The sequence below is a fragment of the Aquabacterium sp. genome, from assembly GCF_041909175.1.
In the GTDB taxonomy this organism is placed as follows: Bacteria; Pseudomonadota; Gammaproteobacteria; order Burkholderiales; family Burkholderiaceae_C; genus Aquabacterium.
Map to the genome: position 1 here is coordinate 133,690 of NZ_JAYRDZ010000004.1, position 57,671 is coordinate 191,360.

At 60.3% G+C, this 57,671-nt stretch carries 39 protein-coding genes, 6 tRNA genes and 1 pseudogene (1 of these 46 running past the window's edge); 20 read left to right on the forward strand and 26 right to left on the reverse strand.

Translation table 11 applies throughout. The features are described 5' to 3' along the window. Nucleotides 1-1,414 (reverse strand): annotated as a pseudogene (locus tag ACE3PH_RS07560) (heme utilization protein); the annotation flags it as partial. A 380-nt stretch (nt 1,415-1,794) separates the two neighbouring features. On the opposite strand from ACE3PH_RS07560, the gene ACE3PH_RS07565 reads away from it, so the two are divergent. Genes ACE3PH_RS07565 through ACE3PH_RS07575 form a run of 3 tightly spaced genes read left to right on the forward strand, consistent with a single transcriptional unit; the run spans nt 1,795 to nt 6,838 of the window. Then, nucleotides 1,795-3,735, forward strand: coding sequence for a tetratricopeptide repeat protein (locus ACE3PH_RS07565; protein WP_374317501.1), 1,941 nt, complete (start codon nt 1,795-1,797; stop codon nt 3,733-3,735). Nucleotides 3,736-3,738: 3 nt separating this feature from the next. Continuing rightward, a complete protein-coding gene (locus ACE3PH_RS07570; RefSeq protein WP_374317503.1) occupies nt 3,739-4,863 on the forward strand; it encodes an O-fucosyltransferase family protein in 1,125 nt (374 codons plus the stop codon). A gap of 25 nt (nt 4,864-4,888) precedes the next feature. Further along, entirely contained in the window at nt 4,889-6,838 is a 1,950-nt protein-coding gene (locus ACE3PH_RS07575; RefSeq protein ID WP_374317505.1) for an FkbM family methyltransferase, read from the forward strand. A gap of 13 nt (nt 6,839-6,851) precedes the next feature. Here ACE3PH_RS07575 and ACE3PH_RS07580 read toward each other — a convergent pair whose 3' ends face one another. The 6 genes from ACE3PH_RS07580 to ACE3PH_RS07605 all read right to left on the reverse strand — a co-directional run bounded on the left by ACE3PH_RS07580 (nt 6,852) and on the right by ACE3PH_RS07605 (nt 13,195). Beyond that, a complete protein-coding gene (locus ACE3PH_RS07580) occupies nt 6,852-7,943 on the reverse strand; it encodes a hypothetical protein (RefSeq protein WP_374317507.1) in 1,092 nt (363 codons plus the stop codon). Between the two features lie 3 nt (nt 7,944-7,946). Beyond that, entirely contained in the window at nt 7,947-9,287 is a 1,341-nt protein-coding gene (locus tag ACE3PH_RS07585) for a TolC family protein (protein WP_374317508.1), read from the reverse strand. An 8-nt stretch (nt 9,288-9,295) separates the two neighbouring features. Further along, nucleotides 9,296-10,531 carry an HlyD family type I secretion periplasmic adaptor subunit gene (locus tag ACE3PH_RS07590; protein ID WP_374317510.1) on the reverse strand — a complete coding sequence of 412 codons (1,236 nt, stop codon included), beginning with the start codon at nt 10,529-10,531 and terminating at the stop codon, nt 9,296-9,298. Then, on the reverse strand, nt 10,528-12,930 hold the full coding sequence (locus ACE3PH_RS07595) for a type I secretion system permease/ATPase (protein WP_374317512.1): 2,403 nt from the start codon (nt 12,928-12,930) through the stop codon (nt 10,528-10,530). Before ACE3PH_RS07595 ends, ACE3PH_RS07590 begins: the two co-directional genes overlap by 4 nt. A 41-nt stretch (nt 12,931-12,971) precedes the next feature. Next, nucleotides 12,972-13,045 (reverse strand) — tRNA-Cys (locus tag ACE3PH_RS07600). Nucleotides 13,046-13,119: 74 nt separating this feature from the next. Next, nucleotides 13,120-13,195 (reverse strand) — tRNA-Gly (locus ACE3PH_RS07605). Nucleotides 13,196-13,389: 194 nt separating this feature from the next. Here ACE3PH_RS07605 and ACE3PH_RS07610 point away from each other — a divergent pair. Then, a tRNA-Leu gene (locus ACE3PH_RS07610) sits at nt 13,390-13,479 on the forward strand. A gap of 126 nt (nt 13,480-13,605) precedes the next feature. Here the strand turns inward: ACE3PH_RS07610 and ACE3PH_RS07615 are convergent. The 9 genes from ACE3PH_RS07615 to ACE3PH_RS07655 all read right to left on the reverse strand — a co-directional run bounded on the left by ACE3PH_RS07615 (nt 13,606) and on the right by ACE3PH_RS07655 (nt 24,551). Beyond that, nucleotides 13,606-13,679 (reverse strand) — tRNA-Cys (locus tag ACE3PH_RS07615). Nucleotides 13,680-13,738: 59 nt separating this feature from the next. Continuing rightward, nucleotides 13,739-13,814, reverse strand: a tRNA-Gly gene (locus tag ACE3PH_RS07620). A gap of 150 nt (nt 13,815-13,964) precedes the next feature. Continuing rightward, complete coding sequence (gene lon / locus ACE3PH_RS07625; protein WP_374317514.1) at nt 13,965-16,382, reverse strand: endopeptidase La; 2,418 nt, start codon at nt 16,380-16,382, stop codon at nt 13,965-13,967. A gap of 115 nt (nt 16,383-16,497) precedes the next feature. Continuing rightward, a complete protein-coding gene (gene clpX, locus ACE3PH_RS07630) occupies nt 16,498-17,778 on the reverse strand; it encodes an ATP-dependent Clp protease ATP-binding subunit ClpX (RefSeq protein WP_374317516.1) in 1,281 nt (426 codons plus the stop codon). A 121-nt stretch (nt 17,779-17,899) separates the two neighbouring features. Then, nucleotides 17,900-18,511: an ATP-dependent Clp endopeptidase proteolytic subunit ClpP gene (clpP, locus tag ACE3PH_RS07635; protein ID WP_374317518.1), complete on the reverse strand. Its 612-nt coding sequence runs from the start codon at nt 18,509-18,511 to the stop codon at nt 17,900-17,902. Between the two features lie 205 nt (nt 18,512-18,716). Further along, nucleotides 18,717-20,030 (reverse strand): trigger factor, encoded by a 1,314-nt coding sequence (gene tig, locus ACE3PH_RS07640; RefSeq protein WP_374317520.1) that lies wholly within the window; start codon nt 20,028-20,030, stop codon nt 18,717-18,719. 40 nt (nt 20,031-20,070) lie between these two features. Further along, nucleotides 20,071-20,157, reverse strand: a tRNA-Leu gene (locus ACE3PH_RS07645). A gap of 103 nt (nt 20,158-20,260) precedes the next feature. Next, nucleotides 20,261-23,404 carry an efflux RND transporter permease subunit gene (locus tag ACE3PH_RS07650; RefSeq protein WP_374317522.1) on the reverse strand — a complete coding sequence of 1,048 codons (3,144 nt, stop codon included), beginning with the start codon at nt 23,402-23,404 and terminating at the stop codon, nt 20,261-20,263. Nucleotides 23,405-23,420: 16 nt separating this feature from the next. Beyond that, the gene (locus tag ACE3PH_RS07655) at nt 23,421-24,551 is read right to left on the reverse strand and encodes an efflux RND transporter periplasmic adaptor subunit (RefSeq protein WP_374317524.1); all 1,131 of its coding nucleotides are present in this window, start codon (nt 24,549-24,551) and stop codon (nt 23,421-23,423) included. Between the two features lie 207 nt (nt 24,552-24,758). On the opposite strand from ACE3PH_RS07655, the gene ACE3PH_RS07660 reads away from it, so the two are divergent. Next, nucleotides 24,759-25,595: a squalene/phytoene synthase family protein gene (locus ACE3PH_RS07660; protein ID WP_374317526.1), complete on the forward strand. Its 837-nt coding sequence runs from the start codon at nt 24,759-24,761 to the stop codon at nt 25,593-25,595. On the opposite strand, the gene ACE3PH_RS07665 is transcribed toward ACE3PH_RS07660, so the two are convergent. Further along, complete coding sequence (locus ACE3PH_RS07665; protein ID WP_374317528.1) at nt 25,596-26,729, reverse strand: TIGR03790 family protein; 1,134 nt, start codon at nt 26,727-26,729, stop codon at nt 25,596-25,598. It lies immediately after the preceding gene. Nucleotides 26,730-26,851: 122 nt separating this feature from the next. On the opposite strand from ACE3PH_RS07665, the gene ACE3PH_RS07670 reads away from it, so the two are divergent. Beyond that, nucleotides 26,852-27,595 carry an IclR family transcriptional regulator gene (locus ACE3PH_RS07670; RefSeq protein WP_374317530.1) on the forward strand — a complete coding sequence of 248 codons (744 nt, stop codon included), beginning with the start codon at nt 26,852-26,854 and terminating at the stop codon, nt 27,593-27,595. An 18-nt stretch (nt 27,596-27,613) separates the two neighbouring features. Here ACE3PH_RS07670 and pbpG read toward each other — a convergent pair whose 3' ends face one another. Next, nucleotides 27,614-28,876, reverse strand: a complete 1,263-nt coding sequence (gene pbpG / locus ACE3PH_RS07675) for a D-alanyl-D-alanine endopeptidase (RefSeq protein WP_374317532.1) — start codon at nt 28,874-28,876, stop codon at nt 27,614-27,616. A 112-nt stretch (nt 28,877-28,988) separates the two neighbouring features. Next, nucleotides 28,989-30,530, reverse strand: coding sequence for a 2-isopropylmalate synthase (locus tag ACE3PH_RS07680; protein ID WP_374317534.1), 1,542 nt, complete (start codon nt 30,528-30,530; stop codon nt 28,989-28,991). Between ACE3PH_RS07680 and ACE3PH_RS07685 the strand changes: the two genes are divergently transcribed. Further along, on the forward strand, nt 30,511-30,717 hold the full coding sequence (locus tag ACE3PH_RS07685; protein WP_374317536.1) for a hypothetical protein: 207 nt from the start codon (nt 30,511-30,513) through the stop codon (nt 30,715-30,717). The two genes, ACE3PH_RS07680 and ACE3PH_RS07685, sit on opposite strands and share 20 nt — an antisense overlap. Before the next feature lie 99 nt (nt 30,718-30,816). On the opposite strand, the gene pssA is transcribed toward ACE3PH_RS07685, so the two are convergent. The 3 genes from pssA to ACE3PH_RS07700 form a co-directional block, all read right to left on the reverse strand. Beyond that, entirely contained in the window at nt 30,817-31,650 is an 834-nt protein-coding gene (gene pssA, locus ACE3PH_RS07690) for a CDP-diacylglycerol--serine O-phosphatidyltransferase (RefSeq protein WP_374317831.1), read from the reverse strand. Between the two features lie 76 nt (nt 31,651-31,726). Beyond that, complete coding sequence (locus tag ACE3PH_RS07695; protein ID WP_374317538.1) at nt 31,727-33,013, reverse strand: mechanosensitive ion channel family protein; 1,287 nt, start codon at nt 33,011-33,013, stop codon at nt 31,727-31,729. A gap of 29 nt (nt 33,014-33,042) precedes the next feature. Further along, entirely contained in the window at nt 33,043-33,978 is a 936-nt protein-coding gene (locus tag ACE3PH_RS07700; protein WP_374317540.1) for a histone deacetylase family protein, read from the reverse strand. Nucleotides 33,979-34,027: 49 nt separating this feature from the next. On the opposite strand from ACE3PH_RS07700, the gene ACE3PH_RS07705 reads away from it, so the two are divergent. The 5 genes from ACE3PH_RS07705 to ACE3PH_RS07725 all read left to right on the forward strand — a co-directional run bounded on the left by ACE3PH_RS07705 (nt 34,028) and on the right by ACE3PH_RS07725 (nt 39,901). Further along, a complete protein-coding gene (locus ACE3PH_RS07705; RefSeq protein ID WP_374317542.1) occupies nt 34,028-34,996 on the forward strand; it encodes an AAA family ATPase in 969 nt (322 codons plus the stop codon). Further along, complete coding sequence (locus tag ACE3PH_RS07710; protein WP_374317544.1) at nt 34,993-36,039, forward strand: DUF58 domain-containing protein; 1,047 nt, start codon at nt 34,993-34,995, stop codon at nt 36,037-36,039. Before ACE3PH_RS07705 ends, ACE3PH_RS07710 begins: the two co-directional genes overlap by 4 nt. Further along, nucleotides 36,036-38,141: a transglutaminaseTgpA domain-containing protein gene (locus tag ACE3PH_RS07715; RefSeq protein WP_374317546.1), complete on the forward strand. Its 2,106-nt coding sequence runs from the start codon at nt 36,036-36,038 to the stop codon at nt 38,139-38,141. The genes ACE3PH_RS07710 and ACE3PH_RS07715 overlap by 4 nt, the downstream gene beginning before the upstream one ends. 88 nt (nt 38,142-38,229) lie before the next feature. Further along, nucleotides 38,230-39,363, forward strand: coding sequence for a lytic murein transglycosylase B (gene mltB, locus ACE3PH_RS07720; RefSeq protein ID WP_374317548.1), 1,134 nt, complete (start codon nt 38,230-38,232; stop codon nt 39,361-39,363). A 211-nt stretch (nt 39,364-39,574) separates the two neighbouring features. Continuing rightward, the gene (locus ACE3PH_RS07725) at nt 39,575-39,901 is read left to right on the forward strand and encodes an H-NS family nucleoid-associated regulatory protein (RefSeq protein ID WP_374317550.1); all 327 of its coding nucleotides are present in this window, start codon (nt 39,575-39,577) and stop codon (nt 39,899-39,901) included. 64 nt (nt 39,902-39,965) lie between these two features. On the opposite strand, the gene ACE3PH_RS07730 is transcribed toward ACE3PH_RS07725, so the two are convergent. Then, complete coding sequence (locus tag ACE3PH_RS07730) at nt 39,966-42,914, reverse strand: M16 family metallopeptidase (RefSeq protein ID WP_374317552.1); 2,949 nt, start codon at nt 42,912-42,914, stop codon at nt 39,966-39,968. A 183-nt stretch (nt 42,915-43,097) separates the two neighbouring features. Here ACE3PH_RS07730 and ACE3PH_RS07735 point away from each other — a divergent pair, with 183 nt between their 5' ends. The 4 genes from ACE3PH_RS07735 (at nt 43,098) to ftsH (ending at nt 50,023) form a co-directional block, all read left to right on the forward strand. Continuing rightward, the gene (locus ACE3PH_RS07735; RefSeq protein ID WP_374317554.1) at nt 43,098-44,192 is read left to right on the forward strand and encodes an HlyD family secretion protein; all 1,095 of its coding nucleotides are present in this window, start codon (nt 43,098-43,100) and stop codon (nt 44,190-44,192) included. Continuing rightward, entirely contained in the window at nt 44,138-46,960 is a 2,823-nt protein-coding gene (gene rbbA, locus ACE3PH_RS07740) for a ribosome-associated ATPase/putative transporter RbbA (RefSeq protein WP_374317556.1), read from the forward strand. The genes ACE3PH_RS07735 and rbbA overlap by 55 nt, the downstream gene beginning before the upstream one ends. Then, nucleotides 46,960-48,111, forward strand: coding sequence for an ABC transporter permease (locus ACE3PH_RS07745; RefSeq protein WP_374317558.1), 1,152 nt, complete (start codon nt 46,960-46,962; stop codon nt 48,109-48,111). Before rbbA ends, ACE3PH_RS07745 begins: the two co-directional genes overlap by 1 nt. Nucleotides 48,112-48,202: 91 nt before the next feature. Next, nucleotides 48,203-50,023: an ATP-dependent zinc metalloprotease FtsH gene (gene ftsH, locus ACE3PH_RS07750; protein WP_374317833.1), complete on the forward strand. Its 1,821-nt coding sequence runs from the start codon at nt 48,203-48,205 to the stop codon at nt 50,021-50,023. Here ftsH and ACE3PH_RS07755 read toward each other — a convergent pair. Next, nucleotides 50,012-50,644 (reverse strand): hypothetical protein, encoded by a 633-nt coding sequence (locus ACE3PH_RS07755; protein WP_374317560.1) that lies wholly within the window; start codon nt 50,642-50,644, stop codon nt 50,012-50,014. The two genes, ftsH and ACE3PH_RS07755, sit on opposite strands and share 12 nt — an antisense overlap. 121 nt (nt 50,645-50,765) lie before the next feature. Here ACE3PH_RS07755 and ACE3PH_RS07760 point away from each other — a divergent pair, with 121 nt between their 5' ends. The 3 genes from ACE3PH_RS07760 to ACE3PH_RS07770 are packed head-to-tail and all read left to right on the forward strand — an operon-like array spanning nt 50,766 to nt 53,795. After that, the gene (locus ACE3PH_RS07760) at nt 50,766-51,737 is read left to right on the forward strand and encodes an HlyD family secretion protein (protein ID WP_374317562.1); all 972 of its coding nucleotides are present in this window, start codon (nt 50,766-50,768) and stop codon (nt 51,735-51,737) included. Continuing rightward, on the forward strand, nt 51,734-52,669 hold the full coding sequence (locus ACE3PH_RS07765) for an ABC transporter ATP-binding protein (protein WP_374317564.1): 936 nt from the start codon (nt 51,734-51,736) through the stop codon (nt 52,667-52,669). The genes ACE3PH_RS07760 and ACE3PH_RS07765 overlap by 4 nt, the downstream gene beginning before the upstream one ends. Then, nucleotides 52,647-53,795 carry an ABC transporter permease gene (locus tag ACE3PH_RS07770; RefSeq protein ID WP_374317566.1) on the forward strand — a complete coding sequence of 383 codons (1,149 nt, stop codon included), beginning with the start codon at nt 52,647-52,649 and terminating at the stop codon, nt 53,793-53,795. The genes ACE3PH_RS07765 and ACE3PH_RS07770 overlap by 23 nt, the downstream gene beginning before the upstream one ends. Nucleotides 53,796-53,799: 4 nt before the next feature. Here ACE3PH_RS07770 and ACE3PH_RS07775 read toward each other — a convergent pair whose 3' ends face one another. Further along, the gene (locus tag ACE3PH_RS07775) at nt 53,800-55,401 is read right to left on the reverse strand and encodes a methyl-accepting chemotaxis protein (RefSeq protein WP_374317568.1); all 1,602 of its coding nucleotides are present in this window, start codon (nt 55,399-55,401) and stop codon (nt 53,800-53,802) included. Between the two features lie 96 nt (nt 55,402-55,497). Here ACE3PH_RS07775 and ACE3PH_RS07780 point away from each other — a divergent pair, with 96 nt between their 5' ends. Then, a complete protein-coding gene (locus ACE3PH_RS07780; protein WP_374317570.1) occupies nt 55,498-57,294 on the forward strand; it encodes a PHA/PHB synthase family protein in 1,797 nt (598 codons plus the stop codon). A 56-nt stretch (nt 57,295-57,350) separates the two neighbouring features. On the opposite strand, the gene ACE3PH_RS07785 is transcribed toward ACE3PH_RS07780, so the two are convergent. Further along, a protein-coding gene (locus ACE3PH_RS07785; RefSeq protein WP_374317572.1) for a glycine zipper 2TM domain-containing protein crosses the window boundary here: on the reverse strand, nt 57,351-57,671 show its 3' portion. Its footprint extends 177 nt past the window's final position; the window shows 321 of its 498 coding nt (coding positions 178-498); the start codon falls outside the window, past its right edge — the gene reads right to left on this strand; it ends in the stop codon at nt 57,351-57,353.

The window sequence follows — 57,671 nt, forward strand, 5'->3', positions numbered from 1 at the left end:
AGGCGGCAATGTCGCCGGTCTCGATGGCTGCAATCTGTGCCGTCGTCAGCGCAGCCACCTGCGCCGTCGTCAGCACACCAACCTGGTCGGTCGACAGCGCCACAATCTGTTCGGTCGTCAGCGCCTTGATCTGGGCACTGGTGAGCACCTTCACATCATTGGTCGTCAGTGCAGCCACCGAATCGGTGTCCAGCGCAGCCACCTGCGTGGTCTTCAGCGCGGCCACTTGTGCCGTCGTCAGCGCAGCCACCTGATCGGTCGTCAGGGCCTGGATGCCCGACGTCGACAGCCCTTGAACGGCTGCCGTCGTCAGCGCCCCAATGTCACCGGTTTCGATCGCCGCAACCTGGTTGGTCGTCAGCGCAGCCACCTGAGCGCTGCTCAGTGCCTTGATCTGCGTGGTGTCAAAGCCGGCAATGTCTCCGGTTTCCACGGCCGCAATCTGCGTCGTCGTCAGCGCTGCCACCTGCGCCGTCGTCAGCACGCCCACCTGGTCGGTCGTCAGCGCCACAATCGCGTCTGTGCTCAGGCCTCGGATGGCAGCCGTTGTCAGCGAACCAATGTCACCCGTCTCGATCGCCGCAATCTGGTTGGTCGTCAGTGCAGCGGCCTGGGCGCTGCTCAGCGCCTTGATCTGCAGCGTGCCCAAGGCGGCAATGTCGCCGGTCTCGATGGCTGCAATCTGTGCCGTCGTCAGCGCAGCCACCTGCGCCGTCGTCAGCACACCAACCTGGTCGGTCGACAGCGCCACAATCTGTTCGGTCGTCAGCGCCTTCACCTGCGTGGCGCTCAGAGCCTTGACTTCATTGGTGGTCAGAGCCGCTACAGCATCAGTTTCGAATGCGGCGACCTGAGCTGTCTTGAGTGACAAGACTTGCGCTGTCGTCAATGCTGCAACTTGATCGGTCGTCAAAGCCTGAATGCCCGACGTCGACAGCCCTTGAACGGCTGCCGTCGTCAGCGACCCAATATCGCCCGTCTCGATCGCCGCAATCTGGTTGGTCGTCAATGCAGCGACTTGCGCACTGCTCAAGGACTTGATCTGCAGCGTACCCAAGGCAGCGATGTCATCAGTCTCGATGGCTGCGACTTGCGCAGTCGTCAATGCCGCAACCTGGGAGCTGGTCAACACGCCAACCTGGTCAGTGCTCAGCGCCACCACAGCATCGGTTGTCAGGGAACGCACCTGTGCGCTGCCGAGTGAGCGAATGGCATCTGTTGTGAACGCCTGAATCTGATCAGATGACAGGACGGCCAGATCTGCTGTTTCAATGGCCTTGACCTGACGGGTAGTCAGGGCAGCAATCTGGTCGGTGTCAAACGCCTGCCAGTCGGCAGTGGTCAGCTTCACAATGGTTGCGGTTGACAAAGACGCGATCTGGTCAGTCGTCAACGAATCGATGATTGAAGCCATGGGCCCCCCTGAAACAGGACTTGAACTGAACGGCACGGCCCACCTCTCAAGAGATGCCGCCGCAGGAATGGTTAAACGGTCAACAGGTTACGGAATCCCATCTCAAGCCCATCCATTCAATAGATGGCCCATTCGATGACATATCCAGAGACTCCGCGACACCGATCGACATGGACGTCTTATCGGCCCACCCATTCGTTAACTTGAGAAAAGAAGTAAGGGGATTTACTGCTCCAAATCAGGGTATTTCGGTCATGCGAACCTGAAGTCCGGACAAAGTGTGTGGTTGTCCTGCCCCTTATCCAGGGACTGCCCAGGGCGATTTGCGTCAACATCAAAGAAGGCTGACCCAACTGCCAACAAACATGCTTGACACCACGATGGCGACTCCCTCCCACTCACAACACACGACAACCGAGCCCCCAGGCAACGAGGCACAGACCCCCGAAATCGAGCGCGAGGTGCTGGTGCGTGCAGTCACCCTGCAAGGGCAGGGTCAGGATCGAGAGGCAGAGCAGCTATTCCGCCTTTACCTGGGCGGCCATCCACATGATCCGATCGCCTTGTATTCGTTGGGCGTGATTCAACTCAAGCGCGCTGACACGGCTGAGGCCTTGCGCACACTCGAGTTCGGCACCCAGGTTGCAAGCCATTTCCCGCAACTGTGGGGGGCATACGCTTCAGCATTGCATGCAGTCGGTCAGCGTGATGCAGCACTGGCTGCCTACAACCGTGCACTGGAACTCAAGCCCGACTACGTCGAAGCCTTGATCAACAGCGGCACCATCTTGCGTGAATCACATCAACACATCGAAGCGCTGGAGCGCTTCAACAAGGTGTTGACCATCAACCCGAACTACGAGACCGCGCTTGGCAATTGCGCCATCTTGCTGACCGAGTTCAAGCGCAGCGAACAAGCCATTGGCATGTTCCAGCGCTTGCTGAGCATCAACCCCAACTACGACTACGGTCTGGGCCTGCTGTGCTACGAACGCATGCACATTTGTGACTGGACGGACTTTGATCCGCTGGTGCGACAGATCACAGAAGGCGTGCGCGACAGCCGACGCGCCTGCAAGTCTCTTGGATTCATGGCAATCAATGACTCCGCAGCAGATCATCAGACTTGCGCCCGGACATTTGCGCGGCACAAGTTCCCACCCGCAGCCAGAACTTTGTGGAACGGCGAGCGATATGGTCATGCGCGAATCCGTATCGCCTATGTATCCCCTGACCTGCGGGAACATCCCGTAGGCCACCTGATGGCAGGCATCTTCGAACATCACGACAAGAATCGCTTCGAGACGATCGGCATCTCTCTGGGCGTCGATGATCAAAGCAGATTGCGGTCGCGGATGCAAAAAGCGTTCGATCATTTCATTGATGCGCGCACGATGAGCACCCCGCAAATTGCGCAACTGATGCGCAATATGGAGATCGACGTCGCCATTGATCTGGCTGGTTACACGTCGGACTCCCGCACCGACGTCTTTGCCTTCCGACCGGCTCCCGTGCAGGTGAACTACCTGGGCTACCCTGGCACATTGGGGTTGGAGTACATCGACTACATCATTGCCGACCGCCATGTGATCCCGCCCGAGCATCAGTCCTTCTACGACGAAAAGGTCGTCTATCTGCCCGACTCGTATCTGCCGACTGACGCAAGCATCGATATCCCGGATCAAACCCCATCCCGTGAGGAGTGCGGCTTGCCAGAGACCGGCGTGGTGTTCTGCTCGTTCAACCACGACTACAAGATCTCTCCACATGTGTTTGCGGTCTGGATGCGCCTGCTCAATCAGGTTCCCGGCAGCGTACTGTGGCTGATGTCTCGCAACGAGGTGTCTCAACGCAATCTCTGTGCGCACGCGCAGGCACATGGTGTCGACCCCACACGCCTGGTCTTTGCCAAACGGGTTCCCCGTGTGGAAGACCATCTGGCTCGCTATTGCCAGGCAGACATGTTCCTCGACACGCACCCCTACAACGCGCACACCACCGCCGCTGACGCCCTGATGGCCGGACTGCCTGTCGTCACCTACTCCGGCCAGTCATTTCCGTCTCGCGTGGCAGGCAGTCTGTTGCGAACCGTCGGGCTCCCCGAACTGGTGACGGACAGCCTCCAGTCCTATGAAGCCCTGGCGCTGAAACTGGCCACGCAGCCAGAGTTGCTGCGCGACGTCAAAGCCCGGCTATCGCTCAACCGAGCCACCACAGCCTTGTTCGACACCCCAGCGTTCTGCCGCAACCTCGAAGCGATCTACACCGCCATGTGGCGTCGGGCCCAGTTGGGTGGCGCCCACGACGAGTTGGGTGCGTGAACCATGAACATGGAGATCGCACGCGAGGCGTTTGCCAAAGGAAACCTGCAAAAGGCAGATCTGTGCTGCCGACTGATTTTGACCAAGGAACCGGACTCCAAAGAAGCACAAGCGCTGATCGAAGACATTCGAGAGCGATTGGGCCTGGGATCTGGCCTCTCTGTCGCAAGCCACCCGCGGTATCTATTGATAAAGGCCTGGGGTTTTGGCTTCTGGTCCGATCTGGATCATGTCCTTGGCAGCTTGCTGGTGGCGGAACTGACCGGTCGCATCCCCTTGGTTTACTGGGGGCGCAACAGTCTGTTCCGGGATGAAGGCACGGACAACGCCTTCGTCAGCTTCTTCCGCCCTGTCTCGGATGCCAGCTGGCAGGACATCACGCGCCCGGGCCAGAGCTACTTCCCACCTAAGTGGCACGTCGACAATCTCCAGGTGGAAGATCTGGACAAGTGGGAAGGCATCGGTGCCCGGCAAACGGGCCTGTACCTGTTGGGGCGCAGCGAGGATGTCGTGGTGAGCGATTTCCATACCAAGATCAACGATCTGATGCCCTGGATCCCCGCCCACAGCGCATTCCATGGCCTGCCTCGCGAGGCCATCTATCGGGCACTGGTGCAGAAGTACATCCGGGTCCAGCCGGACATCGCCCAGGCCGTCGCCGACACATGGAACCGCCACATGGCCCGGGACAATTGGCTGGCGGTGCATGTGCGGGGGACGGACAAGATCCATGAGATGGGCGACCTCCACGCGGTCAACCACGCTTACCACGCACGCATCGCTCGCATTCTTGAGGTCAATCCGATGCTGCGCATCTTCCTGCTGACCGACAGCGTTCAGGTGGTTGCGGAGTTTCAACAACGTTGGGGTGACAAGGTCTTCACGCTGGATTGCCAGCGAGGCACCTCGACGACCGGGGTCCATCTCGAAGGCCACCCTGGCACAGAGTTGGGCAAGCAGGTCCTGGTCGATGCCCTGCTGGCGAGCCGTTGCGACTTCTTTCTGGGCAATGGTGGCTCCAACGTGTCGACCGGCATTCAGCATCTGAAGAACTGGCAGGCCGGCACCTTCTTCCTGATCGGGCCAGACTTTCTAGGGCAGATCGACCTGTCACTGCACGACTGGTAAGCACCAAGAACTCAGCGAGACATTGATGAGCACTCCGCGGATCGTCGTCGATGGCGTTTTCTTTCAGATTGGTCGCTCGGGCATCGCCCGTGTGTGGACCAAACTCTTCGAGCGCTGGATTGAGGCCGGCCTGGCCGATCACATTGTCGTGATCGATCGAGGGCACACCATGCCGCGCCTTCCTGGCCTTCAATATGTTGATCTCCCGCCCTTTCAGTATGGAGATCAGGCCGGGGACTCCAATCGAGTGCAGTTGGTTTGCGATGCGGCCCAAGCCGATGTGTTCATTTCCACCTACTACACCTACCCTGTGCACACCCCATCGCTGATGATGGTGCACGACATGATCCCCGAGGTCCTGGGATGGAATCTCACAGAACCAATGTGGGCACAAAAGCAGCAGGCGCTGGCTTACGCATCGGCATATGTGGCCGTTTCGGGGAACACGGCGCGGGATCTGCGCAAGCATCTGTCAGACAGCCCAAGGCCGATCGACATCACGCCCAATGGATGTGACTTTCACCCGGCCACGCCAGAGGCGACCAAAGCGCTGCGAGCGCAACTGCAACTGCACCAGCCTTACTTCCTTCTCTCGGGGACTCGCAGCGACTACAAAAATGCCCGGCTGTTTTTCGAGGCGTTTTCATTGTTGGGTCCCCAGCGTGCCAACTTCAGTGTCCTGTGTACCGGCGGGGGCGAGCTGGAGCCCGACTTCAAGGCCATGGCTGGCCCCGCGATGGTCAAGGTGGCCGTCCTCAGCGACGCAGACATGGCCGTCGCCTACTCCGGCGCCCTTGCGTTGGTTTACCCATCGATCTATGAAGGCTTCGGCCTGCCGGTGCTAGAGGCCCTGGCCTGCGCTTGCCCCGTCATCTCAAGTGACGCAGCCTCGCTGCCCGAGGTCGGCGGCGACGCCCCCCTCTATGTCCACATGGATGGACCGGAACCAGCGCAACAACTCGCCCAGCACCTCCAGGCGGTTCTGGACAGCTCACGTCGGGCTGACATGATCAACCGAGGTCTGCTGCAGGCAAGTCGGTTCAGCTGGCAAGCCATGGCAGATCAAGTCATGGCGGCATTGACCAGGCTGGCCAGGACATCGGAGCGGCTGCCTGACAGGCTGGCAGCCGATGATGTGTTGTTGCCAGTAGCTGGCTGCGATCTGGTGTTGCCCGCTGGCCACCTACTGCCTCAATACCTGGCGGAGCACCGTCTCTATGACCGCTTTCTACCCTTCCTGGCAGCAGAACTGCCCGCTGGTGCAACCGTTATCGACGTCGGAGCCAACTGTGGCGACACCCTGATGTCCATGTGCGCCGGCAACCCGGCATTGCACTATGTGTGCATCGAGCCCGACGACACCTACTACCGCTACCTGGATCACAACACGGCGAGGCTGCGCAAGGCCCACCCGACAGCCCGGGTTCAACTTGTCAAGGCCCTGGTCGGCAAAGCAGTCACCGAAGCCGTTCTGGCCGGAGACGGGGGCAGCCGCCATGCGAAACCAACCACCTCATCTGATGCAGACAGCCCATCGGTCCGCTCCATGCAATTGGACGAGATCGTTCGGCAACAACCCGACGAGGTGAGGCAAACCGTTCGACTGCTCAAAAGCGATGTTGATGGGTTCGATCACGATGTGCTGGCCTCAGCGCTGGAGCTGATCCAGGCACGGAAGCCCGTTCTGTTCTTTGAATGTTTCCTGGGCAACGCCACGCAAAAAGAAGCTTATGAAGCCTGCCTCACTCAATTGGCGGCCTCGGGATACACCCACTTCTGGGTTTTTGACAACTTCGGCAACCCGATGTTCCGTGCCTGCGAGGCGAGCCAGGTCGTTCAGATGCTGAGCTACGTCTGGCGCCAGACAACGCAACAGGCGACACGCTCCATTTTTTACCTCGACATCCTCGCTGCATCGGCCCTCGATGTGCGCATCGCCGATGCCGCCGTGGCGGCCTTCCTCGCCGCCACCTGAAGCACGACGCCCCTCAGGCGCGCACGAAACGCAGGGCCAGGGGCATGCCCTCACCTTCCGTCATGCGGATGGTCACCGTGCCTTGCCCAGCCGTGCGGATCGCATTCAGCATGGACAACAAGCGGTGGCCCATCATGCCGCCGTTCAGCACGTAATCTGAACGCACCTGCACGCCCGCTTCGCCCATGGCATCAAACGTCGCCACAGCCTTGTCGACAGCCTTGCTGATCGTGTGCAGCTCCAGGTCATCGACTCGGACCACGCCCAGAGCTGCCTGAACATCCGCCGGAAAGACCGCATCGAAATCTGCCACCATGGTCGGCACGATGATCACCTGCCCGGCCAACAATGCGTCGTAAATGCGTGTCGACAGGTCTTGCTGAACAGGCAGGATCAACGTGCATTTGTGCGACAGCCACTCGGCCAAGCGCTCCTTGCTCGACTTCTGGAAATAGCGACCCCGGTCAGTCGCCGGCATCAGCAGCGCTTGCGCCTGGGGCAATTCGGCACGCAGCTTGGCCAGCAATTCCGAGCGCCACGAAAACTTGTAGTCGACATAGTTGAGCAACAAGCGATCGGATCGCTCCAGCCCCTTCAGCTCGGACAACAAGCCGCGGGCCTCGCTTTCCGTCCATTGCGCACAGCACAAAGGCACATGCATGCCGGACGGTGAAGCAAAATTTTGCAGATAGGCTGAATCGTAATGGTGCGACGGGAAATAGATATCCGCCGCCATCACCGTTCTGAGGTTGTTGATGTGTGCCAGGTGGTTATCCCACAGCCACACGGCAACCAGCATGCGCGGGTTGCGCAGCTTGTACTCCATGATCCGGGTGGACATGTCTGACCCATGCCCCGTCAGGATCAGGATATCGATACTGGACCAATCGATCTGATCGTCACACGGCACATAGTGCCACTCGGGCCGGTTCTCAAGTACATCGTCCAGTCCGTGAGCAAAGTAATTGAGCGCGATCGTGGCAGGGGTCGGTGCCCAAGTCCATCGTACGACCTCCTTGCTTGCCAGCGCACGAAACTGCTCAGCCAGCAAGCTGGCCCGCGCGACAGGCCAGAGTCCCTCATCCCTGAACGAATTGACGATCATGTTTCATTCCTCGATATGGAGCCACGCCACCAACCCGCCCCCCAAGGAGCGCAGCTGTGCGTTGGCCTCAAAGGTGTCATGCAAGGCGTTGACATAGGCCACCAGCAAGTTGAAGTGGTCACCCTCGGCTGACATCACGTCAAACAACGAGCGCCGACCAATTTGTGACCACTGCTCATATGTGAACTCACGAACCCGCTGGCTATCACGCAACACGTCAACATAGCGCCTGGCGCGGTCCATCGCACTCGATGCCACCTCGGACAACTCCATCGCTTTGGCCCGACGGGTATTCAGTAATTCATCGTATTGCCTGCGCGCGGCTTCCGCCCGCTTGTAGGCGGCAGCGGCAGCAGCCTTGTCAGACCCGCCGTTGAACAGGCTGTAGCTGACTGACAAGCCAGCCTGTACGGCCAGACTGCGTATGTCGCTCTGGGTGCCATCAGTTGAACTCGCGACCCAGCTAACCTGAGGCTTCTGCGCTGCATCGACCGCCTCGGCATAGCGCTGAGCACCATCGGCCTGCGCTCGAGCCTGCTTCAGGTCATTACCCTGCTCAAGTACATGCAGCACCTCCTCTGCACTGACAAGGGCATGGAGGCCACCGGCCACATCCTCCCCGATCTTGATGTCATCCCCAATCAGGCGCCGCAAACGGATATCGATCTGCCGGCTTGCCGCAATGGCATTGTCACGCGCGATCTCTGCTTGCGCCTGGTTCTTGCGAGCCTGAACCAGCTCACTGGATCGACCGCGATCTTCCTGCACGATCTGCTGCAGCGTTTCCACCAGGCAACTCATCTTGCTGGCGTACTGCTGATACACCCGCGCTTGCATGCGGTAGCGATCCCGCTCCAGCGCCGTGTTGACAGCCTCGAGAACCACTTCCTCCGTGGTCGCCTGCAGTCCGTAGCGGGCAGCACCGGCCATCTGCTCCCGATACGCAGTCAGGTAATTCAACCGCCCACCGTCATAGATCAGCCCTGTGACCGTGAGCGTGCCGGTCACCAGATTGCCATTACGGATCGTCTGTCCTGCGTATTGCGAATAGCTGGGCCCAACCGAAGCCGACAAACTGACCTGTGGCAAGCGGCCGCCCTTCGTATCATCGATATCCTGCTCAGCAGCATCCGACAGCAGGCGAGCCGCACCAATCTGCGCACTCCGATGAGCAGCCTCCCGCGCAATGATCCGCAGCCAGGATGTCCCTGCGGCATCCGCCCCATCCGCACGCTGGACAGATACGCCGCCAGCGTCGTCCACACACGCTGCATGCGTCGCCAGCGCACATCCGGCCAGCAGCCCCAAAAGCCAGGCGCGCAATACACGACAGCCGAAAGTCATCGAGCTAGTCATCGCTCCCTGAATGCCTCCTGAGATTTGAGTACCGGCTTGAGCAGGAATTGCAGTACAGACCGATCCCCGGTGCGAATTTCCACCGTAGCCGTCATGCCAGGCATGACCAGCAAAGGCTTGCCACCAGCCCTCAGCGTCGATACATCGGAACGAATCAAAGCGCGGTAATACGTGTTGTCTTGCGCAGGCGTTTTTGACTCCTCGCCCAAAGCATCCGGACTGATGTACTCCACCGTACCCTTCAGGCCGCCATAGGTGTAGTAGTCATATGCGCTGAGCTTGACCTCAGCCGGCAAACCCACGTAAATAAAGCCAATATCAGACGGACGGATCCGCGCCTCAACCAGCACCCGCGGACCCACCGGAACGATTTCCATGATCGTGGCCCCAGCCGGTACCACACCACCGACCGTGTTGAGCCGGATGTTCTTGACCATGCCGCGCACCGGTGAATACAACGTTGTCCGCTTGAGGACATCCTGCTTGACCACCATCTGCTCTTCCAGTTGGGCCAGCTCTGTCTTGATCCGAACCAGCTCCGAGCTCGCGTCCTGCCGGAAACGATTGATGCGGTCTTGAATCTGCAACGTCATCTCGTTGGACTGGCGCCGCAAGCGCATCACCTCGACTTCGGACATCAAGCCCTTGGCTGACATCCGCTCCGACATGGCCAGTTCGCGATTGAGTAACTCCAGGCTGCGTCGCGATGCAGCCACGCCCTCTTCCAGCACCTTGCGGCGGGTATTGAAGACTTCTGTTTCGCCCTGTACCACGTCACGTGCAGCGGTCACATCCGGCGGAAAATGCAGTGCACGTCCACTGGCCTCCGCCTCCAGGCGGGCCTGCGTTCCGCGCATGGCCAGACGCTTGGCAGCCCCTTCGTTCTGCTGCGCTTCCACGCGCGTCGGATCGAGCTGAACCAACTCCTGCCCCTTTTCAACCAGCGCACCTTCTCGAACCGCCACATTTCGGAGAATGCCGCCCTCCAGGCTCGCAATGTTCTGCTCGCGGCCATCCGGCACAACTTTCCCCTCGGCCTTGGTGACTTCGTCTACACGTGCCACGGCCGACCAAATCAAGGCCACGAAAACCACCAGCAACATGAGGTAAATCGCCCAGGCAGCCTTCGGGGTTGCCTCAGTCAAGGCCGCCTCGGCGGCACTCGACAAAAAGGCACGATCCCCCTTGACCAGTTGCCCGGTGACGTCGCCATGGCCATGCTTTGCACTCATGCTGCGCCTCCGCGTTCCTGCGTGACGTCAGGAGCAGCAGCCTGAGGGCGTTGCCCCGCCAGCGCTGCCAGCACGACCGCCTTAGGGCCATCGGCCACCACCCTACCCCCATCCACAACAATGATGCGATCCACCACATCAAGCAAGGCTGGGCGATGCGTGACAACAACCAGCGTCCTGGACGCCACGGCGCTTTTCAGATGCTGAATGAAACTGCTCTCAGCCTGCGCATCCATGGAGCTCGTAGGCTCATCAAGCAACAGCACCTGTGGCTGCGTGACCAAACAACGCGCGAGGGCCACCAACTGACGCTGCCCCCCCGACAGCAAGTAGCCCCCCTCGCCGACCTGCAGGTCATAGCCCAGCGGGTGAGCTGCCGCCACCCGATCCAGTCCGGTCTGCCTGGCCACATCCAGGAATCGTGCAGCATCGGCGTTCGCTCGGCCAAGCAACACGTTATCTCGCAAGCTTCCCTGAAACAAACGGGGTTCTTGGGATACAAATCCAATGTGGGTGCGAAAGTCCGCAGGATCAATTTGCCGCAAGTCGATGCCATCCACCTCCACAAACCCCTCTGTGGGTTGGTACAGCCCGCCCAGCATGCGCAAGATCGTGGACTTGCCACTGCCGATCTTGCCCAAAATGGCCACCCGCTCACCAGCGCGGATAGACAGCGAGACCCCATGAAGCACTGTTGGGGCTGCGTGGGTCGCACCGACTTGCGGATAGCTGAAGCGCACATCGCGCAACGCCAGTTGCCCAGTCAATTGCTGCTGTGGAAGATATTGCCTGTAAGGCACCCGCTCGGTCGGCAGCGTCATGAGTTGCTCGAGTGAACGCAGGGCGGCCTTCGCACTTTGATAGCGGGATGCCAGTCCCACTACGCTGCCCAACGGCGCAATGGCCCGCCCCCCAAACATCACCGCGGCAATCAATGCCCCCCCGGTCAAATGGCCGGCATCGATCAGGTGCACCCCCCAAAGCAGCATGGCAACGGTGATCAACTGCTGCGAGACCATGGCGAAGTTGTTGATCCAGCTCGACAAGGTACGTGCGCGCAGCGATGACATCGCTGCCTGTGCATTCAGACTTTCGTAGCGCGCCATGAAATGGCCTTGCGAGCCCGACGCCCGGACGTCCTCCAAGCCCTCCACTGCTTCGATCAGAACACCATGAAGATCAGCCTGCTGAGCCATGTTGGCGCTCATCTGCCGGCGCAACATGCTTTGAACGGCCCATGTCAGCAGCAGCACCAATGGCACGGCGATCAGCAAGACAAGTACAAGCTCTCCAGCGACCAGCCAAGTGACAATGATAAACAGCAGGATGAAAGGCACATCGGTGAGCGCTGAAATCGTTGCCGATGTCGAGAAGTCACGAACGATCTCAATCTGCGTCAAGCGGTGTGCAAAAGCCCCCGCGGACTCAGGCCGGTGCTCCAACTGAATGCTCAACGCCTGACGAAAAATCAAGCGGCCCAAAACCAGATCCGCCTTTTTGCCTGCGGCGTCAATCAAAAAGCTGCGCAATTGTCTGGCCGTCAGATCAAACACGATGGCGATCAAAACGCCAGCGCCCAGCGACCAAAGGGTCACAAACGCCTTGTGGGGAATCACACGGTCGTAAACCACCGACGTAAAAAGCCCCGTGAGAATCATCAACACATTGCTCAGAAGCGCCGCCAGCATCGCCGACCGGTAATACGGCAGATAACGCTTGAGCGTGCTCCAAAGCCAGTGCCCGGAGTCGGCCACATGCTCAGTCTTGATACCAGCAGACTCCGGACGCAGCCCAGCCAGGATCACCTGGCCGGCATATTCGGCGAGCAAATCCGACTCGGAAACCACCGCCATCACGCCGTTACCTGCAGGTGTAGCGATGCGATAGCGCGCTGAACCACCGTCTCCATCCATGCGCGCGACCACGACGCACACCTGACCATGGCGCAACAGCAGCACAGCCGGCATCAACAGGGAGAGCATTTTGGGCAAGTCGCGCTTGCAGAGTTCTGCATGAAACCCTGCACTCTGCAACGCCTTGACCGCCTGGTCTGGCTGCAAGGGGCCTACCAATGATTGCCCGTCAAGCAAAGACTGGAGTGATCGGGTGATCCCGTGATGCTGGCAGAGCCAACGAATAGCCCACAACAAAGCATCGTCTGGCACCGCTGAATCAGTTGCACCCGGCTCACCCGACGATGTGATCGGCTCGAGACGGGCTTCAGGGATGGCGAACGATGTATCCAAAGGACAACTCCAACGCCAAGATTGGCGACTACCCCCGATCCTAGAGATGTGCGCACATCGCCTTAGGCGACATAAACCCGAACATCCCAACCTATTTCTTTTCTTATCTTTGCAGCCACCGCAAGACGCAGCATGCAGCAGAGCCGGATGCAACAAAAAAGCCCTCGCGGCGAACCGGGAGGGCTTGAATGGGGTGGAGGCGCGGGCCGGAGTCGAACCGACCTACACGGATTTGCAATCCGGTGCATAACCGCTTTGCTACCGCGCCTCAGGCAACTGCATGGGCAGCATTCTGACAAAAAAGGGAAGCCTGTGTTGACACTGGGCTTCCCTTTCGGAATATGGAGCGGGAAACGAGGCTCGAACTCGCGACCTCAACCTTGGCAAGGTTGCGCTCTACCAACTGAGCTATTCCCGCGTATCGCTTGCAGATGCTCTGGAATTGCTTCCTGCTTTACTGCTTGTTCGCGCTTGGTGTCGCGATCAGCGAAGACCTGAACTATACATCGATTTTCGATGTTTTGGCAAGTGGGCACCGTTTTTTTGCAATTTTGTGGCGCGTCCACCGAGCTGTCTGATCCACGCCACGATGGCGTATACACTGGCGCCCGAGCCCCGGTGGTGAAATCGGTAGACACAGCGGACTTAAAATCCGCCGACGCTTAAAACGTCGTGCCCGTTCGATTCGGGTCCGGGGCACCATAGATCACATGCGGACATCGCGTCGAGCGGTTCCGCCGCTTGCAGCGATCGGTTGAAGCGCTCGTTGCCATCACACCCCACCGCAAAGAAAAACCCACCAGGCTGACGCGTGGTGGGTTTTTTGTTTGGAGGCGCGGGCCGGAGTCGAACCGACCTACACGGATTTGCAATCCGGTGCATAACCGCTTTGCTACCGCGCCTTGGATAAGGCCTTGTGAAAAAGGGAAGCCTGTTTGCACTGGGCTTCCCTTTCGGAATGTGGAGCGGGAAACGAGGCTCGAACTCGCGACCTCAACCTTGGCAAGGTTGCGCTCTACCAACTGAGCTATTCCCGCATATCGCTTGCAGATGCCCTGGAATTGCTTCCTGCTTTACTGCCTGTTCGCGTTTGGTGTCGCGATCAGCGAAGACCTGAACTATACATCGATTTTTGATGTTTTGGCAAGCCTCGCTGATTTTTTCGATCACGCCACGCTACTGTTGCATCAATGCTTCAGGACGTCGCTCGATGCAGCAGACACCGCAGCCTCGGGCTTGGCTTCGACCTTGGCCTCTTCTTCAGGCAAGGCCTCTGGCGCACGCTCCAGCGCGATCTCAAGCACCTTGTCGATCCAGCGGACCGGCACGATCTCGATGGCGCTCTTGACGTTCTCTGGGATCTCCTGAAGGTCCTTGACGTTCTCTTCCGGGATCAGCACCGTCTTGATGCCACCGCGGTGAGCCGCCAGCAGTTTTTCCTTGAGACCACCAATGGCCGTCACCTCGCCACGCAGGGTGATTTCACCGGTCATCGCCACGGAAGCCTTGACCGGGATACCCGTCAGCGCAGACACAAAGGCCGTCGTCATCGCGATACCGGCACTCGGACCATCCTTCGGCGTGGCGCCATCCGGCACGTGGATGTGGATGTCACGCTTCTCGAACAACTCGTCCTTGATGCCAAGCCGTGCAGCACGGCTGCGCACCACGGAGCGAGCGGCCTCGACCGACTCCTTCATCACATCGCCCAGCGAACCGGTGCGGATGATCTGCCCCTTGCCAGGCATGATGGCCGACTCGATGGTCAGCAAATCGCCGCCCACCTCGGTCCACGCCAGCCCCACGACCTGCCCCACCTGGTTTTCCTTGGTGGCCATGCCGAAGTCATAACGGCGCACGCCCAGGAAGTCGTTCAGGTTTTCGTCCGTCACGACCACCTTGCCAGTGTATTGCTTGAGTGTCAGGCCCTTGACCACCTTGCGGCAGATCTTGGAAACCTCACGTTCCAGCGAACGCACACCGGCCTCACGGGTGTAGTAGCGAATCACGCCGCGAATGGCGCCTTCCGTCACTTCCAGCTCGTCTTCCTTGACGCCGTTGTTCTTGATCTGCTTGGGCAGCAGATAAGTCTGAACAATGTGGACCTTCTCGTCTTCGGTGTAGCCAGCCAGGCGAATCACTTCCATCCGGTCCAGCAAAGCAGGCGGGATGTTCAGCGAGTTCGAGGTGGCCACGAACATCACATCCGACAGGTCGAAATCGACCTCGATGTAATGGTCACCAAAGGTGTGGTTCTGCTCGGGGTCCAGCACCTCCAGCAGAGCCGATGACGGGTCGCCGCGGAAGTCCATGCCCAGCTTGTCGATTTCGTCCAGCAGGAACAGCGGATTGCGCACACCAACCTTGGTCAGGCTCTGCAGCACCTTCCCCGGCATGGAGCCGATGTAGGTGCGGCGGTGACCACGGATTTCAGCCTCGTCACGCACGCCACCCAGGGCCATGCGAACGAACTTGCGACCCGTGGCGCGGGCAATAGACTGCCCCAGCGAGGTCTTGCCCACCCCCGGTGGCCCAACCAGGCACAGGATCGGCGCCTTGACCTTGTCCACACGCTGCTGCACAGCGAGGTATTCGAGGATGCGTTCCTTGACTTTGTCGAGCCCGTAGTGGTCTTCGTTCAGCACCTCTTCGGCATGAGCCAAATCGTGCTTGATCTTCGACTTCTTGCTCCAGGGCAGCCCCACCAGGGTGTCGATGAAGTTGCGCACCACGGTGGCTTCCGCCGACATGGGTGACATCAGGCGCAGCTTCTTCAGCTCACCCTCGGCCTTCTTGCGGGCTTCCTTCGACATGCGGGCCGACTCGATCTTCTTGGCCAGCTCTTCGAGGTCAGCGCCCTCTTCGCCTTCGCCCAGTTCCTTCTGGATGGCCTTGACCTGCTCGTTCAGGTAGTACTCGCGTTGCGACTTCTCCATCTGACGCTTGACGCGACCACGGATGCGCTTTTCAACCTGCAGGATGTCGACTTCATGCTCCAGTTGTTCCAGCAGCTTTTCCAGGCGCTGGGACACGGAGAACAGATCCAGCACCGCCTGCTTCGACTCGAGCTTGAGAGGCAGGTGGGCCGCGATGGTATCGGCCAGACGGCCGGCGTCATCGATGCCGGAGATCGAGGTCAGGATCTCGGGCGGGATCTTCTTGTTGAGTTTGACGTATTGGTCGAATTGCTGGGTGACAGCACGACGCAAAGCCTCCACTTCAGGCGTGACGTGCGCTTCAGGCTGCACGGGCACGACCACCGAAGTGAAAAATTCACCGGAATCGTCGATCGACTGGGTATTGGCACGTTGCACACCTTCAACCAGCACCTTCACGGTACCGTCAGGCAGCTTCAGCATCTGGAGGATGCTGGAGACGCAACCAATTTCGAACATGTCCTCGGCCTTGGGCTCGTCCTTGCCAGCAGCCTTTTGCGCCACCAGCATGATCTGGCGGCCAGCTTCCATGGCGGCTTCGAGGGCCTTGATCGACTTGGGACGCCCCACAAACAGGGGAATCACCATGTGCGGGAACACGACCACATCGCGCAGCGGCAGGAGCGGCAGGCTGATGGGATCAGAAGGAAGGATGGGATGTCCTGACATGATGGCCTCACTTTCTCAAAGACCCAGATGGGGCTCTGATGACAAAACACAAGGGCACCGTGAAAACCAGTTGGGTCGGCTTTCGGCGGTGCCCATCAAAGCAGGATGTGCAGGCTCAGGCGCTGGCCTTGGCCTGTTCCCTATAAACGAGTAACGGCTTCGCGTTGTCTTCGATGGTGGAATCGTCAATCACCACCTTCTGAACTCCTTCCTGCATGGGCAATTCGAACATGGTGTCAAGCAGCGCTTGTTCAAGGATGGAGCGCAAACCACGGGCGCCCGTCTTGCGAGCCAGGGCCTTGCGGGCAATGGCCGTCAAGGCGTCCTGACGGATTTCCAGCTCCACGCCGTCCATGGACAGCAGATGCTGATACTGCTTCACCAGGGCGTTCTTGGGCTCGGTCAGGATGCGGACCAGCGCATCTTCGGTCAGCTCGCCCAGGGTGGCAACAACCGGCATACGGCCAATCAATTCGGGGATGATGCCGAACTTGATCAGGTCTTCCGGCTCCACCTCACGGAACACTTCGGAGATCTTGCGTTCATCCTTGGACTGCACCTCGGCTGCAAAACCGATGCCGGACTTCACCGAGCGGCTCTGAATGATCTTTTCCAGACCGTCAAAGGCGCCGCCACAGATGAACAGGATGTTGGTCGTGTCGATCTGCAGGAAGTCCTGATTGGGGTGCTTGCGGCCACCTTGCGGCGGCACGGAAGCCATCGTTCCTTCGATCAGCTTCAACAGCGCCTGCTGCACACCTTCACCAGACACGTCACGCGTGATGGAGGGGTTGTCTGACTTGCGCGAAATCTTGTCGATTTCGTCGATGTAGACGATGCCGCGCTGGGCCTTTTCCACATCGTAGTTGCAGTTCTGAAGCAGCTTCTGAATGATGTTTTCGACGTCCTCGCCCACGTAGCCGGCTTCGGTCAGGGTGGTGGCGTCGGCAATCACGAAAGGCACGTTCAGCAGGCGGGCCAGCGTCTGGGCCAGCAAGGTTTTGCCAGACCCGGTAGGGCCAATCAGCAGGATATTGCTCTTGGAGAGCTCGACATCCGGCTTTTTACCCTCACCTGCGCCCATGTGGCGCAAGCGCTTGTAATGGTTGTAGACGGCCACGGACAGCGTGCGCTTGGCCGTGTCCTGCCCGATCACGTACTGGTCGAGCGTGGTCTTGATCTCGCTGGGAATAGGCAGGTCGTTCCGGCTTGGCCGGTTTGACTGGTCGGTCTCGGCTGCCACCTCGTCGCGAATGATGTCATTGCAGAGGTCGATGCACTCGTCGCAAATGAACACCGAGGGGCCGGCAATGAGCTTCTTGACCTCGTGCTGGCTCTTACCGCAGAAGGAGCAGTACAGGATCTTTTCGCTGGAAGAGCCTTTTTTCTCTGGCATGGTTCAGGCCTGTGTCAATAGGTCAGCAGGGGATTTTGTGACGATGATAAGTCAAATGCCAGGAACCGCAGCCGGTCGAACAACCCGTCTTTGGCAAGGTTATTGACCGGCAAAGGGCTCATCAGGCACCGCGTTTTTCGATCACCTTGTCGATCAGGCCGTACGTTGCAGCCTCGGCGGCCGACATGTAGTAATCACGCTCGGTATCTGCCTGGATCTTGTCCAGAGGTTGACCGGAGCGTTCCGCCAGGATCTTGTTGAGCTGTTCGCGCGTTTTCAAGATCTCGCGGGCATGGATTTCAATGTCGGTTGCCTGACCTTGCGCACCGCCCAAAGGTTGGTGAATCATGATCTTGGAGTTCGGCAAGGCGAAGCGCTTGCCCTTGGCGCCGGCGGCCAGCAGGAAGGCGCCCATCGAGGCGGCCATGCCCATGCACAGCGTCGACACGTCAGGCTTGATGAACTGCATGGTGTCGAAAATCGACATGCCAGCGCTGACGCTGCCGCCCGGCGAGTTGATGTAGAACGAAATGTCCTTGTCAGGGTTTTCGCTTTCCAGGAACAGCAACTGTGCCACCACCAGGTTGGCAGACTGGTCGTTGACGGGGCCGACCAGGAACACCACACGCTCACGCAACAGGCGGCTGTAGATGTCGTAGGCGCGCTCGCCACGGCCGGATTGTTCGATCACCATGGGCACCATGCCCAGGTTTTGAGTGTCCAGTGCGCTCATGTGCTTCCTCGGAATGTGAATGCGTGAATTGATTATGGCGTCTTGCAAGGCCGACTCGATCGTCGAAACTAACCGACGAGTGTCCTAGTCGTCTTTCCGTTGCACGGACGCTGCGTTCACGTTCGCATAAAACAAAAAGCACCTGCCTCCACTCGGGATTGGCAGGTGCCAGTTTCAGGACAAAACCTGAATTGTCAGATCAGGCTCAGCCTTGCTGACCCATCAGCTCTTCGAAGCTGACGCTCTTGTCGCTGGTCTTGGCCTTGGACAGCACGAAATCAGCCACATTGCCTTCGATCACGACGGCTTCCACTTCAGCCATGCGCTGACGGTCGCTCATGTACCAGGCCACCACTTGTTGCGGTTGCTCGTAGCTTTGTGCCAGCTCTTCGATGTGGGCTTGCAGTTGCTCGGGCTTGGCGCGCAGGTCGTTGGTGTTGACCAGTTCAGCCACGATCAGGCCCAGACGCACGCGGCGCTCGGCTTGCGGGGTGAACATTTCTGCGGGGATCGGGGCCTTGTCGGCGTCCTTGATGCCACGTGCCTTCAGGTCAGCGCGGGCGCCTTCCAGCAGACGCTCGGTTTCGGCATCAACCAGTGCCTTGGGCACATCGAACTCGGCAGCCTTCAGCAGCGCTTCCATGGCAGCAGCCTTGTTGCGGGCAGCAGCACGGAACTTCACTTCACGCTCGAGGTTCTTCTTGATGTCGGCGCGCAGACCTTCAACCGTTTGCTCAGCCAGGCCCAGGGTAGCGATGAAGGCTTCGTTGACTTCCGGCAGATGCTGGGCTTCCAGCTTCTTCAGGGTCACCAGGAAGTCGGCTTCCTTGCCGGCCACGTCCTTGCCGTGGTAGTCGTCAGGGAACTTCAGCGGGAAAGTCTTGGACTCACCAGCCTTCATGCCGCGCACGGCCTTTTCAAAGGCTTCCAGCATCTGGCCTTCGCCCAGCAGGAACTGATAGCCCTCGGCCTTGCCGCCTTCGAACGGCACGCCGTCGATCTTGCCTTCGAAATCGATGGTCACGCGGTCGCCATCCACTGCAGCTTCTTCTTGGGGACGCTGAGCGAAGGTGCGACGTTGCTTGCGCAGGATTTCAACGGTGCGGTCGATGGCAGCGTCATTCACTTCGGAAGACACGCGCTCCAGCTCGACAGCAGACAGGTCGCCGATCTTGACTTCGGGGTAAACCTCGAAAGTGGCATCGAACAGCAGTTGGTCAGCGTCGCTGCCTTCTTTTTCGGAGATGCGGGGCATGCCAGCCACGCGCAGCTGGGCTTCGGCAGCAGCCTTGGCGAAAGCTTCACCAACCTGGTCGTTGACCACTTCGTACTGCACGGAATAGCCGTAGCGCTGGGCCACAACGTTCATCGGCACCTTGCCGGGACGGAAGCCGTCAGCCTTGACAGTGCGAGCCAGCTTCTTCAAGCGGGCATCCACTTCGGTCTTGAGGGCGTCAGCGGGCAGCGACAGGGTGATGCGTCGCTCCAGCTTGTCGAGGGTCTCCACGGTGACAGCCATGTTATGAACTCTCTGTAAAGGATGGAAAGAAAAACGTCTCTGGTGCGCGGGGGGGGACTCGAACCCCCACACCATTGCTGGCGTCAGGACCTAAACCTGGTGCGTCTACCAATTTCGCCACCCGCGCAAGGGACTGGAACACCCGGCTGCCGAAGCAACCGGGCAGGCAATCTGGTCGAAACCGTAGATTCTACCGTGCCAAAACACGTGTTTTTACGTGAGATGACACCTTAGTCTGGCTGACGGACACGGAACCACGCTGCGTACATGGCTGGCAAAGCCAGCAAGGTCAGCGCGGTGGCCACGATCAGCCCGCCCATGATGGCAACCGCCATCGGGCCCCAGAACACACTGCGTGACAGCGGGATCATGGCCAGCACGGCCGCTGCTGCCGTCAGCACAATGGGTCGGAAGCGTCGTACAGCGGCATCGACGATGGCTGTCCAGGCCGGCACGCCATCAGCACGGTCCTGCTCGATCTGATCGATCAGGATCACGGAATTGCGCATGATCATGCCCATCAGGGCAATGACCCCCAGCAAGGCGACAAAGCCGAACGGCCGCCCCGACACCAGCAGCGCCATGGCCACGCCAACAATGCCCATCGGCCCGGTCAGGAAAACCAGCAAGGCGCGAGAGAAGCTCTGAAGCTGCAACATCAGCAAAGTGAAAATGATGAACAGCATGGCCGGCACATTCGCAAAGATCGAACTCTGCCCCTTGCTGCTTTCGGAAGCGGTGCCCGCCAGGTCCACGCGGAAGCCTTCCGGCATGCGGGCCTGAAGCGCCTGCATCTGGGGCCACAGGGCCGAACTGACCGTGGGGCCCTGCACCCCGTCGATCACATCGCCTTGCACGGTGACGGCGAAATGCCGCCCTTCGCGCCACAGCACCCCCGGCTCCCAGGTCAATCGAGATTGCGCGACCTGCAAGACCGGCACCATCCGCCCGGTTGCCGTCGCGACATAGGCGTTGTTCAGCGCCTCGAACGTCGCGCGTTCAGACTGAGGCGAGCGCAACACGATGTCAATGAGCCGATCATCTTCGCGATATTGGGCCACGGTCGAACCGGAGGTCAGCGCCCTCACCGCCTGCGCCACCGACTGGCTTGTCACACCCAGGGCGCGCGCCTTGTCCTGATCCAGTTCCAGCTGCACTGATTTGACCGACTCATTCCAGTTGTCGTTCACACCCGTCATGGCTGGGTGTGCACGCATCAGCGCCTTGGCCTCATCAGCCCAGTGCCGCAGGGCGTGGATGTCATCGCCCACGATGCGGAACTGCACCGGATAGGCTACTGGCGGGCCATTGGGCAACATCCGCACGCGGGCACGGGCCTCAGGAAACTCGGCTGCCAACATGGCTGGAAGCTTGTGCCGCAAGACATCCCGGGCATGGGCATCGACCGGCAACAGCACTGCCTGACTGACATTGCTTTGCGGGAAGATCTGATCCATTGGCAGGTAGAAACGGGGCAGACCAGAGCCCACCCAGGTGCTCACCGACTGAACGCCGGTCTCCTTGGCCACCCGGGCTTCAAACCGATGGGCGACCCGCTCGGTCTCCTCAAAGCTGGTGCCCTCAGGTAACCACAACTCGACGAGCAACTCCGGTCGATTCGAGTCGGGGAAGAACTGTTGCTGAACGAACTTCATACCCACCACGCCCGCCACCAGGGCTGCCACAGTCAGGCCGATCGTCGTCCAGCGAAAGCGCACGCACCAGTTCACCAGGGCCTTGAAACGGCGGTAAAACGGCGTGTCATACAGATCAATGGCCTCCCCCTCGGTCATCACCACCTTGGGTTTGGTGCGCAGCAACCAGTTGCCGAGATAAGGCACAAAGTAGACCGACACCACCCAGGACACGATCAAGGCGGTCGCCGTGACGGCAAAAATGGCAAAGGTGTATTCACCGGTTGATGATCGGGCCATGCCAATGGGCAGGAAGCCCGTCGCGGTGATCAGGGTGCCCGTCAGCATGGGCATGGCCGTGATGTCATAAGCAGCGGTAGCGGCCTTGATCTTGTCGTAACCCTCTTCGAGCTTGTGCACCATCATCTCGACCGCGATGATCGCGTCGTCCACCAGCAGGCCCAAGGCAATGATGAGCGCACCCAGCGAAATCTTGTGCAGCCCCACCCCCCAGAAGTACATGATCAGGAAGGTCACGGACAGCACCAGCGGGATCGTGATGGCCACGACCAGACCCGGCCACACGTCCAGCCGCAACGGCCGCGTGTGCAAGCCCAGGCTCAGGAAGCTCACGGCCAGCACCACCACCACGGCCTCGATCAGCACGTGAATGAACTCCCCGACTGAAGTCGAGACGGCCTTGGGCTGATCCTGGATCTGGTCCAGCTCGATGCCCACCGGCAGTTGCGCGCGGGCCTGATCGGCCGTTTCGTGCAGGCGATTACCCAGGGAGATGATGTCCCCGCCCTTGGCCATGGAAATGCCAATGGCAATCACATCCTTGCCGTTGTGACGGACCTTGGTCACTGGAGGGTTCTCGTAGCCCCGGCGAATCTGAGCGATGTCACCCAGACGAATCGTGCGAGCCTGCCCGGTTTGCGGGTTCACCGCGCGCACTGGCATGGCCTTGAGTTGCTCGACCGCCGACATGGCGCCGGTCACCCGCATCTGCACATTGCTGGTGTCCCCGTTGTAAACCCCCGCCCCCTCCACGCCATTCTGGGCGTTGAGCTGCTGGATCAGTTGGTTCATGTCGATCCCCATGGCAGCCAGGCGCTGCTGCGGCACCTCCATGTAGATCTTCTCGGCCTGCACGCCGAAGAAGTCCACCTTGGCCACATCCGGCACCCTCAGGAAATCAGATCGGACCATCTCTGCGAAACGCCGCAACTCTTCCGCGGAAAAGCCGTCGGCAGACAGGGCGTAGATGGAGCCGTAGACATCACCGAACTCGTCGTTGTAGAACGGGCCCAGTACGCCCTGCGGCAGCGTGGACCGCATGTCTCCCACCTTCTTGCGTACCTGGTACCAGAGGTTCGGTATGTCTTTGGGTGGGGTGGAGTCCTTGACCTGCATGAGCGTGAATGACTCGCCCGGCTTGGTGTAAGACCGGATCACGTCCGCATTGGGCACTTCCTGCAAGGTCCGCTCGATCTTGTCGGTGACCTGCTCGGCCACCTGGGCCGCTGTGGCGCCAGGCCAATAGGCCCGCACCACCATGACACGGAAAGCGAAAGGCGGGTCTTCGTCCTGCCCCAACTGGAAGTAGGCTGCCACGCCAAGCAGCATCAGAGCCACCATCAGGTAGCGCGTCAAGGCCGAGCGCTCTAGCGCCCAGCGGGACAGGTTGAAGCGACCGCCCACGGCGGCATCGCGCGGATCCTTGTCGGAGGTATTCACGGCTGAACCCCTCCGGTCACTTGTTCTCGCCGGCCTGGGCCGACAACTTGACGGGACCTTCATACCGCTTGACCTTCTGGCCAGGTGTGAGCACATGCGTGCCTGCCGTGACGATCTCCTGTCCGGGCTTGAGCCCTTGCGTTACCAGCACCACATTGCCGGAAATGGCCCCCGTGGTAACCGGCTGCGCCTGCACCGTCATGCTGCGCGCGTCCAGCACCCAGACGGCGGAACGACCGCCACGCTCTGTCAGCGCCTGAAGCGGAATACGCAAACCACCATCTGCATGAATCGATGTATTCAGGCGGGCAATCGCCGTCTGCCCCAACTCACCACCACCGGGCCCGACATCGGCTTTCACGAGAAAAGTTCTGGTCAGGGTGTCGGTCGAAGCCGCCACCTCGCGCACTGTCGCCAGTGTCCATTCGTCACGCCCCCACAGCCGCACCTGAATCCCGCCGGTACGGCCAAGCTGAGCCCGCAAGGCCGGACCCATGTCTTCCGGCACCGAAAAAACCGCATCGCGTGGCCCGTCCAATGCGACGGTTACCACGGGCACACCCGCCGAGACGACCTGGCCAGGCTCGGCATCGACCGCGGTGACGACGCCTGATGCAGTGGCTGTGAGCGTGGCATAAGAAGCCTGATTGCTCTGGACACCGGCTTGCGCACGAGCCTGCCGCAGGCTGGCCTGTGCCGCCTTGGCCGATGTGGCATAGCGTTCCAGCACCGCATCGCTGACAAAACCCTGCGCTCTCAATTCACCAAAACGCTTGAGATCAGCTTCCGCCTGTGCGGCGTTGGCCTCGGCCGCTGCCAGCCCGGCCCTGCCCGCCTCCTGGTTAAGGGAGAGATCCTGAGGGTCCAGTTGCGCCAGAACCTGCCCCGGGCGCACCCGCTGACCCAAATCGACCGATCGCTTCAACACCTTGCCCGATACGCGAAACCCCATACGGGACTCCGACCTCGCACGGATATCTGCGGCGAACTCTCGGGCCACCACGCCACCGGTTTCACTCAGGACCAGTGTTCGCACAGCGCGGAGGGGCACCTCGGTCTGCGCTGATTTGCTGCAAGCTGTGGCGAGGGCACTCAAGACCGTGACGGTCGCGATGAGGCCGGGGCGAAGACGGGTGATGGTGGTCATGGTGGTATCCGATAGGTCTGCTTGAACCCCTGCACCGGACACCAATCTTTCCGAATAACGGTAGCCGGAGGGTATTGAACAGCAACACCCCATCTTAACTGACTACAGGGTCAGTAATTTGTTTTTTTATGGATGCAGAAGAAGAGACGGCGGACACAAGCGGGAATTGAGACAATCCGACCCCATGCTCCATTTGTCGATGCCCTCGTGAGCCACGCCAGAGACCCCTTGCAGCCAGGCACCAGCCTGTACTACGCTTTCCAAACAGCGCCCGTAGCCCGCAGAGCGCCACTGGCAGACTGGATCCGCTGGTGGCATGAAGTCAGCGCCATCCCCATCGCTGTGCAGGACGCCGGCGTCGCCGAAAAAAAACTGCACTGGTGGATACAGGAGATTCAGGCCGCCCAAGCGGGCTCACCCAGCCACCCGTTGACCCAGCGCCTGCGCCCAGGTACCGATGAGGCACCGCCCGTGGCGTTGTGGAACACGCAATTGCTCGGGTTGATCTCGCAACTGGGTCAAGGCCGCTGGCTTGATGAAGTTGCCCGGGCAAGCCATGCCCTGGAAACAACGGGGGCGGCCACAGAAGGAGCCGCCTGGTTGCTCGGCGTTCGCTCTGAGGCGGGGCTTCGTGCCGCCCGCGAACTGGGACGCCCCCTGCGCCAGGCACATCAACTGGCAAGACTGGGACAAGATGCACGCATCGGCCTGTTGCACGTGCCGATCAGTACCCTGCAAGCACATGATGTCAAGGCGCATGAATTGCTGCGCCCGCAGAGCAGCGCGCCAGCCAACTGGCCACAGTTGCTGGCACACCTGCAAGGCACGACCAGCCAAGAGTTGGAAGCTTTTCATGGGCAGGTGCGGCAACTCTCGCAGGCAGAGCGTACAGCACTGACCCCGATGTCGGTTCTAGCCGACCTTCAGGCCGCGTTGATCGCAACCATCAACCGCCAGGGCGACAGGGTCCTGCACGAACGCATCATGCTCACGCCCCTGCGGAAATGGTGGATCAGCGCCTGGTCACGCCGACGTCGAAGCTGATCACCTGGCCGGCAAGCGACTGAAAGGTGCCGCCAAAGGCTCTCCAACAAACAGCCCTTGTTGAGGCCAGGCAACACTCTTCCAGTAAGCCTCGATGGCGGTAGCACCCTGCACATAGAAAATGGTCAGGGCTTGTGGATTGGGAAACTTTTGCACATGGGCGCACGGTTCGCTGGTTGTGCCATAGCTGGCGGTCAGCCCGGCATCGATCCATTCCCCGGCCGTCGTCTGCCCGGCAGACCTGTCCAGCACGCCACCAAACGATGTCAGATTGTCACCCAGGGCACCCGGCACATAGGCATTGCTGCCCAGGCCGTCGACCTGGGCGCGCCCCGTCTGATAGATCACCACCCGTGACGCCTGTTTCAGCGCATCGGTCTGATCAAGGAGCACCCGCAGCCCAACGGCCGGATTCAGCCCTGCCGGGGGGAACAAAGCCTGCCGCACGCTCCGCACCTTGTCTGACGTCGTGACGAAGTGGGCGTCAACGGGCATCCCGCCGCGCAAACCCAGACTGCCATCCGACCGAACACCCCGGTCAATCATGGCCTTGGCCGACTCGACGGACCCAGCCGCCAGCAGCATGGACAGCCGCATGCCGTAATCGGCGTATGGGCGTGTCGAAGCTGACCCGAAATAGCTCGATGTGCGAGACCGCGCACAGGTCTGGCTGCACAGTTGGGCGTCAAAGCCCATGGACAAGGCGCCCGTCAGGGCATTACACGAAACCGCATAGGGTGAACGCCAGGCGATGGCCAGCGCCTGCACCCGCGCACCAAAGAAATCGTCGATGCGGGACTGGAGTGCCCGAAATGCATCAGCCGACATGCTGGGGCCAGGCGGGACTTGCACATGCAGGATGCGCTCAGCAGGAATGCGCCTGGCCTGGGCGTAGTACCGTCCGATCTCGGTCGAGTATGGATCGTCGTCGTTGATGACCAGGCCAATGTCTGCCGACGTCAACCTGCCAAAAACGCGCGGTGCATTCGCCCAGTGTCGCGGCGCAACCGCCGAAGCCGCTGGTGACACCTCCGCATTGCCCGAAGCAGAAGCCGGGGCCGACCACGCACAAGCCACACCCGCGCAACCAACCAGCACCCGCAGGAACCACCCCAAAACAGACATTTTTTTCATAAGACGTTATCAAATACCGGAATATGCAGTCGACAACGATCACGACGGCTCAAGGTCGTGATTTTTTGGCCGATTGACAGGGATCCCATATTTCAAAATGGTTTGCCACCAAGGAAAACCCGATGAGTGATCCCGCCGCCAACACGACTTCGATCCAGGTCATGGCCAGAATGTTCTCGCTGCTCGACACCTTGGCCCACGAAGGACATGCGGTGTCACTGCGGGTGATCAGCGAACGCACGGGGTTGCACCCTTCCACGGCTCACCGCATCCTCAACGATCTGGCGGTCGGCGGGTTTGTCGAGCGGTCCGGTCCGGGTGCATACCGACTGGGGCTGAAGCTGCTCCAACTCGGCAATCTGGTTCGCGCCAGACTGGATCTCCGTGAGCTGGCAGCCAAACCCATGCAAGAGCTCCACCGACTGACCGGGCTGGTAGCCAGCCTGCATGTTCGGCAAGATCTGGACGTCGTGTGCATTGTGCGGAGTGCCCAGGAGCGGGGCCATGTCCACATCAGTCGCGTGGCAACCGGCCGCTCACCACTGACGGCCAGCGCCGCAGGGCGCATCCTGATCAGTCAATTGACGTCCCCTGATCTGCACGCACTGGCGCAACAGCAGGCCTGCGACATCGACGCACTGAACAACCAGGTGCAACGTATCCGCACAGAAGGCCTGGCCCTGGAAGAGGACGGACAAGGTCACACCAGACAACTGTCTGCCCCCATCTACGATGATGCGGGACACATCACAGCCGCGCTGACCCTCACTGCGGCGCAAGGCGCGATTCCGCCAGAGCTCAGCGAAGCGCTTAAAAACACAGCCCAGCGGCTGTCAGGCCAACTGGGCTGGATAGAGCAAGCTTGATGACAGCAGCTGGCTGGATCAGGACGTCACCTTGGGGCCAGCCACCACAGCAGAGCCACGCGGAGTACCGGTCGCGTTTTCTATCCAGCGGCGCACGCGCTCCGCATCTGCCTGACGCGAGTATTTGCCCGTCGAATCCAGGAACACCATGATCAGCTTGCGACCGGCCATGCGCGCCTGCATGACCAGGCAACGGCCGGCCTCGACGATATAACCTGTCTTTTGCAGACCGATATCCCAGCTAGGGCTGCGAACCAGCCCATTGGTGTTGTGGAACTGAACCTGACGCGCACCCACCTGCACTGCGTACTCCTTCGAGGTGGATAGTTGGCGAATCAGGGGTTGCTGATAGGCAGCCTTGACCAGGGTAGCCAAATCACGCGCACTGGACTGGTTGCGGCTATTCAGCCCTGTGGGATCCACATAACGGGTATCACCCATGCCCAAGGCATTGGCCTTGCGGTTCATCAGCACGACAAACGCCGACATGCCACCCGGGAACGTGCGGCCCAGTGCATGTGCAGCACGGTTTTCCGAGCTCATCAAAGCCAGGTGCAACAGGTCGCCACGCGTCAGGGTCGTCCCGACGGCCAAGCGTGAACTGCTGTTTTTCTCGGTATCCACGTCTTCACTGGTAACGGTGATGGGCTCTTCCATCGGCAGATGTGCCTCAACCACCACCATGGCCGTCATCAGCTTGGTCAAGGAAGCGATAGGCAGCACCGCTTCCGAGTTCTTGGCCAACAGCACCTCATTGGTGTCCTGGTCCATCACCAATGCCACGCTGGACTTCAGATCCAAAGGGTCTTGCGTGTGGTGCAGGCCGTAGATCTGACCAAACGAAGCGCCCGAAGCAGCGGAAACCCCCGCGGCAGCGGGCACCGGCTTCACCGGCGTGGCCACGCGCACAGGCACCAAAGGCTTGGGGGCCACGGCCACGGCAGTGTCAGCCGCATCAGACACGGACCGCGACTTGGTGCGCTTGCTCACGCTGGCCTGGCGGGTCTTCTTGCTCTTGGAGTTGGCACTGTTGTCAGCCACCTTGCGCGCAGACTTGCTCGATGCAGTGGCTACGGCCTTGCTCTTGCTGCTTTTCGACTTGCTGGCAGCGACCTTGGTCTTGGATGAGGCGCGCGTTGCCTTGCTGGCAACAGCCTGCGTGGCGTCATCCTTCTTCGTCTTGGACTTGGCTGTGGCCGCGACAGACGGCGACATCACAGCCAGCGACGCTACGGACGCCAGCATGACCGCTAGGCAGCTTTTCTTGAACTTCTTCATCATGACCGCGACAGCCCTTTCAACACAGTGACAAGTGTACCTACATCACACGTAAATTCAAGGACTTACGCGCTTTTTGTAAAGCACAGTCGCCACTATTTCCCCAATTTGGGCATTAACCCTGAGCTGCAACCCGTTCGGCTTTGCTGTGCAGCTTGTTCAGAGCCGCCAGATAGGCCTTGGCCGAAGCCACGACGATGTCCGGATCTGCGCCCACCCCGTTGACAACCCGACCGCTATGCTGCAAGCGGACAGTGACCTCACCTTGGGATTCTGTGCTCCCGGAAGTGATGGCATTCACAGAGTAGAGAACGATTTCAGCGCCACTTTGGACGACTGATTCAATGGCCTTTACACTGGCATCGACCGGGCCGTTGCCCTCGCTGGTCGCCCGATGCTCGCGGCCACCAGCCGAGAACACCACGGTGGACTGCGGGCGCTCTCCCGTTTCCGAATGCTGAGACAAGGCCACCAGACGGTAGTGGTCCTGCTCCTGCGCGGCGCCATCCACGCCGGCCAGAGCCAGGATGTCTTCGTCAAAGATCTCGCTCTTGCGGTCAGCCAGCTCCTTGAAGCGGGCGAACGCGGCATTGATTTCCGACTCGGAATCAATGTGGATCCCCAGTTCGGTCAGGCGCTGCTTGAAGGCATTTCGCCCGGACAGCTTGCCCAGCACGATCTTGTTGGCACTCAGGCCCACGTCCTCGGCGCGCATGATTTCATAGGTATCACGAGCCTTCAACACACCATCCTGGTGGATGCCTGACGCATGGGCAAAGGCGTTCGCCCCCACCACGGCCTTGTTGGGCTGCACGACGAAACCGGTCGTCTGAGACACCAGACGCGAGGCCTGCATGATCTGGGTGGTGTCGATGCCCACGTCCAGACCGAAATAGTCACGACGTGTCTTGACCGCCATGACGATCTCTTCCAGTGCGGCATTGCCAGCGCGCTCCCCCAAGCCGTTGATGGTGCACTCCACCTGACGTGCGCCGCCAATCTTGACGCCAGCCAGCGAATTGGCCACGGCCATACCGAGGTCGTTGTGGCAGTGCACCGACCAGATGGCCTTGTCCGAGTTGGCAACCTTCTCGCGCAGGGTCTTCATGAACTGGCCATACAGTTCCGGGATACCGTAGCCCACCGTATCAGGAATGTTGATGGTGGTGGCGCCCTCTGCGATGACCGCCTCGACCACACGGGCCAGGAAGTCCATTTCAGAGCGATAACCGTCTTCAGCCGAGAACTCGACGTCGCTCGTCAGGTTGCGCGCAAAGCGCACGGATTGACGTGCTTGCTCAAGCACCTGTTCGGGCGACATGCGCAGCTTCTTTTCCATGTGCAACGGGCTGGTTGCAATGAAAGTGTGAATCCGCCAGGAGTTGGCCCCCTTCAATGCCTCTGCGGCACGGCTGATATCTCGATCATTTGCGCGAGCCAGCGAACAGACGGTGGACTCCTTGATGACGTCGGCGATGGACTTGACCGCCTCGAAATCACCATTGGACGACGCCGCAAAGCCGGCCTCGATCACATCCACCTTCAAGCGCTCAAGCTGGCGGGCAATGCGCAGCTTTTCTTCGCGCGTCATGGACGCGCCAGGCGACTGTTCGCCATCGCGCAAGGTGGTGTCAAAAATGATGAGTTTGTCAGTCATGGTGTTCTCCGGTGCCCTGTGTGGCACGGCCTGCAGCACCGCCATGAGCGGTGACAGGCAACTGGCCCACATCGAGCTGAAATCCAAACAAAACGGCCCGCTGGCGGTGCTGGCGGGCCGTGATGCGTATGTACAAACAGGTATGAACGATGCGATCAATCAGCCTTCAGCACCCATGCGCCAATAGCAACGTCACATCTCTCTTCTTCATGGCTTCAATATAGCACGAGCGCCCTCGTGGTCGCATCGCGCGTATCCCCTAGCCGAGCCGCTTTGGGCCGACCTATCAGCGGTGCAAGCCACGCTCGTCAGGCTCATCCGTCGAGGTGGAAATGACACTGACCGGCTTACCCTTGAGGCGCTTCCACACATACACCCCGTAGCCTGACAAGCCGTAGATCACGAACACGCCAAACAGCACGATGGGCGGATGGATGGTGATGACAGCGATACCCAAAGCAATGGCCACCACGGTGATGAAGGGAACCGTTCGACGGAAATTCACATCCTTGAAGCTGTAAAACGGGATGTTGGTGACCATGGTCAAGCCTGAGTACAGCGTGAAACCGAAGGTCAGCCAGATCATGCCGGGCAGCGACTGTGCGGTTTCCCCCAGATCCGTCACAACCCAGATCAGCCCCATGACCAGGGCCGCAGCCGCAGGGCTGGGCAACCCCTGGAAGAAGCGCTTGTCGACCACGGCAATGTTGGTGTTGAAACGTGCCAACCGCAGCGCAGCGCCAGAACAGTAGACGAACGCAGCGATCCAGCCGGCTTTGCCCATGCCTTTGAGTGCCCACTCATAGGCAATCAGAGCCGGGGCCGCACCAAAGGAGACCATGTCGGACAGGCTGTCCATCTGCTCACCAAAGGCGCTCTGGGTATTGGTCAGGCGCGCGACCCGGCCATCCAGGCTGTCGAGCACCATCGCGCAAAAAATGCCGATGGCGGACTGCTCGAACTGGCCATTCATGGCCATCACGATGGCGTAAAAACCACCGAACAGCGCTGCCAGCGTGAACAGGTTGGGCAGGATGTAAATGCCCTTGCGACGTGGCCGCTGCGGCATCACGTCATCCAGGTCATCGTGGTTGGATTCGGCGGGTGTGCCCCCCGCCATGGGCGATTGATTGGGTGACTGCAAGGTCTTCAGGCCTCGAAGGAGGCTGCCATCATGGTGCGGGGCTGAGGATACATCAATCAGCGTCGCTCAACTGACGAACGACACGCTGCGGATAAGGAATCTCGACACCAAGGCGGTTCAGCGTTGCCAAAACAGCCATGTTCACGGCTGAGCGGGCCGACATCTGGCCATTGTGAGGGTCTTCGATCCAGAAAGAGATAGTCAAATCGAGTCCGTCAGCGCCAAATGACGAGAGCAGGACTGACGGGCCCGGGTCCTTCAGTACCCGTGGCACGCCCGCAACCACCTCCACCAGGGTTGGGATCAACTGATCGAGGTCGGTCCCATAGGCGACCTGCACTTCGGAGGTCAACATCAGACGGGTATCTGCCAGCGACGCATTTTCAACCCGCTGGGAAATGAGCATTTCATTCGGAACGATGGACTCCCGGCCACCGACCGATCGCAACACGGTATAGCGCGTGTTGATATCGGTGATGCGGCCCTCGAAGCCATCGACCATGACCAGATCACCGATGCGCAGGCTGCGCTCTGCCAGGATGACAAAGCCACTGACGTAATTGGCCGCGAGCTTTTGCAAACCGAAACCGATACCAACCCCAACCGCACCACCCAGCACGGACAAGGCTGTCAGATCGATTCCAGAAGCAGACAGGGCCAGCACCACGCCAACGGTAAGCATCGAGGCGCGCAGCAAGTTGGCCGTGATCTTGCGCAAAGACAGGTTTTCGGTAGCCCCCTTGAGCAGCCGAACCTCAATGGCGGACGATACCGACAGAGACAGTACCAGCACCACAATGACGTTGAAGGTGCCTTCAACCAGGTTGCGCAGCGAAATCTGCGTCGCGCCGACTTTCCAGGTGATGTCGCTCATGGCGTCCTGAATCATCGGCAGGATGCCGGTCACCCAAAGGACCATCCCACCCCAGGCCAGCCAGGAGATCGTGCGCTCAAGCAATCTCACGGTCTGAGACTGCGGGAATGCCACCTTGAAAACCTTCACCGTCAGTCGAATGACAGCCAGGGACACCAAAACCGGGATCGCAATGCGAAACACCGCCAAGGGCACTTCAGCCAGCAGCAGCTTCTTGGCCAGCACGGCCAACAGCAGAGCCAGTACCGGGAAAAGGATCCCGTCATAGACGTGGTGACCGAACCAGATCGAAGAAGGATCTGCCTGCCGGCCCCTCCACAACCGAACCACCAGCCATGCCAAACCCAGGCAACAGACCAACAGCCCCAACTCGGTCAGGGCTGTGGCCTCATGCAATTGCGCCCACAACTGGGTGAGCTCCTGGGGCGTCAAGGGGTGACTGGGATGAAGTGACGTGATGGGCATGGATACAACGGGAGAACCAACATGCAGCGCTATTCCTCTATCAAGACCCTGATGTGCGCCGCTGCACTGCGCGCCAGGGAACTGAGGTTATACCCTCCTTCCAGGCACGACACGACCCTGCCCTTGCAGAAACGGTTGGCTACTTCCATGATCTTCGACGTCATCCAGGTGTAGTCGGCCTCGACCAGTCGCAGCCCCCCCATCTCGTCCTCACGGTGGGCATCGAAACCGGCTGAAATGAAGATCATTTCAGGCTCGAAATATTCGAGTCGATGCAGCCAATAGGCATCGACCACATCCCTGACAAATTTACCGTCACTTCTAGGAGGCACCGGCACATTCACCATGTTGCCCTCCTTGCACTCCTCGCCACTGAAGGGATAGCCGGGGCTCATGAAGTAACTCAACATGAGTATCCGGTCGTCGCCAGCCAGGATATCTTCGGTACCGTTGCCGTGGTGGACATCGAAGTCGATGACAGCAACCCTCTTGAGCCCCCGAACATCCAGCGCGTGACGCGCCGCAACAGCAACATTATTGAAAAAGCAAAAGCCCATACTCTGCCGACGCGTTGCGTGGTGCCCCGGCGGCCGGATGGCGCAAAACGCATTCGAAAACTCGCCGTCAATCACCGCATCCGTAGCGGCCACGGCTGCACCGGCGGCATGCCAGGCGGCTGTGCGGGTGCCCGGACTTGCCCAGGTATCAGGATCGACAGCACGGGTTTCACCAGTTGTTTCCAACTGCTGCAAAAAATCATCCAGCGTCAGGATGTAATTGCTTTCATGCGCGAGTTGCAGGTCTGACAACTGAGCCAAAGGCGCATCACGGAAAGTCAGGAAGGCATCGAGGCCCTGCGCACGCAACTGATCCTCAATGGCAGGCAAGCGCTGGGGACTTTCCGGATGCCCCTCCCCCATGTCGTGCCACTGGCAGTCTGAATGGGTGAAATAGCCAGTAGACATTGACGATTCCTGCTCGGCAAAGCGAGTCTGATTGGGTTATGGTGTCGCCATGCTGCGTACAACCCCAAACCAAGACACAGCGCCCTCGGGCACCACGCCAGTCAAGGCCGAATACATTGCACGACTGGTCGATCAGGTTAGCACGATCATTGTCGGCAAACGAGAGCAGGTTTCACTGAGTGTGATCTGTCTGCTGGCCGGAGGTCATTTGCTGATAGAGGATGTGCCTGGCGTCGGCAAAACCACACTGGCACAGGCATTGGCACGCAGCCTGGGGTTGAGTTTTTCACGGATCCAATTTACGGCTGATCTGCTGCCATCTGATTTGACGGGCGTCAGCGTCTATGAGCGACAACGCGAAGAATTCGTTTTTCACCCCGGGCCGGTCTTTGCGAATGTCTTGCTGGCCGATGAAATCAACCGCGCAGGCCCCAGAACACAAAGTGCCTTGCTTGAAGCCATGGAAGAGCGCCAGGTATCGGCCGAAGGTGAAACGCGCCCGCTGCCACAACCGTTTTTCGTGATTGCCACGCAAAACCCCAGTGACCAGTTGGGCACGCACCCGTTGCCAGAGTCGCAACTGGACCGGTTTGCCGTGCGTCTGTCGCTGGGCTACCCGGACCGGCTTTCAGAAAGAGCCCTGCTGACGGGTGATGACCGCCGAGACGCCCTGAGCGCCCTTCAGCCCATGATGGGCCCTGCCTCATGGCAACTCTGCCAGCAGGCTGTCGACACGATCCACGTGTCGGATGCCTTTCTGGACTACCTGCAAGCCCTGCTGACGGCCACCCGCGATGGCCGATGGTTTGCACTGGGCCTGAGCCCTCGCGCAGGCCTGTCATTGCTGAGGCTGGCCAAGGCACGGGCCTTGTTGCTGGGACGAGGCCATGTTTCGCCTGAAGATCTCCAGGCACTGTGGGTGCCCGCCATGGCCCATCGTGTCGTGCCACTCCATCAAAGCGGCCGAAGCACCTCGGCGCAAGCACGCGCCTTGCTGGAGGCAACGCCGGTTCCATGAGCAAAGGATCCGGTCCTCTGGGGTGGCTGACCGCACGTCCCCGATCCTGGTGGCAGCAATGGTGGGAGTCACGGCTGCCACGACGTGATCAGGTCACCTTCCACCAGCGCAACCTCTATATCCTGCCAACCCGTGCAGGCTGGGCTTTCGCACTCGCTCTGGGTGTGATGTTGCTGGCGTCTATCAACGAGCAACTGAATCTGGGTTATGCACTCACTTTCAGCCTGGCCGGTGCTGCGCTGACCTCGATGTACCAGGCCCATGCCAACCTGAAGGGCCTGACCGTGCGCCTTCACCCGGTTCAAAGCGTTCATGCGGGCAACGCGGGCAACCTCACCATTTCCGTGATGGCACCATCCGGACGCAAGGGCAGTTTCGGTTTGCGGCTGTCATTGCCCGACACGGACCAGGGTAGCCACCACATCGACCTTGATGCCCGATCCGATGGAGAGGTACAGACCGAACTGGACTGGCCAGCCCCCATACGTGGGCGCCATCCTCTGCCCAGGATCACGATTGAAAGCCGCTACCCCCTGGGTTTTTTCCGCGTCTGGGGCTACTGGCGTCCGGAATCGAGCATCCTCGTTTGGCCTGCACTGGACCCCAGCGTCTCAACCCTGCCAGACAATCCCGACGATCCGAACAGCAACGCCACAGCGATGTCCGCTCGCCCGCGACAAGGCGGCATGCCGACTGGACTGAGGGACTACCGCCGGGGAGACTCACCTCGCTTGATAGCGTGGCGCAAATCCAGCCATGCCATGGCGGCAGGCTCTGGCCTGGTGAGCCGCGAGGCCGTTTCCAGCACCAGTCAGGATCTCTGGCTTGACTACGGGGCCAGCGAGGGGATGTCGAGCCTGACAAGTGAGCAACGGCTGAGCCGGCTGGCATCCTGGCTGTTGTTGGCAGAGCAAAGTGCTCAAGAGGAGTCTCGTCACTATGGCCTGCGGTTGCCCGGCGAGCAGATTGACTGTGCGAGAGGCGCGCTGCACCTGCGTGCGTGTCTGGATGCACTGGCATCTTATGGCGGGGCACGATCATGACCGCGCTGCAACGTCCGCTGACCAGAGAGGCCCGAGACACACTGTGGCTGCTCGGTGCCCTGACCCTGGCACTGGCGCCCCACGCTGACCACCTGCCGCTCTGGTGTAGCGCTGGCGTCGCAGGCTCATTGTTGTGGCGGGCCTGGCTGGCCTGGCAAGACCGTGCGCTGCCGCCCCGCTGGGTACTGTTCGTTGCACTGCTGACGGCCATCGGCCTGACATGGAACAGCCATCGGATGCTGCTGGGTCGCGAAGCGGGTGTCACCCTCGTGGTGGTGCTGTCAGGGCTGAAGACGCTGGAATTGCGCGCAAGGCGAGATGCCTTTGTGGTCACGCTACTGGGCTTCTTCCTCATACTGACCCAGTTCATGTACTCCCAGCACATGCTGGTGGCGCTGCTCATGTTGCTGGCTACCTGGGCCCTGCTGGTCGCGCTCATCCTGGCTCAGCGCCCCGCTGGACGGCCACCGGTCCAGGAAGCAGCTGGAGAAGCCGCTCGCGCATTGGCCTATGGCATCCCGCTGATGGTGGTGCTGTTTGTGCTGTTTCCCCGCATCGGCCCGCTGTGGCGCCTGCCGTCCGACGCTGCAGGCAAAACCGGCTTGTCCGATGATCTGCGACTTGGGCAGGTTGCCTCCCTCGCGATGGACGATGGCATTGCGATGTACGTGCGATTCAAAGGTGCCCGCCCGCCAGCAGAGGCGCTCTATTTCAGAGGCCCGGTACTGGACGAATTCGACGGCCAGACATGGCGAGCAAGCGGCCTCAGCATCAGCGGATTTACCCCCGATCGCCTCACCCAAGTCGGCCCGGCCATCGACTACGAGGTCACGCTCGAACCCACTCAACTGCGATCTACGCCTTTGCTGGAGGGCACTGTGTCCGCAACGGTCACAAGCCCTGCCCAAAGCGGGCTGACACTGGCCTCATCTGGTGTTGACTGGTTCTTCACCACCCCACTCCAGGAGCGCGTCCAAATCTCTGCCAAGGTCGCATCGCTGTATCGACTGGAGGCCGCCAATGGGCCCGAAGCGTTGCGCATTGCCAGAAGCCTCCCGCAGGGCGTCAACCCACGAACGCTCGCCTGGGCGCGCGCATTCCGCGAGCGACCGGAGCTGGCATCAGCGACGCCGACCGTGCTGGCGCAAGCTGTGCTCGCTCACATTCGCCAGGCCCGATTCAGCTACACACTGACACCTGGCGAAGACACCTCTCCCGAGCAGTCCAGGTCGCCCGATCAGATCGACGTGTTCTGGCTGGACCGCCGAAGCGGCTTCTGCGAACACTTCGCCACGGCATTTGCCATCGTGATGCGGGCGATGGGCATCCCCAGTCGTGTCGTCACTGGATACCAAGGCGCTGAACTCAATGCCGTCAGCGGCGTCTACGCAGTCAGACAAAGTCAGGCCCATGCATGGGCCGAATACTGGCAGGCAGACACAGGCTGGATCCGAATTGACCCCACGGCAGCCGTGGCGCCCGACCGTATCAACCGCTCGAAGCCGCTGCGCGCACCCAGCACTGGCCTGCAGGCAGCGTTCAACCGCTGGGACAACCCATTGTGGCAACAGGCCAGAGCCATCTGGGAAGCGGGAAACTATCGTTGGAATACATGGGTACTCCAGTATTCCCGTGGCCAACAAGCCGAGCTGCTTGGAAAACTGGGGTGGGACGGGTTGAACTGGGAGAACCTGGCCAGAATCATGGCCATCGGCCTATCCGGCCTCAGCCTGATCGGCGTCGCGTGGTTATGGTTGACGCGAGAACGAGCCCCCCTCGCCTCCAAATGGAACCCCTTGCTGCATCGAATCGAGAAGGCCTTCATCCGAATGGGTGTCCGCCCCCTGCCCGGCTGGCCCAGCCCCATTCCGGCCAGCTTCTGGCGCCAGGCACTGACCTCTGCTGCCGCCAACACCCCGAATCGACATATTCCAGCCGACAAGCTGCGCGCACTGGATGCCCATCTGTCAGCTTTGGACCGCTTGCGCTATGGCCCCAATGCGCCAGCCCAGCCAACCAAGCAGGCCAGCCAGCTCGTCCAAATGATCGAGCAGCTCAGCCGGCCAGACAAACAGACCCCAGCAAGAGCCGCTCGCCGCTGAGTTGCATACAGCCCTTGCCACATCACCCTGAACCATGCCTCGCTTCCCGGATTTTTTCGCCACCAACCCGCCGTTTACGGTCCATGCCATGGCTGCACTCGCAGCAGCCCTGTCCCTAGTGGGGTGTGCCACCCGCACGCCGCCGGCCGCTCCAGCCGAGTCGCCGCCCCAAGCCAGCCAGCCAACAGGTGTACTCACCCCACCATCGCCCGTGGCATCCAGCACTGAAGCCGCTGCCCCCGCAACAGACTCGAGCACTCCGCCTGGCGCCGACAGCCGATACACGGAACGCCAGGACGCCATGTCGCTCGCCGATCGCCTGGCAACGCAATACCAGCTCGACCCGGCTTGGGCGCGCTCCGTCATTGGGCAAGCACGCTACAAGGACAGCGTGGCGCGCTTGATCATGCCGGGTAGCTCAACCGGTGCCAAGAACTGGACGCTCTACCGCAGTCGATTCATTGAGCCCGTTCGCATCAAGGCTGGCGTGGCTTTCTGGCGAACCTATCAAGCCGATCTGCAAAGAGCGCAAGACAAATGGGGCGTACCTGCCAGTGTCATCGTCGGGGTGATTGGTGTGGAAACCATTTATGGACGCAACACCGGCAACTACCGGGTATTGGATGCACTGACCACCTTGAGTGTGGACTTCCCGAAAGGCCGCAGCGACCGCAGCGCCTTTTTCCAGAAGGAACTGGGGGAGTTTCTGAAAATGACACAGGAGCAGAAACTGGAACCTACAACGGTTCTGGGCTCTTATGCAGGCGCAGTGGGCTGGCCTCAGTTCATGCCCAGCTCAGTCCGGCGCTATGCGGTTGACTTCGATGGCGACGGCCAGATTGACCTGCAGCGCAGCCCCGTCGATGCCATTGGCAGCGTGGCCAATTACCTGGGCGAACACGGTTGGAAAAGAGACCTGCCCGCTATCGTCGATGTGACACCGCCCTCAGATGAACAGGCACTGCAGACACTGCTTGGACCCGATATCAAACCCACCTTCTCACGCGAAGCCATGATGGGGCTTGGGGCCGCGCTGAAGGATTCAAGTGACGCATTGAGCGGTCCACTCGCACTGGTGAAGCTTGAAAATGGCGGCGGTGCTCCCACATATGTGGCTGGTACCGAAAACTTCTATGCCATCACACGCTACAACCAGTCCAGTTACTATGCGCTTGCAGTGATTCAACTGGGCCTGGCGGTTGAGCGAGCCATGCAAAACTGACGCGAAAAGCCCTGACGATTACCCGGTCATCCAGATTCACAACCCAAATGGTGCTCTGTCAGATTCGAGACTTTTCTTGCAATTTCCCTAACACGCCGAATATCTTTTATGATTAGAATTCGCACGTGGTAGCGCCACGCACGCTCACCTCGCTCTGATTTCCATCAATAAGTATTCAACCGCCCGCTCTGTGCGGACATAAGGACTCTTCATGAGCAACTACCAAGACCTCCTGGCCAAGAAGGCCGCTCTGGAAAAAGAAACCGCCGAGCTGGAAAAACAACTGGCGGATGCGCGTCGCGCCGAGCGTGCAGGCGTGATCGCACAGATCAAATCCCTGATGGCGGAACACGGCCTGACCTTGGCTGACCTGGGCAACAAGGTCGGCAAGGCACCGTCTGCCAGCGCCGGTCGCAAAGTGGCTCCCAAGTACCGCAATGCAGCCACAGGCGAAACATGGACTGGTCGCGGCCTGCAACCCAAGTGGATTCAAGCAGCCATTGCCTCCGGCAAGAAGCTCGAAGACTTCGCTATCTGATCCAGTCGGTTGTCACTTACCTGATGTCAAGCCGATGCATTGCGCATCGGCTTTTTTGTTTTCATCAGTGATTGGCGGCTTCCTTGAAGTCGCCAGCAAAACCGATCACAAACTGATCAGGCTTGATATAGCGACGCATGGCCTGATTCACCTGAGCGAGCGTCAAAGCCTCCAAAGCCGCATCCACGCGAGCTGATTCAGCAAACGTACGCGACAGGAATAGATTGGATACCCATGCAGAAACCAGTCGGCCATCCTGCGCACGGCTCAAACGCCGGAAACTCAGCAGGCCCTTGCGCCCCGCGTCAAACTCAGCCTGGGTGAATCCTTGACTTACCGCGCGGTTGAGCTCTTCCGTGAAGGCCGACTCCACCTTGGCACGGTTCTGCGGTGCAAAAATGGCGGCAGCAGTCCACTGGGAATGAGCATCCAGTTGATCCCAGTCGATGGTGCTGTAGACGCTGTAAGACAGCCCCTCTTTCTCCCGAATGCGATTCCACAGACGTGAGTCGCCACCAGAGCCAAGCAGGTAATTCGCCATCATCAGGGCCGGGTAATCCGGATGGGTATCGGAGATCGGCAACTCCTGCGTGACCTGCATGACAGCGTTTTGCTTGTCTGGGGTGCGCAGATCAATGCGCACCGGATGCACGGGCACCATGGGTGTGGCCACACGTGCATAGTGATCTCCAGAACGCCACCCGCCCAATGATTTCACCAACGCAGCCTGTACGGCAGCCGCATCGAAATCACCCACAGCCGCAAACTCGCCCTGATTGGCACTGATGAAGCGCTGGTAATAGTCTTTGACCTGTTCAGGTTTCACTGCCTGCCAATCGGCTGCCAGCTCATCAAAAGTTTCAGCGTAGCGCACATCGCCCTTTGGATAGGGGTTGTCATGTCGACTCATGGCCTCGGACAACACCGCATCCGGCTCCTTGCGCTGGCCCTCGATGCCCGACAAGGCCTGGCGACGGACCTCCTCGAGGGCATCCGCAGGCAAACTGGGATGGCGCAGGATATCGCCCATGAGGTCGATCACCTGTGGCAGATAGGCCCGACGCGAGGTGATGGAGACGGTCAATACACCCGGCGCCACGGAAAAGGCCATCTCTGACTGCAACTCGTCAAGACGGTCCTGAATCTGCTGCCGGCTCAATGTGCTGGTGCCCTTGTCCAGCAAACTACCCAGTGCGGAAGGCACTGCGCCCCAGTTGGCAAGCGACTTGTCGTCGCCAAAACGCAGGGTCAGCACGGCGCTGACCGACTCGCCGCGTGTCCCTTTGGGCAACAAGGCCAATTTCACACCACTGTTCGGGAGGGTGGCGCGTTGAGTACGCGCATCGATATTGGCCGGGCTGGCATCAAAAGCCTCCACCGTCGCTGCAGCACCTTGCGCCTTGAAGTCCTTGAACATGGCAGCCACATCCGCACGCCTCGGTGCGGGCGCACGCACAGGAGAAGCCGTTGGCACATATTCCCCCAGCGTGCGGTTGGATGACATGAAGGTTTGGGTAGCCACGCGCTGGATATCAGCCAGGGTCACCGCCTTGATCCGGTCACGCTGCAGGAAGAACAGGCGCCAGTCTCCCTGCGCCACGGCCTCGGACAAGGCCACGCCCACATGCTGCGGGTCGGCAAACCCCATGTCCCAGGATTTCAACCACTTGGCCTTGGCCCGGTCCAATTCCTCCTGGGTAATCGGATGTTGCCCCATGGACTCGATGGTATCGAGCAAGGCCTGACGCGACTTGTCAGGATCCTGCCCAGGACTCAATTGGGCACCCAGCATCACGAAACCGGGGTCCGCCAAGCCCTCGCAGAAACTGAACACCGATGCTGCCAATTGCTTCTCGGTCAGACTCTTGTGCAGACGCCCAGCCGGCGCATCGCCCAAAATCACGCTGAGCAATTCGATGGAAGCAAAGTCTGGATCGGCACCGGGCTCGACGTGGTATGCCGCATAGAACAAGGGCACGCCCCCCACCCGCCGCACGGTCACCGAGCGTTCGCCGTCCTGAACCGGGTCCAGCGTATACAGACGTGGCAGCTCACGCTGAGGCTTGGCCAACGCGCCAAAATACTTGCCTACCCACGCTTTGACTTTGTCTGGATCAAACTTGCCGGACACGATCAGCGTGGCGTTGTCAGGCTGGTAATAGCGGTGATAGAAGGCCTGGAGGTGGCTGATATCCACCCCCTCCACATCGGCGCGGGCACCGATGGTTGGTTTGCCGTAGTTATGCCAGTCGTACATGGCAGCCAGGGTCTTGTCAAACAGCACCCGACCCGGATTGTTTTCACCCATTTCCATTTCATTGCGCACCACCGTCATCTCGCTATCGAGGTCTCGGCGTGCAATGAAACTGTTGACCATGGCGTCGGCCTGCCACTCCAGATACCAACGGAGGTTCTCCTCGTTGGCGGCAAAGCTGGCAAAGTAATTGGTCCGATCAAACCAGGTGCTGCCATTGGCACGGAAGCCGCGCCGGTTGAATTCGGCCCAGACCTGCGGATGGCGCGGTGAGCCCTTGAACATCAGGTGCTCCAACAAGTGGGCCATGCCGGTCTCGCCGTAGCTTTCCTGCCGAGAGCCCACGCGGTAGGTCATGTTCACCGTTGTCGTCGGCTTCGACGCATCAGGAATCAGCAGGACCTGCAAGCCATTCCACAAGCGGTATTCACTGATGCCCTCGACAGCCGTCACCGGTTTCAGATCGGGAGAGGCGACCGTGGCATGCTCTGCGACCGCGCCTTTTTCAGCACGCGCACGCTTTTTGTCGCTGACAGCAGCGGCGCCGTGCTTCTTGGAAGATGCGACAGCCTTGCGGGATGACGTCCCGCTTGCTTTGGATGCCGTTTTCTTGGCGGTGGCAGTCGTCTTGGATGAAGCCTGCGGCTTGTGCTTGGCGGGCGTTGCCCAGCCTGTCGTACACAGCATCGCTGCCAAGGTGCCCCCCAGCAGTGCGCGCGACAGGCCGTGCCCGAGCAATGAAATCTTCAAACGTGACATGAGCAGAAGCAATCCCGGTTGGAACTCAACAGTAGTTAGCTAAGTGTAGGCTCGTATACAAAAGTTCCCTGTTGCGGCTAGCCCTTGCCTGGCGTGCTTTGTGCAACGTCATGCGTCTGAAGCGTTCTGCGTGTTACAACCACGCACTGAACCACGTGCTTTACAACCCTGTCGCTCACACCCATGCCCAAGCTTGCCGCACTCCATCGCCCAGCATGGGCTGTCGTTCTGGTCCTGATTGCACTCGGTGCCTCGTTGGCATGGAATCGTTTCAAACCAGCTGGCTTGCCTCCAGGCATCGCCAGTGGGAATGGTCGCCTGGAAGCCACCGACATTGATATCGCCACCAAGACCAGTGGTCGGGTCAAGGAGGTGCTGGTGCAGGAAGGTGACGACGTTCAGGCTGGGCAGGTGGTGGCTCGCATGGACACGGTGGCGATCCAGGCCGACCTCAACCGTACGCAGGCGCAACTGAGTCAGGCTGGGCAGGCCAAGGACACCACCGCGGCCCTGTTGCGCCAGCGTCAGCAGGCTGTCGTCACGGCTGAGGCGGTGGTGGCACAACGACAAGCCGAGCTGGCTTTTGCCGCCAAGGAGTTCAAGCGCACCCAGGAATTGGTTGCACAGGGCTTTCTGGCCCCCCAAAAGCTCGACGAAAGCCAAGCTCAGATTCAGTCTGCCCGAGCCGCCCTGAGTGCGGCGCAATCTCAGGTTGCCGAATCACGCGCTGCGATTGCTGCCACCCAGTCCCAGATCATTGAAGCGGATGCCGCCATCCGTACAGCACAGGCCAGCATGGCGCGCACCCAGAGTGACCTGGATGACACCGTGCTGCGTGCGCCCGTTGGCGGCCGGGTTCAGGTTCGGGCCGTGCAACCGGGCGAAGTACTGGGCGCGGGTGGCCGAGTGGTGTCTCTGGCAGACCTCACCGATGTCTACATGACGTTCTTCCTGCCCGAAACAGCGGCGGGCCGAGTCGCCATCGGCGCGGAGGCGCGTTTGATTCTGGACGCCGCGCCGCAGTACGTGATTCCGGCCAAAGTGTCCTTCGTCGCGAGCGTGGCGCAGTTCACGCCCAAAACGGTGGAAACTGCGGTCGAGCGACAGAAGCTCGTGTTCAAGGTCAAGGCTCGGGTTGACCCCGCCCTGCTCAAACTGCACCAGAGTCAGGTCAAGACAGGCATGCCCGGCATGGCCTATGTCCGCATTTCGTCAGACACCCCATGGCCGGCCAGCCTGGAGGTGAAGTTGCCAGCCGCAGGAGCATCGGCACCGTGAGCGAGATCGTTGCCCGCATTCGGCAACTCAGCCACTGCTACAAGCAGCTCACCGCCATCGAGCAGATTGAGCTCGACATCCCGGCGGGCTGCATGGTGGGGCTGATCGGCCCCGATGGCGTGGGCAAGTCCACCCTCCTCGCGCTGATGTCAGGCGCCCGCCAGATCCAGGCGCCCGGCCAGATCGAGGTGCTGGGCGGCAACATGGCGGATGCGCACCACCGCCAGCAAGTTTGCCCACGGATTGCCTACATGCCCCAGGGCCTGGGCAAGAACCTGTACGCGACTTTGTCCGTGCAGGAAAACGTGGACTTTTTCGGCCGTTTGTTTGGACACAGTCGCCAGGAGCGACTGGACCGCATTGCCGAGTTGCTCGAGAGCACCGGTCTGGCCCCATTTGCCAGCCGTCCGGCGGGCAAGCTGTCCGGGGGCATGAAACAGAAGCTGGGGCTGTGCTGCGCACTGATCCACGACCCAGACCTGCTGATCCTGGACGAGCCGACAACCGGGGTAGACCCGCTATCCCGTCGCCAGTTCTGGGAACTGATTGATCGCATCCGTGAGCGTCGTCCCGGCATGAGTGTGGTGGTGGCCACTGCCTACATGGAAGAAGCCGATCGTTTCGACCATCTGGTCGCGATGGATGCCGGCCGCGTCCTGGCCACGGGCAGCCCCGATGAGCTCAAGCGCCGAACCAGCAAAGACACGCTGGAGTCGGCCTTCATTGCCCTGTTGCCCGATTCCCGACGGGAAGGTCATCAGGAACTGGTGGTGCCCCCCCGCTCCGGGCAGGACGGCGATATCGCCATTGAGGCCCGGGGCCTCACCTGCCGATTTGGCGACTTCACTGCGGTCGATCATGTTGACCTGAGCATCCACCGCGGTGAAATATTTGGTTTTCTCGGCTCCAACGGCTGCGGCAAAACCACCACCATGAAGATGCTCACAGGCTTGCTGCCAGCCACCGAAGGTGAAGCCAGCCTGTTTGGACGCCCGGTCGACGCCAATGATCTGGCGGTGCGACGGCGCGTGGGCTACATGTCTCAGGCGTTTTCGCTCTACAACGAGCTGACGGTACGCCAGAACCTCGATCTCCACGCGAAGCTGTTTCACGTCCCCGAGGCCGACATCGCACCGCGCATTGCCAGCATGCTCAAGCGCTTCGACCTGGAAGATGTGGTCGACGAACTGCCTGAAAAGCTGCCACTGGGTGTCCGCCAGCGGCTGTCACTGGCCGTGGCCGTGGTCCATGGCCCCGACATGCTCATTCTGGACGAGCCCACCTCTGGGGTCGACCCCATCGCCCGCGACCAGTTCTGGGCCCTGATGATCGAGTTGTCCCGTCGGGATGGCGTGACCCTGTTCATTTCCACCCACTTCATGAACGAGGCGATGCGCTGTGACCGCATTTCGCTGATGCACGCGGGGCGGATCCTCGACAGTGATGCGCCGCATGCACTCATTGCCCGCCACGGGCGAGCCACGCTGGAAGACACCTTCATCGATCTGCTGGAAGAGGCCCAGCACCGCGATGAGCCGGCGCCAAATTCAGAACCATCTGCACCAACCGAGACCCAGGCCAGCAAGGGCCACAAGGTCAGTGACACGATTCAAGCCGCGCTGATGAAGCCCAGCCGCGGTCACCAGCGTTTCAGCCTGGGGCGGCTGTTGAGCTACGCCCACCGTGAGTCGCTGGAGCTGCGCCGTGACCCGATTCGGCTGACACTGTCCTTGCTGGGCACAGCCCTGCTGATGATCATCATGGGCTATGGCATCAGCATGGACGTGCAGGACCTCAAGTTCGCGGTGCTGGACCGAGACCACTCGACCATGAGCCGCGACTATGTTCTCAACATCGCAGGTTCCCCCTATTTCCTCGAACAAGCGCCACTGCAAAGTGACGCAGACATGGATCAGCGGCTCAGGAGCGGGGACATCAGCCTGGCCATCGAGATCCCGCCGCAGTTTGCCGAGGACGTCAAACGTGGCCGAACCGCCACCGTTGGCGTGTGGGTAGATGGCGCCATGCCGCAACGGGCCGAAACCATTGCGGGTTACGTGCAGGGCCTGCACGCCACGTACATGGCCGAGAAGATGACGGAAGCCGGGCTCAACACCAAGGCAGCAGCATCGGTCGAGATCCGCTACCGATACAACCCTGACGTCAAGAGCCTGTATGCCATGGTCCCGGCCGTGATCCCCATCTTGCTGATCTTCATCCCCGCCATGCTCACTGCGCTGGGCGTGGTGCGAGAAAAGGAAATGGGCTCGATCATCAATCTCTACGTCACGCCCGTGACCCGGCTGGAGTTTCTACTTGGCAAGCAGCTGCCATACATCGGTACCGCCATGGTCAATTTCCTGCTGATGACCAGCCTGGCCATCTGGGTGTTCCAGGTGCCACTCAAAGGCAGTTTCCTGACCCTGGCCATTGGCGCCCTGCTCTATGTCACCGCGGCAACAGGCCTGGGCCTGCTGATGTCGACCTTCACCAAGAGCCAGATTGCCGCCATTTTCGGAACCTCGCTGGCCACCATGCTGCCGGCCATCCAGTTCTCCGGACTGATCAACCCGGTGTCGTCGCTGGAAGGCCTGCCTGCGATCCTGGCTCGGCTGTATCCGACTGGGCCATTCCTCATCATCAGCCGGGGCACCTACTCGAAGGCGCTGGGGTTGCTCGATCTGTGGCCCTACTTTGTGCCGCTGTTGATCGCCATACCCGTGCTGACGGCCCTGAGCACACTGTTGCTGAAAAAACAGGACGTGTGATGGCCGCACCGAGCTCACCCTTCTGGCTCACGCTGAGCAACATCTGGCAACTCGGCATCAAGGAGTTGCGCAGCCTCTGGCGTGACCGACTGCTGCTCTTGTTCGTGGTCTGGGCATTTTCGGGCGCCATCTACACGGCGGCCAAAGGGGCGCCAGATCGGCTTCACCGTGCGCCCATCGCGGTGGTCGATGAGGACCAGTCAGCCTTGTCCCAGCGCGTCATCAACGCCTTTTATCCCCCGATGTTCATGGCGCCCACGACGATCTCGTTGAGAGATGTGGACCCCGGCATGGATCAGGCGCGCTATACCTTCGTACTCGACATCCCGCCGGACTTTCAGCGCGATGTGCTGGCCGGTCGCAGCCCTGCCATTCAGCTCAATGTGGATGCCACGCAGATGAGCCAGGCGTTTCTGGGCTCGAGCTACATCCAGAGCATCGCCGTGGATGAGGTCAACGAGTTCATACAGCGCGACAAGACCGTCACGACGCTGCCCATCGACATGGCGCTGCGCATTCGTTTCAACCCATCGATGGACAACACCTGGTTCATGGGTGTGATGGAGCTCATCAACAACGTCACGATGTTGTCCATCATCCTGACGGGTGCCGCATTGATTCGCGAACGCGAACACGGCACCATCGAGCACCTGCTGGTGCTGCCACTCAAGCCCGCCGAGATCATGATCGCCAAGGTCTGGTCCATGGGGGTTGTCGTGCTGATCGCCACGGGCTTGTGCATGGCGCTGGTGCTGCGTGGTGCCCTGGCCATGCCCGTCACCGGCTCCATGCTGCTGTTTCTGGCAGGCTGTGCCCTGCATCTGTTTGCCACCACCTCCATGGGTATCTACATGGGCACCATTGCCCGCTCGATGCCCCAGTTGGGGTTGCTGATGATCTTGGTGCTGCTGCCGCTGAACCTGCTGTCCGGCGGCTCCACGCCACGGGAAAGCATGCCGGAAGTGGTCCGCTTTATCATGCAGGCTGCACCGACCACCCATTTCGTCAGCTTTGCACAAGCCATCCTCTATCGCGGCGCAGGGCTGAACATCGTCTGGCCCCAATTTGCGGCCATCGCCGTCATCGGCACCGTCTTTTTCATGGCAGCCCTGAGACGTTTCCGCAGCACTGTGAGCCAGATGGCCGATTGACCCAGACTGCAAGGATTGCCCCGTGCCTCCCGTCAACACACCGACGCCCAAACCACAGCCCAGCCAGCCAGGCGCAGGCAAGCCCTGGCCCATCAATCCCTGGACGCTCGGCCTCATCCTCCTGACCCTCATGTGGGCCAAGGACCTGTGGATCAGCACCACCCAGGTCCAGGCCATGCCTTACAGCGAGCTCGTGCAACACCTGCAAGCCGACGAAGTCGCCTCCCTGCGGGTGTCGAGCAGTTTCATCGAAGGCGAGCTCAAGAAACCGCAGGCTGATGGGCGACAGCGCTTCATCGTCACCCGCGTAGACCCCGCACTGGCCAAGGATCTCTCCACCTACAAAGTCCGCTATGAGGGCGTGGTGGAAAACACCATCATCCATGATGTGCTGTCATGGGTCGTGCCCGTGTTGCTGATGTTCGGTCTGTGGAACTTCATGTCCCGCAAGATGATGAAGGATGGTGGCCTTGGCGGGTTGGGCGGCATGCTCAGCATTGGCAAAAGCCGTGCGCGTGTCTTCGCGGAGACCGACATCCAGGTACGCTTTGACGATGTCGCTGGCGTAGATGAGGCCAAGGAAGAGCTTCGCGAGTCCGTCGAATTCCTCAAAGACCCCAAGGCCTATGGCCGGCTCGGTGCGCGCATGCCCAAGGGCGTGCTGCTGGTCGGCCCGCCAGGTACAGGTAAAACCATGCTGGCCAAGGCGATGGCAGGTGAAGCTGGCGTGCCGTTCTTCTCGATCAGTGGCTCGGAGTTTGTCGAGATGTTCGTGGGCGTAGGGGCCGCGCGGGTGCGCGACCTGTTTGAACAGGCTCGCCAGGCTGCACCAGCCATCATCTTCATCGACGAGCTGGATGCCTTGGGACGCGCACGGGGTGCCGGTCCCATGGCCGGTGGTCATGACGAGAAGGAGCAGACGCTGGACCAGTTGCTTTCTGAAATGGACGGCTTCGACGCCAGCGTCGGGGTGGTCATCCTGGCCGCCACCAACCGCCCTGAAGTACTGGACCCCGCCCTGCTGCGCGCTGGTCGGTTTGATCGTCAAGTGCTGGTGGACCGCCCGGATCGGCAAGGGCGCGCCGACATCCTCCGCGTGCACCTGCAAAAGATCAAACAAAGCACCGACATCGACCCAAATGCCATTGCAGCACTGACACCTGGCTTTGCCGGGGCCGATCTAGCGAACCTGGTCAATGAGGCGGCGCTGCTGGCCACACGCCGGCATGCCGATGCGGTCGAAGCCAGCGACTTCAACGCTGCCATCGAGCGCATTGTGGCCGGCCTGGAAAAGCGCAACCGCGTACTGCGACCACAGGAAAAAATCACCGTCGCGTACCACGAGATGGGTCATGCCTTGCTGGCGATGTCACTGCCAGGCGCTGACCCCGTCCACAAGATCTCGATCATCCCGCGTGGCATGGGTGCACTGGGCTACACCATCCAGCGCCCCACCGAAGACCGCTTCCTCAACACCCGTACCGAACTGGAGAACCGCATGGCCGTGTTACTCGGCGGGCGTGCGGCCGAACAACTGGTGATGGGCGACATCTCCACTGGCGCCGCAGATGACTTGGTCAAGGCCACCGATATCGCCCGTGAAATGGTGACACGCTTTGGTATGGTTGCCGACCTGGGTCAGGTGGCGTACGAGCGCAACCGCACCACCTTCCTGGACGGCGCAGGCCAATGGCCCCAGGAGCGCAACTACAGCGACGACACGGCCCGGCATATTGACGATGCCGTGCGTCAGCTGGTTGACCAGGCCTACGCGCGTGCTATTGCAACGTTGACAGCCCAGCGTGACTTGCTGGAAGAAGGCGCCCAGCAACTGCTCGAGAAAGAAACCCTGAGCGAAGCCGAGCTTCGACCGCTGGCCGACAAGGCGCGCCAGCCGGTTTCAGCTGCCTGACTGATCACCTTCACCACGCTGTGAAGCCGCTTCACGGGCTTCACGGCGGAAGTCCTTGCGCAGGGCATTCAGCTCGGCGTGGTAGTTCTCACCATCGCCAAACGCAGCGAATCGAGGGTAGCGCAAGTGGGTGCCCAGTACCTTGTGGGCATGCTTGATGGGGCACCAGTATTGCTCGGTCCGAGCAGTGACCTCGGTCACCCAGGCCAGCAAGCCATTGCCATAGGCGCAATAGGTGCAATTGAGCTTTTCCAGGCTGTTCAGGTAGCCCAGATGCTGTCGGTCATAGGCAAAGAAGTCGGCGCGACGCACCTTCGGTATCCCGTACAAGGGGAAACACACGGCGTGGTAAATGGACACGAAGATGTCCAACAACACAAAAGGAATGAAAACCGCATAGATGAACGGCGCCGACAGCCAGTTCTGCGGGCGACTGGTCACCAGCCAGCGCAAAAAGCCCATGCGCAGCTGCCGGTGCCGCGCCTTCACGGCACCTTCAAACTCAATGCGCTTGCCATTGACCTGAAAAAAAACTTTCTGCTCCTTGGCTGCCAGCGTCTGCCGCAACTCATCTTCCAGTCTGGTCATCTGCTGAAGCAACTCTCTGACGCGGTCTTCCATAGCGCTCTTTTCACCTGTAAAACATCCAGGGTTTCAGCATAGCAACACCTGGCCAAGATCCGCCCATATTCGGTTCATACTCAGGATATCCGAGCCGCGTTAACCGGCCATCAAGTCCATCATGCCTGTATCCCCTCGCCTGACTCTTGCGTTGTTCCTCACCGCTGTCAGCGGCGGACTCTCCGGTTGCCTGAATCAAGCCCAAGAGGACTGGACCGGCTATGCCGAAGCCGACATCATCTACCTGGCCTCACCCACTGCGGGCCAGCTCCGCAGCGTGGCAGTACAACGCGGCGACATGGTCAAGCGTGATCAGGCTCTGTTCGCGCTGGATACCGACAGCGAAGACATCAACAGCCAGGCCGCCCAAGCCCAGCAGGACCGTGCATCGGCACAACTGACCGACCTGGGCAAGGGCCGTCGACCCCATGAGATCCAGGCCGTCGAGGCGCAGCTTGAGCAGGCTCGCGCCGCACTGGTCGTTTCATCTGCACAACTCAAGCGGCACCAGGAACTGGTCAAGCAAGGTTTCGCCTCTCCTGCACAGCTGGACGAATTGCAGGCAGCCCAATCTCGAGATGCCGCACTGGTGCGCCAGGCTGAAGCGCAACTGGCTGTAGCACGAGACCAGGCCCGCCCCGACACCATTGGCGCCGCTCGCGCAGAGTTGCGAGCAGCTGAAGCGCAGCTGGCCCAGCAACAGTGGGTTAAAAGACAAAAAGCCCGTGCAGCCCCGGTCAACGCCCAGGTTTTCGATGTGCTGTATCGCGTGGGTGAATGGGTTCCAGCAGGCGCCCCCGTGGTCGCCCTGCTGCCTGAGCATGCCGTCAAGGTGCGGTTTTTTGTGCCCCAGACCGACTTGGCTCGCACCAAGGTCGGTAACCGCATTCAGTACGCCTGTGATGGCTGCCAGGCAGCCACAGCTGTGATCCGCTACGTATCGCCCCAGGCCGAATTCACCCCGCCGGTCATCTACAGCAACGAAAGCCGAGGCAAGCTGGTCTACATGGTCGAGGCCATACCCGAAGGCGACGCTGGCGCCATGCTCAAACCCGGTCAACCGCTCACCGTCCACCCAGCCCAGCAGCCATGAACGGAGCCCATCGGCCCGAGCTGGCCATCGATGTCAAAGGACTGACCAAGCAGTTTGGCGACCGCACCGTGGTGGACGGCATCGACATCCAGGTGCGTCGCGGCGAAATATGCGGGTTCCTCGGCCCCAATGGCAGCGGCAAGACCACCACCATCCGCATGCTATGCGGCCTGCTCGAACCCTCCGCAGGCGAAGGCCACTGCCTGGGCTTCAACCTGCTGACGCAGTCACGTCAGATCAAGCTGCGCACAGGGTACATGACCCAGAAGTTCGGCCTCTACGAAGACCTCTCCATTGAGGAGAACCTGCGCTTCATCGCCGAGGTGTACGACATGCCAGACGGCAAGCAGCAAGTCCGTCAGACACTCCAGCGCCTGGGGCTGGTCGAGCGGCGTCAGCAACTGGCTGGTTCGCTCTCCGGGGGCTGGAAGCAGCGACTGGCATTGGCCGCCTGCCTGCTTCATGAACCGGAGCTGCTCCTGCTGGATGAACCCACGGCCGGGGTCGACCCGAAAGCCCGGAGAGACTTCTGGCATCAGATCCACTTGCTGGCCGCCGAAGGCCTCACGGTGCTCGTCAGCACCCACTACATGGACGAAGCCGAACGCTGCCACCGGCTGGCCTATATCTCCTACGGCAAAGTGCTGACTGCAGGTACCTCAGAAGAAGTCATCGCCAACTCCGGGCTGAAAACCTGGCAGGTCCGCGGCGAGCAACTTGATCGCGTCATCGCATTGACCATCGACGAACCCGACTGGATGGCCATTCCCTTCGGTGTGGCGGTTCACATCAGCAGCACATCTGGCCAGGACTTCAGCACCTGGCTGCAGCGCCGTCAGCCCGGTCATGCCTGGCAGATCGACCCCATTCCGACGGGTCTGGAAGACGTTTTCATCCACCTGAGCCAGCATGCGCAAGACAATTTCCGATAAGCCCCTCTCTTGGCGGCGCATATGGTCCATCCTGCGCAAGGAATTCGTGCAGCTCAAACGAGACCGGCTGACGCTCGCCATGCTCGTGGCGATCCCGATCATGCAACTGGTGATGTTCGGCTACGCCATCAACGGTGACCCCAAGCATCTGCCAACGGTGATCGTGGCCCCCGACAACAGCCCGATGGTCCGCAGCGTGGTCCGCGCACTCGAAAACACCCGCTATTTCGACGTGGTAGCGACGCTGAACGAACCACAGGCAGAAGAGTGGCTGGCACACGGTGATGCGCAATTCGCGCTCATCTTCCCTTCGGATTTCACGCACCGCCTGCTGCGCGGAGAACATCCCGCGGTGGCCGTCTATGCCGATGCCAGCGACCCCTCCACCTCGGGCGGCGCGCTGTCCACCCTCTATGACCTGCCCCGGCTCGCCCTGCAATCCGATCTGCGTGGTCCGCTGACTTCACTCAGAGCCGGAGAAGCCCCGTTCGAACTGCGCGTGCACCGCCGCTACAACCCCGAAGGCATCACCCAGTACAACGTTGTCCCGGGGCTGATGGGCGTGATCCTCGTGATGACGCTGGTGATGATGACTGCGATGGCGATGACCCGCGAACGTGAACGCGGCACGCTTGAGAACCTGCTGGCCACGCCCGTCAGGCCACTTGAAGTGATGATCGGCAAGATCCTGCCCTATGTCCTGATCGGCTACATGCAGGTGCTGCTCATCTACATCGCTTCACGTACCTTGTTCGAGGTCCCGATGTTTGGCAGCCGTGTGTTGCTGTCCGCTGCGGTGCTGGTCTTCATCATCGCGACGCTGACCGTGGGCTTCCTGTTCTCCACCATCGCCCGCACGCAGATGCAGTCGATGCAGATGACGATCTTTTTCTTCCTGCCCAACATCCTGCTGTCCGGGTTCATGTTCCCGTTCAGGGGCATGCCGGCTTGGGCTCAGGTGGTCGGAGAGGCCTTGCCCATCACTCACTTCCTGCGCATTGTGCGAGGCGTGATGCTCAAAGGGGCGACATGGCCAGACGTGCTGCCGCAGATCTGGCCCATGGGCTTGTTCATTGTGGTCGTCGGCGCGCTGGCCATGAGCCGCTACCGACAAACCCTGGACTGATAAATCAGCCTTCCACCTTGAAGACCGCCACCACCTCATTGAGGCGGGCAGATTGGTCTTTCAGGGATGATGACGCGGCTGCGGTCTGCTCCACCAGCGCAGCGTTCTGCTGCGTCATCTGGTCGAGGTTGGAAACAGCCTCATTGACATGGCTGATGCCATCGCGCTGCTCGCTTGCCGCCGAGGCCAACTCACCCATCAGGTCGGTTACCCTCTGCACGCTGGTCATGATTTCCTTCATGGTTTCGCCAGCATCCTTCACCAGGCTTGCCCCCGATTCCACCGTTTCAACCGACGCGCCGATCAGCCCCTTGATTTCCTTGGCGGCCTGGGCACTGCGCTGCGCCAGCGATCGCACTTCGCTGGCCACCACGGCAAAGCCCCGCCCTTGTTCACCGGCACGGGCTGCCTCCACCGCTGCATTGAGCGCCAGGATATTGGTCTGGAAGGCAATGCCATCGATGACCGCAATGATGTCGCCGATCTTGCGAGACGAGTCGGTGATCTTGTCCATATTGCTCACGACCTTGGTCACCACGTCGCCACCACGGTGGGCAGCATCGGTCGCATGTTCGGCCAGCTGATTGGCTTGACGGGCGGTATCCGCAGCATGGGTCATGGTGCCCGTGAGCTGCTCCATGGAGGATGCCGTCTGCTGCAGTCGCGATGCAGTCTGCTCCGTGCGCTCAGACAGGTCCTGGCTGCCCAGTGCGATTTCAGACGATGCAGACGACACAATCGACACCCCGGTTCTGACCTCGGTGACCAGCTCCCGCAACTGGTTGACCATGCCAGACAACGCCCGTGTCAGCTTCGCCACCTCATCGTCACCACTGGCTGTCAAGCCATGCGTGAGGTTGCCCTTGGCAACCTGCTCGGCCAACCCCAGTGCAGATTGCAGCGGTTCGGTAATCGAACGCGAAATGACCCAACTCAACACCACGCTGCCGGCAACGGCCAAAGCCAACACCAGCAAAATCAGGTTTCGGGCCCGATCAGCCGTTTCAGCGGCCTCTTCATTGGCGGCTTGTGCGGCCCTATCGTTGTATTGGCCCAGGTCCTTGAGCGCCGCAACAGCCGCATCAAACTGCTTGAGACTGTCACTCGTCATGATCTTCAAGGCCCCTGTTTCATCCCCAGCCAGCAAGGCATCCTTGAAACGGCCACTGGTTGCCAGATAGGTTTCCCAGCTTGTCACGAACGCGGCATACAGACGTTTGTCTTCGTCCGCCTGCATCTGCTGTTCATACGTCTGCCGGAGCTTGTTGACGGCATCGATTGCCGCACTCAGCCGTTTGACCACCGCCGCGCGCTCATCCGGCTTCGTCAAACCCAGACGGTATTCCCGCACACGATACCGGGTAGCGGCCTCGCTGATCTGCAAGGCGACACGGACACCCGATATGTGTTTGGTGGCAATGGTTTCGGTATGCTGGCTCACCGCACGCAGCTGGATGATCGAAAAGACTGCGATCACCACCATGGCCGCCAACACCACCCCAAACCCGATTCTGAGTTTGGCCCCAACGGAAAATCTGGACAGAGCGTACATAAACGCCTCCTCATCGATTCTTTTGTCTATGTTTGCAATTTCGGACGCTTGCATGTTCCGTCAAAGCGTCACAAACTGTCTGTCAAATAAGACCGTATAAAGCGGTTTGATTGCGGCCGTACCGGTAAAACGCCGCACTAAGGAATTGAGTTGCCCATGAAACATATCGCGACGCCCAATTCGGACGACGACGCCAAGCAAGCCAGTCTCTCGGCACAAGCTCTTGATCAGTCATTACACGCCAGCCTCTCCAAACTGACCTCCGGACTGTCCCCAGTCTCGCTGGCCTTGGCCTATACCGATTGGGCCATGCACCTGTCTCAATCCCCTGGATTCCGTTCGCAACTGGCTCGATCAGCCATTGCCAAAGGATTGGATGCGCTTAGCCACAGCGTCCCGCCCTCGCCCTGGACCCATGGCGACGAGCCCACTCCGGATGCGATCTCGGTATCCGATGCGCGCTTCAAATCTCCTGATTGGACTTCTTGGCCATTCAACTCCTGGGTATCGGGCTTCAAAGCAGCTGAACAATGGTGGCAGGAAGCGACCGATGTGCCAGGGGTTACCCGCCATAACAAGGAAGTAGTCAACTTCTTTGCCCGGCAGTGGCTCGATATGCTGTCGCCCTCGAACTGGCCTGTCAGCCCTGAAGTACTGCATGCCAGCCAGCACAGCAATGGTCAGAATCTGGTCAAAGGTGCCCAGAATTTCCTGGACGACTGGCGTGAACTGAAGGGACTGCCCCCACTCGATCACAACCAGAAAGAAACCTTCAAGCCCGGCAAGAACGTGGCGATCACCGAAGGTCAGGTGGTCTATCGCAATCACCTCTGCGAGTTGATCCAATACGCCCCGACAACCCCTCATGTTCATGCTGAACCCTTGCTGATTGTCCCGTCCTGGGTCATGAAGTACTACATCCTCGACCTGTCCCCGCACAACTCCATGGTTCGCTACCTGGTTGAGCAGGGCCATACGGTGTTCATGATTTCCTGGCATAACCCGGACAAGTCAGACGCCCATCTGGGGCTGAACGACTACGTCCATGAAGGTGTGTTCTCGGCTCTGCAAGCCATCGGCAAACTCTGCCCGAAGCAGGCTGTGCACACCATGGGTTACTGCCTGGGCGGCACCCTGCTCGCCATTGCGGCAGCTCGCCTGGCGGGCGATCACCCGTTGGCCGAATGGGCTGACATTCCACCCATCAAGACCCTTACCCTGCTGGCTGCCGAAGTGGATTTCACCGAGCCTGGTGAAATGGGCGTCTTCATTGACCCGGCGCAGGTCAGGCAGTTGATGGACACCATGGCCGAACAAGGTTTCCTGACCGGCAAGCAGATGGGGGGCTCCTTCCAGTTCCTGCATTCGCGTGACCTGATCTGGTCGCGCCAGATGCACGAGTACCTGCTAGGCGAGCGCACGCAACCCAATGATCTGATGGCATGGAATGCAGACGTAACCCGCATGCCGGCCACCATGCATGGTGAATATCTCACCAAGCTCTTCATTGACAACGAGTTGGCCGAGGGGCGCTATGAAGTCGATGGGGAGGCGGTGTCGCTGAAGGACATCCGTGTGCCCATGATGGTGGTCAGCACGGAGAAAGACCACGTCTCCCCCTGGAAATCGGTCTACAAGATCAATCGCCTGACAGACAGCGAGCTCACATTCGTGCTGGCCAGCGGCGGGCATAACGCTGGCATCGTGTCCGAACCAGGGCACCCGCATCGCCATTACCGCATCAAGACGGCCCCGGCCATGGCGCCCTGGATGACACCTGAGGAGTGGCTGGCAGAAAACCCACCCAAGGATGGCTCCTGGTGGCCGGATTGGCAGAACTGGCTCGCTCAGCACTCAAGCGCACAGGTCAAGGCTCGAAGCATCCCTGCCAGCAAGGCACTCTACCCTGCCCCCGGCCACAATGTCATGGTCTGCTACGCAGACTGATTGGATAACGCAAATAGGCTGGTTGTGATAACCAGCCTATTCTGGGTCAACTGTGTTCAGCGCGAAGCAGCTGGCGCGGGTGATGCAGGCACTTGCGGAGCCTTGGTCACACGCAGTTTGCCGGCGGTGTTGATCAGCAGCACGGCGTCACCCGGGTTGAATGTTTCATTGCCCTTGGCCTGCACAACCGAGCGGCGTTGACCATTGCTCAGTTGCAAGACCAACTCCAGTGCCTCTTCGCGGGTGCCAAAACGTTCAACGGCGTTGCCAACGACGCCACCCACCACAGCACCCAGCACACCCACAGCGACCTGCTCGCGAGACCCGCCAACAGACGACCCAGCCACGCCGCCAATCACGGCACCCGTCGCAGCGCC

Excerpts from the sequence above, each read along its gene's own strand:
- ACE3PH_RS07565 (WP_374317501.1), top strand. The coding sequence starts at position 1,795 with ATGGCGACTCCCTCCCACTCACAACACACGACAACCGAGCCCCCAGGC.
- ACE3PH_RS07570 (WP_374317503.1), top strand. The coding sequence starts at position 3,739 with ATGAACATGGAGATCGCACGCGAGGCGTTTGCCAAAGGAAACCTGCAA.
- ACE3PH_RS07575 (WP_374317505.1), top strand. The coding sequence starts at position 4,889 with ATGAGCACTCCGCGGATCGTCGTCGATGGCGTTTTCTTTCAGATTGGT.
- ACE3PH_RS07580 (WP_374317507.1), bottom strand. The coding sequence starts at position 7,943 with ATGATCGTCAATTCGTTCAGGGATGAGGGACTCTGGCCTGTCGCGCGG.
- ACE3PH_RS07585 (WP_374317508.1), bottom strand. The coding sequence starts at position 9,287 with ATGACTTTCGGCTGTCGTGTATTGCGCGCCTGGCTTTTGGGGCTGCTG.
- ACE3PH_RS07590 (WP_374317510.1), bottom strand. The coding sequence starts at position 10,531 with ATGAGTGCAAAGCATGGCCATGGCGACGTCACCGGGCAACTGGTCAAG.
- lon (WP_374317514.1), bottom strand. The coding sequence starts at position 16,382 with ATGTCAGGACATCCCATCCTTCCTTCTGATCCCATCAGCCTGCCGCTC.
- clpX (WP_374317516.1), bottom strand. The coding sequence starts at position 17,778 with ATGCCAGAGAAAAAAGGCTCTTCCAGCGAAAAGATCCTGTACTGCTCC.
- clpP (WP_374317518.1), bottom strand. The coding sequence starts at position 18,511 with ATGAGCGCACTGGACACTCAAAACCTGGGCATGGTGCCCATGGTGATC.
- tig (WP_374317520.1), bottom strand. The coding sequence starts at position 20,030 with ATGGCTGTCACCGTGGAGACCCTCGACAAGCTGGAGCGACGCATCACC.
- ACE3PH_RS07655 (WP_374317524.1), bottom strand. The coding sequence starts at position 24,551 with ATGACCACCATCACCCGTCTTCGCCCCGGCCTCATCGCGACCGTCACG.
- ACE3PH_RS07665 (WP_374317528.1), bottom strand. The coding sequence starts at position 26,729 with ATGAAAAAAATGTCTGTTTTGGGGTGGTTCCTGCGGGTGCTGGTTGGT.
- ACE3PH_RS07670 (WP_374317530.1), top strand. The coding sequence starts at position 26,852 with ATGAGTGATCCCGCCGCCAACACGACTTCGATCCAGGTCATGGCCAGA.
- pbpG (WP_374317532.1), bottom strand. The coding sequence starts at position 28,876 with ATGATGAAGAAGTTCAAGAAAAGCTGCCTAGCGGTCATGCTGGCGTCC.
- ACE3PH_RS07685 (WP_374317536.1), top strand. The coding sequence starts at position 30,511 with ATGATGAGTTTGTCAGTCATGGTGTTCTCCGGTGCCCTGTGTGGCACG.
- ACE3PH_RS07680 (WP_374317534.1), bottom strand. The coding sequence starts at position 30,530 with ATGACTGACAAACTCATCATTTTTGACACCACCTTGCGCGATGGCGAA.
- pssA (WP_374317831.1), bottom strand. The coding sequence starts at position 31,650 with ATGGCGGGGGGCACACCCGCCGAATCCAACCACGATGACCTGGATGAC.
- ACE3PH_RS07695 (WP_374317538.1), bottom strand. The coding sequence starts at position 33,013 with ATGCCCATCACGTCACTTCATCCCAGTCACCCCTTGACGCCCCAGGAG.
- ACE3PH_RS07700 (WP_374317540.1), bottom strand. The coding sequence starts at position 33,978 with ATGTCTACTGGCTATTTCACCCATTCAGACTGCCAGTGGCACGACATG.
- ACE3PH_RS07705 (WP_374317542.1), top strand. The coding sequence starts at position 34,028 with ATGCTGCGTACAACCCCAAACCAAGACACAGCGCCCTCGGGCACCACG.
- ACE3PH_RS07710 (WP_374317544.1), top strand. The coding sequence starts at position 34,993 with ATGAGCAAAGGATCCGGTCCTCTGGGGTGGCTGACCGCACGTCCCCGA.
- ACE3PH_RS07715 (WP_374317546.1), top strand. The coding sequence starts at position 36,036 with ATGACCGCGCTGCAACGTCCGCTGACCAGAGAGGCCCGAGACACACTG.
- mltB (WP_374317548.1), top strand. The coding sequence starts at position 38,230 with ATGGCTGCACTCGCAGCAGCCCTGTCCCTAGTGGGGTGTGCCACCCGC.
- ACE3PH_RS07725 (WP_374317550.1), top strand. The coding sequence starts at position 39,575 with ATGAGCAACTACCAAGACCTCCTGGCCAAGAAGGCCGCTCTGGAAAAA.
- ACE3PH_RS07730 (WP_374317552.1), bottom strand. The coding sequence starts at position 42,914 with ATGTCACGTTTGAAGATTTCATTGCTCGGGCACGGCCTGTCGCGCGCA.
- ACE3PH_RS07735 (WP_374317554.1), top strand. The coding sequence starts at position 43,098 with ATGCCCAAGCTTGCCGCACTCCATCGCCCAGCATGGGCTGTCGTTCTG.
- rbbA (WP_374317556.1), top strand. The coding sequence starts at position 44,138 with ATGGCCGGCCAGCCTGGAGGTGAAGTTGCCAGCCGCAGGAGCATCGGC.
- ACE3PH_RS07745 (WP_374317558.1), top strand. The coding sequence starts at position 46,960 with ATGGCCGCACCGAGCTCACCCTTCTGGCTCACGCTGAGCAACATCTGG.
- ACE3PH_RS07755 (WP_374317560.1), bottom strand. The coding sequence starts at position 50,644 with ATGGAAGACCGCGTCAGAGAGTTGCTTCAGCAGATGACCAGACTGGAA.
- ACE3PH_RS07760 (WP_374317562.1), top strand. The coding sequence starts at position 50,766 with ATGCCTGTATCCCCTCGCCTGACTCTTGCGTTGTTCCTCACCGCTGTC.
- ACE3PH_RS07765 (WP_374317564.1), top strand. The coding sequence starts at position 51,734 with ATGAACGGAGCCCATCGGCCCGAGCTGGCCATCGATGTCAAAGGACTG.
- ACE3PH_RS07770 (WP_374317566.1), top strand. The coding sequence starts at position 52,647 with ATGCGCAAGACAATTTCCGATAAGCCCCTCTCTTGGCGGCGCATATGG.
- ACE3PH_RS07775 (WP_374317568.1), bottom strand. The coding sequence starts at position 55,401 with ATGCAAGCGTCCGAAATTGCAAACATAGACAAAAGAATCGATGAGGAG.